This is a genomic window from Myroides sp. WP-1, assembly GCF_014145635.1.
In the GTDB taxonomy this organism is placed as follows: Bacteria; Bacteroidota; Bacteroidia; order Flavobacteriales; family Flavobacteriaceae; genus Flavobacterium.
In genome coordinates, this window is sequence record NZ_JACHTC010000012.1 from 57,672 (window position 1) to 113,504 (window position 55,833).

General features: G+C 36.0%; 48 protein-coding genes and 2 pseudogenes (1 of these 50 cut by a window edge). 25 read left to right on the forward strand and 25 right to left on the reverse strand.

From position 1 onward, the window contains the following. Positions 1 to 1,379: the 3' portion of a hypothetical protein gene (locus H4K33_RS11475; protein ID WP_182649067.1), read on the forward strand. 136 nt of this gene lie to the left of the window's left edge; the window shows 1,379 of its 1,515 coding nt (coding positions 137-1,515); the start codon falls outside the window, past its left edge; the stop codon is at positions 1,377 to 1,379. A 98-nt stretch (positions 1,380 to 1,477) separates the two neighbouring features. Here the strand turns inward: H4K33_RS11475 and H4K33_RS11480 are convergent, their stop codons facing one another. Continuing rightward, positions 1,478 to 2,446, reverse strand: a complete 969-nt coding sequence (locus H4K33_RS11480; RefSeq protein ID WP_182649161.1) for an aminodeoxychorismate synthase component I — start codon at positions 2,444 to 2,446, stop codon at positions 1,478 to 1,480. Positions 2,447 to 2,485: 39 nt separating this feature from the next. Here H4K33_RS11480 and H4K33_RS11485 point away from each other — a divergent pair, with 39 nt between their 5' ends. Both H4K33_RS11485 and mdtD read left to right on the forward strand, forming a co-directional pair. Then, positions 2,486 to 3,064 (forward strand): aminodeoxychorismate/anthranilate synthase component II, encoded by a 579-nt coding sequence (locus H4K33_RS11485; protein ID WP_182649069.1) that lies wholly within the window; start codon positions 2,486 to 2,488, stop codon positions 3,062 to 3,064. Positions 3,065 to 3,225: 161 nt separating this feature from the next. Continuing rightward, on the forward strand, positions 3,226 to 4,653 hold the full coding sequence (gene mdtD, locus H4K33_RS11490) for a multidrug transporter subunit MdtD (RefSeq protein WP_182649071.1): 1,428 nt from the start codon (positions 3,226 to 3,228) through the stop codon (positions 4,651 to 4,653). Between the two features lie 59 nt (positions 4,654 to 4,712). Here mdtD and H4K33_RS11495 read toward each other — a convergent pair whose 3' ends face one another. The 6 genes from H4K33_RS11495 to msrA all read right to left on the reverse strand — a co-directional run bounded on the left by H4K33_RS11495 (position 4,713) and on the right by msrA (position 10,026). Continuing rightward, complete coding sequence (locus tag H4K33_RS11495) at positions 4,713 to 6,980, reverse strand: cation:proton antiporter (protein ID WP_182649073.1); 2,268 nt, start codon at positions 6,978 to 6,980, stop codon at positions 4,713 to 4,715. 115 nt (positions 6,981 to 7,095) lie between these two features. Next, on the reverse strand, positions 7,096 to 7,806 hold the full coding sequence (locus tag H4K33_RS11500) for a LytTR family DNA-binding domain-containing protein (protein ID WP_182649075.1): 711 nt from the start codon (positions 7,804 to 7,806) through the stop codon (positions 7,096 to 7,098). Next, on the reverse strand, positions 7,772 to 8,512 hold the full coding sequence (locus H4K33_RS11505) for a sensor histidine kinase (RefSeq protein WP_182649077.1): 741 nt from the start codon (positions 8,510 to 8,512) through the stop codon (positions 7,772 to 7,774). The genes H4K33_RS11500 and H4K33_RS11505 overlap by 35 nt, the downstream gene beginning before the upstream one ends. A 152-nt stretch (positions 8,513 to 8,664) precedes the next feature. Further along, entirely contained in the window at positions 8,665 to 9,078 is a 414-nt protein-coding gene (locus H4K33_RS11510; RefSeq protein WP_182649079.1) for a hypothetical protein, read from the reverse strand. A gap of 112 nt (positions 9,079 to 9,190) precedes the next feature. Then, positions 9,191 to 9,487, reverse strand: coding sequence for a hypothetical protein (locus tag H4K33_RS11515; RefSeq protein ID WP_182649081.1), 297 nt, complete (start codon positions 9,485 to 9,487; stop codon positions 9,191 to 9,193). A gap of 5 nt (positions 9,488 to 9,492) precedes the next feature. Next, complete coding sequence (msrA, locus tag H4K33_RS11520) at positions 9,493 to 10,026, reverse strand: peptide-methionine (S)-S-oxide reductase MsrA (protein ID WP_182649083.1); 534 nt, start codon at positions 10,024 to 10,026, stop codon at positions 9,493 to 9,495. Between the two features lie 148 nt (positions 10,027 to 10,174). On the opposite strand from msrA, the gene H4K33_RS11525 reads away from it, so the two are divergent. From H4K33_RS11525 to H4K33_RS11530, 3 genes and pseudogenes are all read left to right on the forward strand, one after another. Further along, positions 10,175 to 10,837, forward strand: a complete 663-nt coding sequence (locus tag H4K33_RS11525; protein ID WP_182649085.1) for an ABC transporter ATP-binding protein — start codon at positions 10,175 to 10,177, stop codon at positions 10,835 to 10,837. 10 nt (positions 10,838 to 10,847) lie between these two features. Continuing rightward, positions 10,848 to 11,065: pseudogene (locus H4K33_RS16575) on the forward strand (GDCCVxC domain-containing (seleno)protein). A 17-nt stretch (positions 11,066 to 11,082) separates the two neighbouring features. Further along, positions 11,083 to 11,841 carry a TIGR02757 family protein gene (locus tag H4K33_RS11530; protein ID WP_182649087.1) on the forward strand — a complete coding sequence of 253 codons (759 nt, stop codon included), beginning with the start codon at positions 11,083 to 11,085 and terminating at the stop codon, positions 11,839 to 11,841. Positions 11,842 to 11,952: 111 nt separating this feature from the next. Here the strand turns inward: H4K33_RS11530 and H4K33_RS11535 are convergent, their stop codons facing one another. Genes H4K33_RS11535 through H4K33_RS11545 form a run of 3 tightly spaced genes read right to left on the reverse strand, consistent with a single transcriptional unit; the run spans position 11,953 to position 15,474 of the window. Then, positions 11,953 to 12,870, reverse strand: a complete 918-nt coding sequence (locus H4K33_RS11535) for a Ppx/GppA phosphatase family protein (RefSeq protein WP_182649089.1) — start codon at positions 12,868 to 12,870, stop codon at positions 11,953 to 11,955. 3 nt (positions 12,871 to 12,873) lie between these two features. Continuing rightward, entirely contained in the window at positions 12,874 to 14,982 is a 2,109-nt protein-coding gene (gene ppk1, locus H4K33_RS11540; RefSeq protein ID WP_182649091.1) for a polyphosphate kinase 1, read from the reverse strand. A gap of 3 nt (positions 14,983 to 14,985) precedes the next feature. Next, positions 14,986 to 15,474, reverse strand: a complete 489-nt coding sequence (locus H4K33_RS11545; protein ID WP_182649093.1) for a histidine phosphatase family protein — start codon at positions 15,472 to 15,474, stop codon at positions 14,986 to 14,988. A gap of 163 nt (positions 15,475 to 15,637) precedes the next feature. On the opposite strand from H4K33_RS11545, the gene H4K33_RS11550 reads away from it, so the two are divergent. Together H4K33_RS11550 and kdsA are read left to right on the forward strand one after the other, a co-directional pair. Next, positions 15,638 to 16,195: a DUF4199 domain-containing protein gene (locus tag H4K33_RS11550; RefSeq protein WP_182649095.1), complete on the forward strand. Its 558-nt coding sequence runs from the start codon at positions 15,638 to 15,640 to the stop codon at positions 16,193 to 16,195. Between the two features lie 19 nt (positions 16,196 to 16,214). After that, complete coding sequence (gene kdsA, locus H4K33_RS11555; protein WP_182649097.1) at positions 16,215 to 17,033, forward strand: 3-deoxy-8-phosphooctulonate synthase; 819 nt, start codon at positions 16,215 to 16,217, stop codon at positions 17,031 to 17,033. Positions 17,034 to 17,074: 41 nt separating this feature from the next. Here kdsA and H4K33_RS11560 read toward each other — a convergent pair whose 3' ends face one another. The 6 genes from H4K33_RS11560 to H4K33_RS11585 form a co-directional block, all read right to left on the reverse strand. After that, complete coding sequence (locus H4K33_RS11560; protein WP_182649163.1) at positions 17,075 to 19,528, reverse strand: tetratricopeptide repeat protein; 2,454 nt, start codon at positions 19,526 to 19,528, stop codon at positions 17,075 to 17,077. Positions 19,529 to 19,636: 108 nt separating this feature from the next. After that, the gene (locus H4K33_RS11565; protein ID WP_182649099.1) at positions 19,637 to 20,209 is read right to left on the reverse strand and encodes a hypothetical protein; all 573 of its coding nucleotides are present in this window, start codon (positions 20,207 to 20,209) and stop codon (positions 19,637 to 19,639) included. Between the two features lie 174 nt (positions 20,210 to 20,383). Beyond that, the gene (locus H4K33_RS11570) at positions 20,384 to 21,322 is read right to left on the reverse strand and encodes a siderophore ABC transporter substrate-binding protein (protein ID WP_182649100.1); all 939 of its coding nucleotides are present in this window, start codon (positions 21,320 to 21,322) and stop codon (positions 20,384 to 20,386) included. A gap of 17 nt (positions 21,323 to 21,339) precedes the next feature. Beyond that, on the reverse strand, positions 21,340 to 22,098 hold the full coding sequence (locus H4K33_RS11575) for an ABC transporter ATP-binding protein (RefSeq protein WP_182649102.1): 759 nt from the start codon (positions 22,096 to 22,098) through the stop codon (positions 21,340 to 21,342). Then, positions 22,095 to 23,042: an iron chelate uptake ABC transporter family permease subunit gene (locus tag H4K33_RS11580; protein ID WP_182649104.1), complete on the reverse strand. Its 948-nt coding sequence runs from the start codon at positions 23,040 to 23,042 to the stop codon at positions 22,095 to 22,097. The genes H4K33_RS11575 and H4K33_RS11580 overlap by 4 nt, the downstream gene beginning before the upstream one ends. Next, positions 23,035 to 23,985, reverse strand: coding sequence for an ABC transporter permease (locus H4K33_RS11585; protein ID WP_182649106.1), 951 nt, complete (start codon positions 23,983 to 23,985; stop codon positions 23,035 to 23,037). Before H4K33_RS11585 ends, H4K33_RS11580 begins: the two co-directional genes overlap by 8 nt. 337 nt (positions 23,986 to 24,322) lie before the next feature. Between H4K33_RS11585 and H4K33_RS11590 the strand changes: the two genes are divergently transcribed. Both H4K33_RS11590 and H4K33_RS11595 read left to right on the forward strand, forming a co-directional pair. Beyond that, positions 24,323 to 25,183: a hypothetical protein gene (locus H4K33_RS11590; protein WP_182649108.1), complete on the forward strand. Its 861-nt coding sequence runs from the start codon at positions 24,323 to 24,325 to the stop codon at positions 25,181 to 25,183. A 185-nt stretch (positions 25,184 to 25,368) separates the two neighbouring features. Continuing rightward, entirely contained in the window at positions 25,369 to 26,037 is a 669-nt protein-coding gene (locus H4K33_RS11595; RefSeq protein ID WP_182649110.1) for a spermidine synthase, read from the forward strand. 60 nt (positions 26,038 to 26,097) lie between these two features. Here the strand turns inward: H4K33_RS11595 and H4K33_RS11600 are convergent, their stop codons facing one another. Next, positions 26,098 to 31,233, reverse strand: a complete 5,136-nt coding sequence (locus H4K33_RS11600) for a choice-of-anchor J domain-containing protein (RefSeq protein ID WP_182649112.1) — start codon at positions 31,231 to 31,233, stop codon at positions 26,098 to 26,100. 327 nt (positions 31,234 to 31,560) lie between these two features. Here H4K33_RS11600 and H4K33_RS11605 point away from each other — a divergent pair, with 327 nt between their 5' ends. The 3 genes from H4K33_RS11605 to H4K33_RS11615 all read left to right on the forward strand — a co-directional run bounded on the left by H4K33_RS11605 (position 31,561) and on the right by H4K33_RS11615 (position 35,031). After that, positions 31,561 to 32,676, forward strand: coding sequence for a GNAT family N-acetyltransferase (locus H4K33_RS11605; protein ID WP_182649114.1), 1,116 nt, complete (start codon positions 31,561 to 31,563; stop codon positions 32,674 to 32,676). An 838-nt stretch (positions 32,677 to 33,514) separates the two neighbouring features. Continuing rightward, positions 33,515 to 33,958, forward strand: coding sequence for a GNAT family N-acetyltransferase (locus H4K33_RS11610; RefSeq protein ID WP_182649116.1), 444 nt, complete (start codon positions 33,515 to 33,517; stop codon positions 33,956 to 33,958). Beyond that, positions 33,958 to 35,031: an alanine racemase gene (locus tag H4K33_RS11615; RefSeq protein ID WP_182649118.1), complete on the forward strand. Its 1,074-nt coding sequence runs from the start codon at positions 33,958 to 33,960 to the stop codon at positions 35,029 to 35,031. Before H4K33_RS11610 ends, H4K33_RS11615 begins: the two co-directional genes overlap by 1 nt. A 35-nt stretch (positions 35,032 to 35,066) precedes the next feature. Here H4K33_RS11615 and H4K33_RS11620 read toward each other — a convergent pair whose 3' ends face one another. From H4K33_RS11620 to corA, 3 genes are all read right to left on the reverse strand, one after another. Beyond that, a complete protein-coding gene (locus tag H4K33_RS11620) occupies positions 35,067 to 35,756 on the reverse strand; it encodes a phosphoribosylaminoimidazolesuccinocarboxamide synthase (protein ID WP_182649121.1) in 690 nt (229 codons plus the stop codon). 120 nt (positions 35,757 to 35,876) lie between these two features. After that, a complete protein-coding gene (locus tag H4K33_RS11625; protein WP_182649123.1) occupies positions 35,877 to 36,608 on the reverse strand; it encodes an OmpA family protein in 732 nt (243 codons plus the stop codon). Positions 36,609 to 37,355: 747 nt separating this feature from the next. Continuing rightward, complete coding sequence (gene corA, locus H4K33_RS11630) at positions 37,356 to 38,444, reverse strand: magnesium/cobalt transporter CorA (protein ID WP_182649125.1); 1,089 nt, start codon at positions 38,442 to 38,444, stop codon at positions 37,356 to 37,358. Positions 38,445 to 38,519: 75 nt separating this feature from the next. On the opposite strand from corA, the gene hutI reads away from it, so the two are divergent. Genes hutI through H4K33_RS11645 form a run of 3 tightly spaced genes read left to right on the forward strand, consistent with a single transcriptional unit; the run spans position 38,520 to position 41,521 of the window. Next, a complete protein-coding gene (gene hutI / locus H4K33_RS11635; protein WP_182649127.1) occupies positions 38,520 to 39,773 on the forward strand; it encodes an imidazolonepropionase in 1,254 nt (417 codons plus the stop codon). 27 nt (positions 39,774 to 39,800) lie between these two features. Beyond that, the gene (locus H4K33_RS11640; RefSeq protein ID WP_182649129.1) at positions 39,801 to 40,847 is read left to right on the forward strand and encodes a formimidoylglutamase; all 1,047 of its coding nucleotides are present in this window, start codon (positions 39,801 to 39,803) and stop codon (positions 40,845 to 40,847) included. Continuing rightward, positions 40,847 to 41,521 carry a response regulator transcription factor gene (locus H4K33_RS11645; RefSeq protein WP_182649131.1) on the forward strand — a complete coding sequence of 225 codons (675 nt, stop codon included), beginning with the start codon at positions 40,847 to 40,849 and terminating at the stop codon, positions 41,519 to 41,521. Before H4K33_RS11640 ends, H4K33_RS11645 begins: the two co-directional genes overlap by 1 nt. 54 nt (positions 41,522 to 41,575) lie before the next feature. Here the strand turns inward: H4K33_RS11645 and aroC are convergent, their stop codons facing one another. Both aroC and H4K33_RS11655 read right to left on the reverse strand, forming a co-directional pair. After that, a complete protein-coding gene (gene aroC / locus H4K33_RS11650) occupies positions 41,576 to 42,640 on the reverse strand; it encodes a chorismate synthase (protein WP_182649133.1) in 1,065 nt (354 codons plus the stop codon). A 166-nt stretch (positions 42,641 to 42,806) separates the two neighbouring features. Beyond that, on the reverse strand, positions 42,807 to 43,856 hold the full coding sequence (locus H4K33_RS11655; protein ID WP_182649135.1) for an AI-2E family transporter: 1,050 nt from the start codon (positions 43,854 to 43,856) through the stop codon (positions 42,807 to 42,809). A gap of 165 nt (positions 43,857 to 44,021) precedes the next feature. On the opposite strand from H4K33_RS11655, the gene H4K33_RS11660 reads away from it, so the two are divergent. Then, complete coding sequence (locus H4K33_RS11660) at positions 44,022 to 45,083, forward strand: peptide-N-glycosidase F-related protein (RefSeq protein ID WP_182649137.1); 1,062 nt, start codon at positions 44,022 to 44,024, stop codon at positions 45,081 to 45,083. A gap of 191 nt (positions 45,084 to 45,274) precedes the next feature. Here H4K33_RS11660 and glmM read toward each other — a convergent pair whose 3' ends face one another. Beyond that, entirely contained in the window at positions 45,275 to 46,663 is a 1,389-nt protein-coding gene (gene glmM / locus H4K33_RS11665) for a phosphoglucosamine mutase (protein WP_182649139.1), read from the reverse strand. 109 nt (positions 46,664 to 46,772) lie between these two features. Here glmM and H4K33_RS11670 point away from each other — a divergent pair, with 109 nt between their 5' ends. The 7 genes from H4K33_RS11670 (at position 46,773) to H4K33_RS11700 (ending at position 53,526) form a co-directional block, all read left to right on the forward strand. Further along, positions 46,773 to 47,372, forward strand: coding sequence for an ACP phosphodiesterase (locus tag H4K33_RS11670; protein ID WP_182649141.1), 600 nt, complete (start codon positions 46,773 to 46,775; stop codon positions 47,370 to 47,372). A 70-nt stretch (positions 47,373 to 47,442) separates the two neighbouring features. Then, on the forward strand, positions 47,443 to 49,257 hold the full coding sequence (locus tag H4K33_RS11675) for a chloride channel protein (RefSeq protein ID WP_182649143.1): 1,815 nt from the start codon (positions 47,443 to 47,445) through the stop codon (positions 49,255 to 49,257). Between the two features lie 661 nt (positions 49,258 to 49,918). Further along, a complete protein-coding gene (locus H4K33_RS11680) occupies positions 49,919 to 50,296 on the forward strand; it encodes a helix-turn-helix domain-containing protein (RefSeq protein WP_182649145.1) in 378 nt (125 codons plus the stop codon). A 6-nt stretch (positions 50,297 to 50,302) separates the two neighbouring features. After that, positions 50,303 to 51,124 (forward strand): serine O-acetyltransferase, encoded by an 822-nt coding sequence (locus H4K33_RS11685; RefSeq protein WP_182649147.1) that lies wholly within the window; start codon positions 50,303 to 50,305, stop codon positions 51,122 to 51,124. 18 nt (positions 51,125 to 51,142) lie between these two features. Beyond that, a complete protein-coding gene (cysK, locus tag H4K33_RS11690; protein ID WP_182649149.1) occupies positions 51,143 to 52,081 on the forward strand; it encodes a cysteine synthase A in 939 nt (312 codons plus the stop codon). Between the two features lie 147 nt (positions 52,082 to 52,228). Next, the gene (locus H4K33_RS11695) at positions 52,229 to 53,041 is read left to right on the forward strand and encodes a 5'-nucleotidase, lipoprotein e(P4) family (protein ID WP_182649150.1); all 813 of its coding nucleotides are present in this window, start codon (positions 52,229 to 52,231) and stop codon (positions 53,039 to 53,041) included. A 41-nt stretch (positions 53,042 to 53,082) separates the two neighbouring features. Beyond that, the gene (locus H4K33_RS11700) at positions 53,083 to 53,526 is read left to right on the forward strand and encodes a hypothetical protein (RefSeq protein ID WP_182649152.1); all 444 of its coding nucleotides are present in this window, start codon (positions 53,083 to 53,085) and stop codon (positions 53,524 to 53,526) included. Between the two features lie 86 nt (positions 53,527 to 53,612). On the opposite strand, the gene H4K33_RS11705 is transcribed toward H4K33_RS11700, so the two are convergent. Then, positions 53,613 to 53,858: a transcriptional regulator gene (locus H4K33_RS11705; RefSeq protein ID WP_182649154.1), complete on the reverse strand. Its 246-nt coding sequence runs from the start codon at positions 53,856 to 53,858 to the stop codon at positions 53,613 to 53,615. A gap of 1,372 nt (positions 53,859 to 55,230) precedes the next feature. Here H4K33_RS11705 and H4K33_RS11710 point away from each other — a divergent pair. After that, a complete protein-coding gene (locus H4K33_RS11710; protein WP_182649156.1) occupies positions 55,231 to 55,707 on the forward strand; it encodes a hypothetical protein in 477 nt (158 codons plus the stop codon). Between the two features lie 6 nt (positions 55,708 to 55,713). Here H4K33_RS11710 and H4K33_RS11715 read toward each other — a convergent pair. After that, positions 55,714 to 55,833 (reverse strand): annotated as a pseudogene (locus tag H4K33_RS11715) (IS30 family transposase); the annotation flags it as partial.

Here is a 55,833-nt window from a genome sequence, read left to right on the forward strand (position 1 = left end):
TCCTATGGATGTATACCTCAGACAAACTTAGATTGGAACACGTCTTTTCATCTAGTTTCTCCAAATCGATCTTCCATCAACATCAGGTATTGCTTGTAGTTTTAAATGAAAAGGATATGACCCTACATGATCAAATGGGCAATTCACTTTTTAAAACAAGCTTAACGAAAGATCGCATCATTTATCAGCAAAGAGATTTTCCTTTACAACAACGACTGTATAAACCTATAACTGGGTTTAAGACACAATATGTAGATAAACACACATTACTTACTGGATATTGTCATGATTTTGTAGCTTCTAAAATTAGTGGTAGTCATTTGGCTTATATGAAGTCTTTAGCCTATAGTTTTGAGATTCTAGAGCTTCTTTTTTTGGGAGTTAAAAACACCAGTGATTCATTTACTGATCGGTTGCTTTTATTAGAGCACATTATCCCTCAAATGAAAACACTTTTTGTAAAAGGCAAAAATCAATCTTACTACATACTAGAATACTTGGATCAGGATGATATGTGGAACGATGCGCTAGAAAAGATACAACAAAACCTACGAGAAATTGTATTGGAAGTCTTTGACAATATTGATCGAGAAACCTCGTTAATAACCTTAAAACCAAAACAAAAAAAGAAAAATAAGCCGTGCTTCAAATACAAGGAGAAATTACTTCCTTTACTCGAGACCAACCTGATAGAAGAAATCTACCAATTTCACGAGACGTTGTATTTTAAAGAAGGGAAGCAAATCCGACAATGTTACCTTGTCGTTATAACTAAGAAAAAAACAAACAAAGAATTTCAAGAAATAAGCAATGCTATTGCTACAAAAGACACTGAGATTCACTTTACGATCCTCTCCCATACTCGCTTATATATTCAAGAACATGCCGATTTATTTGCTGCCTTTTTTAAGCCTATTTTAAAGCCTAAAAATTGCATCTACTCCAGTGATTACTACCCACAGATTCATTGGCAAAAAAAATACTGGACATCGGAACACGATTACCCTTCTTTATGGAGAAAAAACCTAGAGAAATCAGATAAGATTATTCAAAATGATCTACATCCGCAAACAAAAGAAATGTTTATCAGTACGCATCAATTACACAAATGCCTCGTAGTTAAATTACAGCTTTACATTTTACATCACCTTGACTACTTACCTAGCACCATTCACTTAGATACTTTACTACAATTAGCACTTTATGCACAAAATAAAGAGGCTACAACATTAAATACACTATACGGTCAACTAGGTCCTCTTTTGTTTGTGTATACTTCACAAAAAAGAGAAGAAAAAAAATTTAATTTGGTATTGGATTCACCAACGATTCAATGTTTACAACAATTTTTTTCTACTATCGAGGTATTAAAAACCTAAGCAAAACAAAGTCGATGAAGCGAGATAAAAACCTAAAAAGCCTAGATTATAGCCCTTATCAGCGTTATAATCTAGGCTTTTTACTTCATTTACATCTTTTATAAGGGAATGTAGATTTTCTGCAAAATTTCTTCATATTCTTTTTCACCAACACTGGCAAAGGTAATTCCACCGCCACTTTTGTAAAAAAACTGCTTGTCTACTTGTTCTATAAATCGGATCATAACTGCACTATCTAGTGTGGTACCATCAAATAATCCGCAAACTCCAGTATAATAATTACGCGGATACCCTTCGACTGCCTCAATTATTTGAACGGTTTTTTCCTTTGGTGATCCTGTTATAGAACCTGCAGGTAGCAACTGATTAAATAAATCTCCCAGCGAATCTTGCCACCCTTCACTTAACGCTCCACTAATCTGAGAACTCATTTGCAATAATTCTCCTTTGGACGTTTTCAGTTGGTCCAAATAACGAAAACGATCTACACGTACATTTTTTGCCACGCGGTTTAAGTCATTGCGAATTAAATCAACAATGGTATAGTGTTCGGCTGTTTCTTTTGGATCTTGTAATAGTAACTGGTCTGCTTGAGGTAAGGAGGCATCGATCGTTCCTTTCATCGGATAGGAATAGATTCGATTATCTTTAATTTGAACAAAGGTTTCAGGGGAAAAGCAAACCATTTGTTCTTTAATCCACAATTTATATTTGGCCTTACTCGCAAAGAAAACATCTTTCAAACTTCCTTCTAATGTAATGGGCGTCGACACTGTAAGGTTAATTAGATATGTATTGCCCTTTTGTATTTGATCCATGACTTGATCAAATTTTTGTTTGTACAATTCATAATCAAGTGGATATGCTTGTAATAGAGGAACAAATACTGCATTAGGTTTCTCTATATTGGTCTTTGTATTGAAATAATAGCATACTTCTTCTTCATCTAAAGTGTCTAAAGGAATTACCTCACCTTTTTCTCCTTTGTAATCAATAAAAAATAAAAAAGGTTTTCTTTCCTGTCCCAATTTATTCATCTTTGAGATAATTGTATCTTTGATGCCCATATTCATACTAAAATTGAAGGTCAAAAATACAAATTGTTTATGAGCCAAAAGAAGGAAATACTAATTATCGATAATCGCGATTCATTTACGTATAATTTGTATCAATTATTTGATGAACATCCTTGTTGCAACATTCATGTTCAGTACAGTGATGAGATAAATATTGATGATTTGGAACGCTATGATCAATTGGTAATTTCTCCTGGTCCGGATGTTCCTAGTGCATACCCTATTTTGTTTGAAATTCTCGCACGTTATGAGCATACAAAGCCTATTTTAGGTGTTTGTTTAGGGCATCAAGCCATTGGCGAATATTACGGTGCCCAGCTCTACAATGTACAACACGTTTTTCATGGACAAGCAAGAGCTTTGGAACTCGTTACTCCCGACCTGCTATTTAACAATATAGAAAATCATACAGTTGTGGGACTGTATCATTCTTGGGCATTAGCTCCTGATCGTTTTCCTTCAACCTTAACTGTCACTGCCATAAGCAGTGATCAAGTTATTATGGCCTTTAGGCATCAAACCAAAAACGTTAGAGGAATTCAATTTCATCCAGAATCTTACATCACTCAAAAGGGAAGGCAAATGATAGCCAACTGGATTGAGCAGTAAGTATCAACTCCTCGCTTACTGTATTTTTGACGTTTTACAACAGTCAGTTCGAGTTTTTTTCGCTTGACATTTTGCCTTGCTTTTATAATTCTACGCTAAATATATTGCCAAGCTAAATGTAAAATAGTACCTTCAAACGATAAAAAAGAAATGTTTTTTTAATGGAAGCAGGAATAATACAAGACCCAAAAGTCCAAAAATATCTCCCTTATCTCGGTGCTCTAGCCATTTTTATGCAAGCCTTAGATGGTACAATCCTCAATACAGGGCTTCCTTCTATTGCGGCTAGTTTAGGAGAATCCCCTTTAGAAATGCAGAGCATTATTGTATCGTATACACTTACTGTGGCACTGTTAATTCCCTTGAGTGGATGGCTAGCAGATCGATTCGGAACAAAGCGTATTTTTATTATTGCCGTTGCCTTATTTACTTTAGGTTCTTTGTTTTGTGCGTTATCTAATACCTTAAATGAACTGATCTTTGCGCGTATTTTTCAGGCTATTGGGGGTTCTATGATGGTTCCCGTCGCTCGTCTTACTCTGCTTTATGCGTATCCGAAAGATCAATTACTCAAAATCATCAACTTCATTACTATTCCGGCGTTAATTGGTCCTATGTTAGGTCCAACAGCGGGTGGTTTTTTGGTTGAAAAATTTTCTTGGCACTGGATTTTCTTAATCAATTTGCCCGTTGGTATTATTGCAATCCTACTTGCTCGATCTATTATTCCGAATTTCACAAACAAGGTAGATCGCTTTGATGTCATGGGTTGGATCTTATTCAGTGGAGGGTTGACAATGCTTACCTTAGTAATTGAGCGTTGGAATTCTCCAAACTTATCAACCTTTCAATTGGTGGGTTTATTTGTTTTAGCCGTGTTACTTATCATTGCCTATATTTGGTATGCTAAACGCAGCACACATCCGTTGATTAAATTAGAGCTATTCAAAATAAAAACACTGAATATTGGTTTAATAGGCAATTTAGTCACTCGTTTTGGCATTGGTGGAATGCCCTTAATGATTCCACTATTATTGCAAATAGGGTTTGGTTATTCTGCTTTTTATGCGGGATTGATGATGATTCCCCAAGCGCTATCCAATTTGATTTCAAGAAATTTTGTCGTTCCTATTGTCAAGCGTTTTGGCTATAAAAAAACATTAGTCTTCAATACAATTGCAACGGGTATTTTAATTAGTCTCTTTTTCTTTGTCAATCACGATACACCTTTTTTTGTTATGATTTTGTTGATGGTCTGCAATGGTGCCTTTAATGCGGTTCAATTCACTTCTATGAATACAATTTCCTTAGCAGATTTAGACAATAATACATCTAGCGACGCTAATAGCTTGCTTTCGGTTACACAACAATTAGCAATTAGCTTAGGTATTTCAATATCTGCTATGTTTCTGCAACTCTTTCGAAATAGCAGTATTGACACCGTAGATCATCCAACAGCAGTTTTTAACTATACTTTTCTAGTTATGGGTATCTTAACAATCTTATCTAGTACAGTATTTATGAAACTCAATAAAAATGATGGAGCTAGTTTATCAGGGACACAAGATTACGATTCTACTAAAAAATAAACCTCAAGTCATTGACTTGAGGTTTCTGCAAATTAATATAAAACAACATAACTAAATAGTTATAGCGATTGCATCAATAGCATAGAAGGTGCGTGATTCAACCAGATACTTCTTGTTTCAACCAACTTTTTCCAACTATCTAAGCTGATCAGCATCAAATCAAATTCTTCAATGAATTCTTTTGAGACAACCTTATTGCTAACGATGCGAATATGATTGGGCTTATACTGTTCAATAAGCCTTATATTTTCTTTAAATTCTGTGTGATTTTCTAATTCTCCCGTCGCATCCAAAATAGATACTTGTACTTCATTATTTCGGATCATTTTTTGTGCATATGGCAGTAACTTCAAATCTCCTTTACTGAAAATAGGTAAGAATACATGTTCTAGTTTTTGAAAATCTTTATTGATCAATATTCCTAGCGGTACCTTCGTTCGATTCATAATTTGCTGTGTACGCGCATTAAACCATGAATTTTCAAATAATTTTTCCCTACCTGTCACTTTGTTCAACAATACATCCGGATTGATGATTCGCGTAGTAAAGCCCAAGATATTTCCTAAAACGGAACCTCGATAAATGGAATACCCCATTTCAATCAGGAGTAAATCACACGTTTCTTGATGTACCATACCAACCACATCACTTTCAATATCATTTGAAACTTTGTAATACGTATGCACTTCTTGGTCCATTTCCGTTGCTTGCTCCTGTACTGCTTCGAAGATTTCCTCTTCATAATCTTGTGTATTGAACGAATTTAGTTCTTCACTATCAATCATATGCATGGCAGTGATACGAGTATCAACGGTTGATTTTCCCGTAAAGGCATGAGCTAATCGCATCAATGGAGCTAGGCTCAATTTATTTTCAAAGAAAAGGAAGACTTGATACTTTCCTATTACCACACCTTTGTGTTGTGGCTCATCTCCTAATGGTCCAAAAATTTTGGCGATTAAATCCAAGAGAGGTCCTGTCATAAACGTGGTAGCTAGAGCCATGATCACCATCATTGCGAATACCTCACCGGTCATAACGCCGAGGTCAAAACCAATATTTAAAACGATCAGCTCCATAAGTCCCCGAGTATTCATCAAGGCTCCAATCGTTAAACTATCCCGCCAATTAATACCCACAAATTTTGCAGTAATGGCACTACCCACGAATTTTCCGACGGTAGCTACTAAAATAATTAGCCCTGTAATTTTCCACAAATAAGGTTCATTTAGCAATCCAATTTCTGTGCGTAATCCTGTATATACAAAGAACAACGGCAAGAATAACACAACAGCAACATCTTCTACTTTTTCGATAAAAATAGTTCTAAACTTCATATTATCAGGCATAATAGCACCTGTCATAAACGCTCCAAATAACGCATGAATCCCGATTACTTCTGTACAATACGCTGAAATAATTAATGTCAATAAGAAGATTGCTACTGTTCCTTTGCTCAGTAATTTACTGCTTCCTTGATATTTAGCAATACGTGCCAAGAAAGGACGCACGAGTTTTAGCATCACGATTACATAAAGAAAAGCCAGTGCAATAATATAAAGAGAGCTAACAAAGCTACCTGCTTGTACAATGGCAATTACGGCAGCTAATAAACACCAAGCAGTAATATCATCTGCAGCGGCGCAAGTAATAACGATGGTTCCAATCCTGGTTTTTTGGAGTCCTCTTTCCTGTACAATCCGCGCCAAGACGGGAAAGGCGGTAATACTCATTGAAATTCCCAAGAACAGACCAAACGACAAGAAATCGACGCCTGCAGGTGCAAAGGATTCAAAAATATAATAGGCTAATGCCATTCCTAAAGCGAAGGGAATAACAATACTGGCATGACTAATTAAGACCGCATCATGGGCCTTGTTTTTTAGTATTTTAAGGTCTAATTCCATCCCAATTACGAACATGAAAAGGATTAAACCTATTTGACTCAAAAAGCTGAGATTACCCAAAGATTGCGTTGGAAACATCACTTCCGAAAATTCTGGAAAATACGTTCCTACTAAGGATGGTCCTAAAGCGATACCCGCAATAATTTCACCAATTACTGAAGGTTGTCCAATTTTCTTACAAATCCAACCAAATACTCGGGCTACCAAGACAATAGTTACAATTTGTGCTAGTAGTAAAGCTAAAGGGCTTTTTAAATTGTGTATTAAGGTCTCTAGAAAATTTTCCCAAGCCGAATTTTCAGATACAATGGCTTTGGTGTCTACTTCTAACTTTGAACCTTGAGTAACTACCCAATAAATTAAAGCTGTACATCCGCCAATGATTGAAACATAAAGTAGGGAATTCCTATATTTTGACATGACATTTACTATTTATTATTCGAATACAAAAATCCGAAATATAAACATCGCAAAGTATCTTACTGATTTCAAAACAAGCTTTCTTGTAATGAAACACCAATTTACTGTAATGAAACTAAATCTTATCTAAGAAATCAGTTTTAAATGTCACTCCTAACGTAAGTTCAAGTGGCTTTCCATTCGCTGTATTCAGCTGTGTTGTGATCAAATCATGCCCAAAAAAACGCACTATTTTTAGAGCGATAATTTCTCGTTTATTGATTCTACAAAATTTTGATGCAGGAAGGACTTCAACTAACTTATCCAAAGCAATATTCTTTGCGATCAATTGTTGCTCTCCTTCTAAATAAATCTCCTTATCTCTACCGTCGTTTTCACAGGTTTTAATATAGAGGATATCGTCAAATTGGATAATCGCTTTCCCTTTATTGGAATTGATAGTCAATGAGGTATTTTGCTCCAACGGTTTTAGCTGACGCATAGCTTTTTGAATGGCGCGTTGTAAACGTTCCTTCTTAATGGGTTTAGCAATATAATCGATTGCATCTACTTCAAATGCTTCCAATGCATATTCTTTATAGGCCGTTACAAAGATCACTCCTTTATTGGTTAGGAGTTGAGCCACACTAAGTCCGTCAATTCCCGGCATATTAATATCGAGGATAGCAACTTCAAAATCCAATGTCCCGGCAACCTCTAAAAAGGCAGTTGGATCATCAAATACTTGAACGATCTCAATTTCTGGAATTTGCTCACACAGCATTTTCAAATATTTCAACCCCAGTAATTCATCATCTAAGAGTATACATTTTAGCTTTGAAATCATATAAGTTTATTTTTAAATGCATGGAATGAACTTGCTCATCTTCGGATTTCTCCAATTTATAGTAAGGGCCATAGATCAAGTGCAGTCGCTCTCTCAAGGCAGATAGCCCATATCCTCCTTTTTCTTTTCTCAACGAGCCTTTCGATGATTTCTTGTTGGAAACAACCAAATCAAACTGTCCGTTTTTTAACTTAAACAAAATAGTAATAAAGGCATCATTTCCCGTCAAATCAGCGTGTTTAAAGGCGTTTTCTATCAACTCAACACAGATCAACGGTGCAACCAAATCTTCTGCATACAACGCCTCTATTTCTCCTATATTCGATCGAACATCTAAGCGAAATAGGGGATTGAGTTTGATCTTATTGATATCAATTAGGCGCATGGCAAACTCATGTTCTTCTTTTAAAGTGACTAGTTTGCGTTGACTATCGTAGAGAATATAGTCTAAAACCCCTGCCATCTTATCTAATGCATAGTAAGTTTGATAGGCGTGAGATTGAATGGAATTTAATATATTCTTAAATAGATGAGGGTCTAATCGAGATTCGAGATTCTCTAACTGCAAGTATTTCAACTTGGTGTCAAACAAGTCTTTTTCTTTTTCAAAAACAACGCGTTGCTTGTTATAGTTGAACAAAAAGTACAACAAAATGCCTATTATGATTAATAGGAGAACAATAATAAATAGGTATAAATATTCCATATTCTTATTTTACTGCTTCTTTATAGAACAAATGTACTGTTTTTTGTTGTTTGTTGTTTCGATAACTGATCACAGATAACCGATAACGAATAAAAAAAGAGAAGCTCTGATGAACTTCTCTCTTCTATATTATAAATGAAAGGATAACAATGTTAGAAATCGATTTTGGCAATTTTAAACTCATCTCCTCTTTTAATCAAATGAAATTTTTCAACAGCACCACTTTTTTCGTATTGAACATCATATTCAAACTCAAACTCTTTGATTTTTTCTTTTTTGTTTTCTTCTGTTAGGTCACCTTCTTTAAAAACAGCTTTCACGATATGTCCTAATTCGGCTTCTCTTTGTTTTAATTTAGCAAAAAAGTCAGCTTCTGTAGTTGTTTTAAAGAAATCTTCATCGAGATATTGTTTCAAATCATCATACTTTTCTTCCCCTAAATTATAATAGTACCATCCTATTAAAGTCTTCCCTGCATTCTCATCCCCCAACGCTCTACTGTTTTTTGTTTCTTTACAACTAACAAATAGAAAAACGCTACAAATAATCACAAATAAGTTTCTCATAAAAAATGTGGTTTATAGTTAATCAATCCTTTTTCACATCCTATCAGCTTGTAGGATGCACTTTAAAGTTAAGAAAACTTTATGATTTTAACAAAATAAAAAACAATTTTTATTAGAAACTTTTCTTCTGAAAATAATACGTGTAAACCCAAGTTAAGGTAAAAGTGGGTATAATATCTAATCCAGGTGAAATCTCTTCGATAAAATTAACAATTGCTCCGACTTTACCGACTTTACCAGGATACATTTTTGCGAGTATGAACGCGGAAACTGGTGCCCAAATCACATCGCTAAATTCTCCTAGAAAAGGCAATAAATAACTTGCCATTCCTATCAAATCAAGGAATAGACCTGTAATGAGTTGTCTTCTCTTTATTTGTTTTGCTTCTAGCTGTTCTTGTGGTGTCATCTTGCTTACTCTTTCAATTTTGAAGCGTAATTCTTTTTAAACTTTTCAACTTTGGGTTTTACAACCATTTGACAATACGGATTCTCCGTTCCTTTGCGTTCGAAGTAATTCTTGTGATAATCTTCTGCTACATAAAAAGTTGAAGCCTGACTTACTTGGGTAACAATAGGTTGATCAAATACTTTTTCATCGTTTAAGATTCCTATGTACTCTATTGCTGCTTGCTTTTGTCCTTCATCCAGATAAAAAATCTCACTTCTATATTGTGTACCTACATCTTCTCCTTGTCTATTTAAAGTCGTTGGGTTGTGCGTTGCAAAAAAGATCTCTAACAGTTCGGTATAGCTCACTTCATACTCGTTGTATGTAATCTCAACTGCTTCGGCATGTCCTGTTTCACCCGTACACACTTGTTCGTAAGTTGGATTGGCATTTTTACCACCAATATACCCTGGTAATACCTCTTCTACTCCTTTTAAACTCTTAAACACCGCTTCTGTACACCAGAAACACCCTCCTCCAAATATTGCTTTTTTCATGTATTGTCTACTTTTTTTATTCCCTGTTAATTCAGTCTAAGTTATTAATAATCGACGGAAGTCAATAATCATTTGAAATATTTTTCTATTTTTAATTTTTAATTGATTCAAAACATTGTTATTTTGTAATCGATCAAAAAACAAAGGTATGATACGAGCGACGAATATTAGAAAATCTTATGACCAATTGGAGGTTTTAAAAGGTGTTGATCTTCACATTAAGGAAAGAGAAATCATTTCTATTGTAGGAGCATCAGGTGCGGGCAAGACAACCCTTCTTCAAATCTTAGGTACATTAGACAAACCGACGATTCAACCCAACAGCTCGTTAATCATTAACGATACGGATGTATTGAAGCTCAATGACAAAGAAATCTCTAAATTTAGAAATCTAAATTTGGGATTCATCTTTCAATTTCACCAATTACTTCCTGAGTTTAACGCCTTAGAGAATGTTTGTATTCCGGCCTATATTGCAGGAAAAGACAAAAGAGAAACCGAACAAGAGGCGAAAAGACTACTAGACTATTTGGGGGTTTCTCATCGTATGGATCACTACCCTTCTGAGCTTTCAGGGGGTGAACAGCAACGCGTTGCTGTTGCTCGAGCCTTAATTAATAAACCCAAAGTCATCTTTGCGGATGAACCTTCAGGGAATTTAGATACCAAAACGGCAGAAAACTTGCACAACCTCTTCTTTCAATTGAGAGATGAGTTCAACCAAACTTTTGTGATTGTTACGCATAACGAAGAGTTAGCAGATATGGCTGATCGCAAGTTGGTTATGACTGATGGTTTGATTACTTCTTAGTAAGGTATCCATGACGTCTATCCTATTCTCTACCCTAACTTGTCCGAATTGTCAACATCAAGAACGAGAAGAAATGCCCACAACAGCTTGTCAATTCTTCTATGTGTGTGTAAATCTTGTCAGACACTCTTAAAACCCTTATAAGGTGATTGTTGCGTATTTTGCAGCAATGGAAATGTAAAATGTCCGCCGATTCTGCAGAACAATTCCTGTTGTTCCTCACAATAATTCGCTAGCTTTGTTAGATGAATCAAACAGAACTCAAAGAATTTTTAGACGAGAAAGTTTTACTGTACAACAATCCTTCTTTTATCGTGGATGATCCGGTACAGATTCCGCATTTATACACACAAAAAGAAGATATTGAAATTGCAGGTTTTCTAAGTGCAACCATTGCTTGGGGGAATCGGAAGATGATTATCAAGAATGCGCATAAAATGATGGATCTCATGGGAAATTCACCCTATGATTTTGTGATGAATCACAACGAAGACCACTTAGAGGCTTTGGACGGTTTTGTTCATCGTACCTTTAACAGCGTTGACTTCGCTACTTTTATTCAAGCGTTACAGCATATTTATCGCCATCACGGTGGACTAGAAAAGGTGTTTAGTACTTCCGATCTGCCACTACAAGAACGCATCTCTAAATTTAAAACGTTGTTTTTTGAGATTCAACATCAATCGCGTACACAAAAACACATTTCTGATCCGTTAAAAGGTTCGGCTGCAAAAAGGATTAACATGTACTTGAGGTGGATGGTCCGCAACGACAATGCTGGTGTAGATTTTGGTATCTGGAAAGGCGTATCTCCAAGTGAGCTTTCTTGCCCACTTGATGTACATTCAGGAAATATGGCACGTAAACTGGGTATGCTAAAACGAACACAAAACGATGCCAAAGCCCTAGTAGAGCTAGACACGGCTTTACGTGAATTAGATCCTGTTGATCCTGTGAAGTATGATTTTGCGCTATTTGGATTGGGCGCGATTGAGAAGTTTTGATGATATTTTACTCTTTGTTTTTAAAACTCATAAAAAACGCAAAGGCTATTGCACTTTGCGTTCTGTTTTTTATTTGTACTTATTTTTTGATACAGCAGCAAATACATTCAACTAATAAACAATAGTTTGGTATTCCAGCGGAATTTTACCGAAGTAAATCGCTTTGACAATGCCATCAGATACCCCTATTTTAGGAACGTAAATTTGTTTGGCTCCACTGGATTTCATCGCAAAACTGTAAATGCGCAACGCAGGAATAATTACATCGGCACGATCAGGATTTAACCCTAAAATGGCAATTCGCTCATCGTACGTCATTTCTGATAAACGAGTTAATTGCTGATTCAGATAACTATAAGTCAATGGTTTATCCTGACTTTTTCCAGACATCTTAAAAGCCTTATTGATATTTCCTCCTGATCCAATAACTATCAAATCATTAAGATTTTTAGTTTCTTCTTTGACCCAGCTTTGTATGTCATTCCACACGCTTTTAGAAACCATATCATTTAACAAACGCACGGTTCCGTTGCGGAAAGATTTAGAGGCTATAGGCTCTCCTTCTTTAAAAATGGTAAACTCCGAACTTCCCCCGCCAACGTCCACAAACATGACATTCTTCGTTTGGTTGATGAAGTTTTTTAAATCCGTCGATGCGATAATCATCGCTTCTTTCTCTCCATCAATGATGTTAATTTTTATTTTCGATGCTGCTAAAACGGCTTCTGCTACTTCTTGTCCATTATCTGCTTCCCGCATGGCACTTGTTGCACAGGCCATAAAGCGATCTACCTTATTGACGCGCATCAACAAATAAAATGCTTGCATCGCCTCAATCATGCGTTGTTTTGATTCGATGCTAATTTCGCCTTGTGTAAAAACATCTTGCCCCAAACGAATGGGAACGCGAATTAATGAACTCTTATTGAAAACAGGATCTTTACCTTTGGCTTCCACAATATTCATAATCAACAAGCGCATGGCATTGGATCCGATATCGATGGCTGCATATTTCTTTATTTTTAGCATGTATTATCCTTTAAGTTTGTTCTTGTAATAACGGTACATTTCCTTTTGCGATTGGAAATCCGCTTCCCCTTCTCTCTTTCTATATTTATTGGATAGATCTCCCGATTGAATACGCGTTTTAATATTGCCCTTCCACCCGATTTCAAAGGTTTCGATCAATTCTTGTTTGATGCGATCATCGTAAATCGGACAGGTAACTTCAACGCGTTCATCTAAGTTACGCGTCATAAAATCAGCAGAAGAAATATACACTTCTGGATTGTTGTTGTTTCCAAAAATATAAATGCGCGAATGCTCTAAGAATCGATCCACCACGCTAATGGCTTCGATATTTTCACTCATTCCAGGAATTCCAGGAACTAAGCAGCAAATACCGCGAATGATCAGCTGTATTTTCACTCCAACATTACTCGCTTCATACAGGCGATCTACCATTCTCAAATCGGATAAGCTGTTCATTTTCAGTCGAATTGACGCGGGCAATCCATTTTTGGCATTGCGTATCTCACGATCGATTAATTTATTAAATCCTGATCGAGTATAATGTGGGGATACGAGAAGGTCTTTGTACTTGTGTACGCGATAATTCACTTGCAAAAATTCAAAAACCTTAGATACCTCTTTCATAATCTGATTGTGAGAGGTTAATAGGGTTACATCGGTGTATATTTTTGCTGAACTTTCATTGAAGTTTCCAGTCGAAACGAATCCGTAGCGTTTAATCTTTTTATTTTCCAATCGCTCAATCACACAGATTTTACTGTGTACTTTCAATCCCTTTACGCCAAAGATCAACTGCACTCCTTCTGACTGCATTAATTCTGAATAGTAAATATTACTTGCTTCATCAAAACGCGCTTGTAACTCGATTTGTGCAATTACTTTTTTCCCGTTCTTTACCGCATTGATTAGCGAGCTAATAATTTGTGAGTTTTTAGCCAAGCGATAAAGCGTAATTTTGATCGACAGTACTTGTGGATCTAAAGCTGCTTCTCGCAACAAACGCACGAGATAAGAAAACGATTGATAAGGCGTATAGATCAAGTAATCGCGTTTTTGCAACTGCTGGATGATACTATCTTCCATATCCAGCCCTACAACAGCAGCGGGAATCTGTTTGGGATAGGTTAAATCCGAACGCCCTAATGTCGGAAAACTCATATAATCCCGACGATTGTGATAGCGTCCGCCTGGGATAATACTATCATTCATCTCAATTTCAACATTTTCAAGGAGATATTCCAACAAATCTTGGTCCATTTCCTGATCGTATACAAAACGCACAATTTCTCCTTCTTTACGATCTCTAACTCCACTCGATATCTTTTCTACAAACGACTTGTGAAGATCTGTGTCTACCCCTAATTCAGCATCTCGGGTAATTTTAATCATAAACGCGTTTTCCGCTTTATAATCAAAAATACTAAAGATTGACGCCAAATTATAGCGAATAATATCGTCGATCATAATGATGTATTTTTTATCATCATCTGATGGCAATTCGACAAATCGATTGACAATATTGGGAATTTCAATAATGGCATATCTCGTTCTCTTTTCTCTTTTATTGGCTTTGCTTCGCTTTGAACGCAATTCCTCATCGACTTCGAGCTTCACTGCCAAATAGCCATGGGTATCTCTCAACAAAGGAAAAGGTGCTAAATCACTGAGAATAACAGTAACTAAATCATGAGATAGCGTATGTAAAAAGTGATCTTTGACAAAAGCTTTTTGCTTGTCATTGATTGTTTTTTCATTTAATATAAAAATCTTTTCTGCTTCTAGCTGTTTTTCAATTTCAGCCAAAATGCGTAAACTTTCATTTTGTAGGACAATTACGCGATTGGTAATTTCCTTCAATAAATCTTTCACTACAACACCACTGCCCAATCGGCGGTTGCTTTCACCTGTTAACACCATACGTCGGATCGTAGCGTAACGCACCCGGAAGAACTCATCTAAATTATTGGAAAAAATTCCGATAAAACGCAATCGTTCGAGTAAAGGGACTGTTACATCACCTGCTTCTTGTAAAACTCTTTCGTTAAAAGCCAACCAGCTTTTCTCACGATCAACATAATAATATTTTGGTGTTACAGTAGTTGTATTCATTTTTTATTTTAAATCTCTAGGAAAAACTTTACTTATTACAGTTCCGTTTTTAATTTCTTTCCATTCATCTTGGGGGAAGTCCATCACGACTACTCCCGATGTGGGTACGTTATCAATCGAAACCATACCAAATTTATTAACAAAATCTGTGATAGCATCATTATGTCCGAAAATAATCAGTGCATTATGCGTATTTTCACATTTTTTTATCGTTCGTGCCAATTTCTTGACGTCGAAAGTATAAATATCTTCTTTTTCAATGACATAAGTCGGATTGATATCGAGATTTTGACAAAAGATAGCAGCGGTTTGTTGTGCGCGTTTTGCCGTACTGGTCCAAACAATGAATCGTTCAGGCAAAAGAGATCCTATGGCATGAGAAACCAACAGGGCATCTTGCACTCCTCTATCTTTGGAGATGGGTCTATTTTTATCTTCTGCAATAGTGTCCCAACACGATTTGGCATGTCTAATTAAAATAAGGGTTTTCATAACTAATTATTTTTTTTACTAAATTAAATGATAATTTAGTGGTTGTTTTATTTTATTTTCTCATTCTTCTTATTAAATCTAAGGAAAATAATTATAAAAAAATATATTTTAACCTATAAAATAAAAACTTTACTTTTGAAGTATTATATTTTAAGCTCATACAATGAAAAAATTCTCTATTGAATTCAAATGGGCGGCTTTGGCAACCTTAGCGGCTCTAGTTTGGATGTTTATAGGAAAATCAATGGGATTTCACACGGAAAAGGTGCGTTTTGAAGTACTGCATGAAATGCTATTTAGTTTTTTACTCTTTATTTTTTACTGGTTGGGAATTCGCCAAAAAAAGCGTGAATACTACAATAACGTCATTCAATGGCAACAGGCTTTTATGACAGGGTTAGTGTTATGCGTAATGATTACCCTTTTCTTCCCTATCATTCAATTCATCACATTCAATCAAGTGAGTCCGCATTTTATGGAGACGCTAGAACAAGCCTTGATTAATGAAGCGAAAATGACACCTGAAGAGGCCTTACAAAACGCTTCTTTTGACTTATTTTTAAGAAATGGAGTGATGAATAATCTCTCATTTGGTATTATCTTTACTACTATAATTTCGTACTTTTTAAAAACAAAGAATTACGATCAAGTAAAAGCTGCTGCACAAAAGCCTGAAATGGTTAAAGTGAAGAAGCAAAAAGGTAAAACAAAAAGAAAATAACACTAATACAAACTCAACTATGGATATCCGAAATATACCGCTAATAAAAAACACAGAAGCTGATAATTTCTTTTTATTAGCTGGGCCTTGTGCCATTGAAAGTGAAGAAATGGCCATGCGCATTGCAGAGCACATTATCAAAGTAACGGACAAGCTTCAAATTCCCTACGTATTTAAAGGGTCTTTCAAAAAGGCAAATCGCTCGAGAATCGACAGTTTTACGGGAATTGGAGATGAAAAAGCATTGAAAATTTTAGCCAAAGTAGGAAAAGAATTTGGTGTACCAACTGTTACTGATATTCACGAATCTTCTGATGCGGCTTTAGCTGCTGAATACGTTGATATTTTACAAATCCCTGCTTTTTTAGTGCGCCAGACAGATTTAGTTGTCGCAGCAGCCAATACAGGTAAAGTAGTCAACTTAAAGAAAGGACAATTCATGAGTCCTGAGAGTATGAAACACGCGGTTCAAAAAGTATTGGATTGCCACAACGAAAGTGTAATGGTTACGGATAGAGGAACCATGTTTGGCTACCAAGATATGATTGTTGACTATCGTGGCATTCCTGCTATGAAACAATTTGCAACGACTGTGCTAGATATTACACACTCCCTACAACAACCCAACCAATCAAGCGGGGTAACAGGTGGTCGACCGGATTTGATCGAAACTGTTGCCAAAGCGGGAATTGCTGTAGGTGTTGATGGAATCTTTTTAGAAACGCACTTCAATCCTGCTGAAGCGAAGAGTGATGGAGCAAATATGTTACACCTCGATCACTTCGAAAATTTAATGACGAAATTAGTTGCTATTAGACAAACGGTTCGCCAGTTCTAATACACTTCATACAAAAAAGAGGATGCAAATGCATCCTCTTTTTATTTTACTTCTATTTCATTAGCCTCTGCATAAGCTAGAATTCGCTGATAATCCTCGGCATTCTCAAACTTCGGATGCTCTTTGTAGTAGTATACCAAACGCTCTACTGCATAAAAATAACTAGAATGCGCCAAAGCTTGTTCGTAGTGGGCTACCGCTTTCTTTTCACTTGATTTAACTCCATACCCATGATCATATAAAATACCGTAATAAATGTGAATATACGGTTGGTATTTATTGCGTTTCAAATACTTCAATACCTGATCAAACTCACTTCTTTGGTAGTAAATTTCAATGAGATTTTGAGCATAACTACCATAATACTTTTCTGATAACAGATAATAAGACAAGGCTTTATCATAATCTTGAACAACGTGTTGTCCGTAGAAATACAAATCTCCTAAGTTTTGATTCGCCCATACACATCCCAATTCAACGGCTTTTTCGTATGCTTGGATCATTGCCTCAAAATCATAGGCATAACCTATTGCATTTTGGTATAAATAACCAATGGTATTCCATGCATCTGCATAATCTAATTTGGCTGCAGATTCAAGATATTCAATTCCTTTAGGGATATCCGTCCACTGATTTTCATCGGTAAGAATAAACCCCAATTCATACTGCATACGCGGATCTTTTCGCGTGGCACCAATAGTAAAATACCTCACGACCTCCTCCCATTCTTCTCGATCTCTTGCGGCAATACCTCGGTGGTACAGGGTATCTGAATCAAAGCACTCTTCGTATCCAGCACCCATGCGCGTCACCCACGCTTCATAAAAAGAAGTAAAGAAACTCAAATCTGTTCCTCTTATGTTATAGCGTTGTTCGTACAACATCCCCATTTGTGCTTTATCAATTTCAAGACAATGTCCTTCGTAATCCAAATAATACATCACTGTATCTTTAAACAAGCACGCTCGTTGGGTATAATGATCTAAAGGTTGACTAATGTAGGTATATACTTCGCTCAAATAATGTGTTTCACTATTGTAGTATCTCATGCCTTGTTTTTGAAAAACGAGGAGATATTCGCAATTTAAATGCTCTATTTTACTATGCTCTTCATGTGGTTCAATCAACCAACAATCAGTTGCTGCTTGGTATAAACCACAACCTTTATTGGTTTGAATTACATACACATCTGGCATATAATTGCACAAATACTTGGCGTGAATCTTGTTAATCGATTGATTCGTCAGGCGAAGAGTTTGCGTTTTACAATCAAACAGCTTCCACTGTTTATTCGTTTTGAAAGCAAAAGAAGTATAGTTTGAGAACACAAGCATTTGATCAATATCTTCAAGTATTGTCTGTCCTTTGGGGTTAATTACACTACTCTTTTTTTGGTATTTATTGGGTTTAATCCAATAGCAATCCAACGGTAATTCTTCCAAAACATCTTCGGGAAATTCTCCGAGAAATTGTCCTGTTAACGTATAGTATTTGCATTTAGCAGTTCCCTCTTGTTTGGTGAAAAACTTTATGGGATAGTCTAAGTCAAAAGGAAAAACACTTGCTTCTGTTACGATGTTCTTTCCTTTGTAATCTACTACTTGATATTGTCCATTTTGCAACACATTGTAATACTGATCATAGAGTTGCTCTACTTCGTCATACTCAGGTGCAATTGCCCATTGTTGGGTATCTAAATTCAGTAAACCCGTTTTCTCTCCTACACAAACGATCCCTACTTTAGTGTCATGGACACTATAGGCGTCAAAAGCATTCTCGTATTGTGGAGGTACAATAAGTCTTCCCTGATCGGTGATATATCCATATTTACCTCCCTGTTCTACAACAGCAATATAAACCTCACTAAAGGCATAAATTACATTGTACAGTGCCGGTGCTAGTATTTTTCCATTTTTGTCTTTTAGTCCTTGGAGGTTACCTTCATTAAAAACAACACTGCGCGATTGCTTAACAACAGTCTCTTCCCAATAACCTAAGCCAAAATTAACCCAATCGTGTTGTAGTGCATCTAGGAAAGATTCATAACCTGAAGCGGTAATAATCGAATCTAATTGAGATAAATCTTGGTTCTCAATAGCCCCTTCATACAACGCCCATTTCTCAATTATTTCTTCTACCCATTGTTTGGCTTGTTCTTTGGGTTTTTCTTCATTCATTGTATATACGTCACTTGCATCAACGTAGAACGTATCATAAGGAAGATCAAAGAGAAACTCAAACATCAGAGACACCGCATCCGAAAAGGATTTATTGTCTTGTAACTGATAGGTTTCGGTCAATAAATCATAGAAGAGACTCAAGCGATTAACACCCTCAACCTTGTCAAAATAGAGGGCTTTTCCTTTGGTTTTGGGATTGGCAGACAACAAAGGAAACAACAAATCAGGAATGACATAATTCCACTCTCCTAGATAGCCGGAGTGTGTTTGATGGGTTTCAGAGTCTATATTGTAAATGTAGATGCGATGTGCCATAGCTTTATTTTCAGTCAAAAATAAAGCGAACGTCATGTTAAAAAAACAACTGGAGCATAAAAAGTAAAAAAATCACTAGAAATGGGTAGTATTCTTGCCGTGTCTCTCCTATTTCAATTTAATTTCTTTGATCAAGGCATTCATCGGAACTACTTTTACTTCTTCTCCTTGGAGTAAGAAGATATAGTCGGCAGTTTTGCCGATTAAAATTCCCTCGGTACGACTATTATCTGCATAGGTAACTCCGATCAAATCTTGATTGACCATTGCGCGTTTATAGCGTTTGGCATAAACATCGGCTCCTAAGAACAGATATAAAACAAAAAGCAGTATTCCCATACTCAGTTTTTGTTTGGTGTACCACTTCCCTGGATCCAAGTTAAACATCCATTTGGCATACGAGCTAGGGTGTTTTTTCTGCCAAAACACATCCACTCGATAGATGAGAACCGTTAAAAGGATGGTTCCCAAAGTAAATAGTAAAATCATAAAGTCACCGAATGGTGCAATCAGGAAATCAAATAGACCTGCGTAATCAAAAACATTGATATCGAACAGAATAAATTTCTTGTAGTTAAACAACATACCGATACCTACAGCCACTAAGTAAGCGATAGTCAAAAGTGTCTGAACATCTTTAAACAAACGCTTTAATATAGTATTAGTGAATTGATCGTCCATAAGCAAAAAGATAATGCTAGAAAAAGTTAATATGCATTGATTTCCTCTGCTAATGTAAAGAAAAAACAGCTAGTTTTAACCTTGTATTTAGACAAAAAATAGCACAAAAAAAACGAGCAAGTACACCCTGTGCACTCACTCGTTTCACTGATTTAAAATTAACAACAACTTTACTTATTTTGTCACAGCTTGTTCTACTTCGTCAATCATCATCTTGATTGATTTTAGACCACCTCCTGATAAATACCATGTTTCAGGATTTAAGAAGATGATTTTATCGTTTTTATACGCGTTTGTTTGTTGTACTAATGCATTTGAAAACTCTTCTTTACTCAATGTAGCGCGTTTGATCGCTGCTCCTCTATCGATAACAAAAATGTAATCGGGATTCAACTCTTTAATAAGTTCGTTAGAAATAACTTGACCATGTGTAGCTACTTCGATGTTTTCATCTGCTGGTTTTACTCCAAATACATCGTGAATAATTCCAAAACGAGATCCTTTACCATACGAGCTCATGCGACCTTCGTTTGCTAATACGATTAAACCTTTTTTATCTGAATTTTCAGTAATAGCTTTAATTTTAGCAATACGAGCATCAATGTCTTTCAATTCCTTTTCAACCTGCTCTTCTTTGCCAAATAATTGCCCGATAATACGTTGATTTTTCTTGAATGAATTCATGTAATCTTTAGCATCGACATCTAAATTAATTGTTGGAGCGATCTTTTTGAACTCATCATACATTGAAGCCGTACGACCAGAAATAATGATTAATTCGGTATCAGCAGCATTTACTTTCTCTGCGTTAGGTTCTTTAATTCCACCTACATTATCATATTCACTTGCGTTAAATTTTTCTAAGTACTTCGGTAAATTTGATCCAGGCACTCCTTTTACTGGAATTCCCAACTCGTCAAATGTATCCAATATACCATAGGTTAACACCACTGGATTTTTTGGGTTAACATGTACTTCAGAAGTTCCGGATAAATGATCTACAGTAACTACTGTAGCTTCCGTTGTTGAACTCTTTTCTTCATTTTTTGTTTCCTTACATGAAACAAACAAAAAAGTTGCTGCAGCAAGGCAGCTAATCATAAATTTACTCATAACGATGGTTTTATAAATTATTTAAAATAGACACAAATTTTGTGGTCTCCGTTATCGATAATTTTCATATCAATATCAAAAACATCTTTCATTTTTTCTTCGGTAATCACTTCGTTGGTTGGTCCGAAATAGAGAATTTGATGGTTCTTTACAGCGGCAATATAATCCGCATAAGCAGCTGCATAGTTGATATCGTGAACCACGATGACAATGGTTTTTTGGTACTTATCTGCTAATTCGCGCAATGTTTTCATAATTTCGACAGAGTGTTTCATATCTAGATTATTCAGGGGTTCATCTAACAAGATATACTCCGTATCTTGTGCTAAAACCATAGCGAGAAACGCGCGTTGTCGCTGTCCTCCACTGAGTTCATCAATAAACTGATCTTCAATTTCTTTTAACCCCATAAAAGCAATACTCTCTTCTATTTTTTCACGGTCTTCTTTTTTCAATCGTCCCTTAGAATGTGGGAAACGACCAAAAGACACCAACTCTTTAATAGTCAGACGAATATTGGGGCTATTGCTTTGTTTAAGAATAGCCAAGCGTTGAGCAAAATCCTCATGTGTATAGCTTAATACTTCTTTGTTTAGCAAATTAATTTCTCCTTTGTCACGGGATACTAAACGACTAATAATCGATAATAAGGTGCTTTTTCCTGTTCCATTGCCTCCGATAAAACACGATATTTTTCCTTTGGGAAAGCTTACACATACCTGATTTAAGATCAGTTTCTCTCCATATGATTTGGATACTTGATTGACTTGAATCATACTTTATTACTTTTTAACAGCAAGTAGATGAAATAAATTCCTCCTACGAAATTGATAATAATACTTACTGTAGTTGTCAGATTAAATAAATGTTCGACCAAATACTGCGCACCGATAACGGTTACCGACGTCAATAGACAACAGGTAAACACGAGTAAGGCATGGTTATTTTTCTTCACCAATTCATAAGTTAGATTGGCTACTAAAAGGCCTAAAAAGGTAATGGGACCAACTAATGCTGTTGATACCGCGACCATGATCGAAATAAAAATTAGATTGGCGCGAACCACTTTGTGGTAATTGACCCCCAAACTAATTGCGTGTTCTCGTCCTAAACTAAGGACATCGAGCTGTTTAAAATAGCGAATACCATACAGCATGGTTGCAACCAATATCACGGCTGCAATACCCAAAATTTTCAAATTAATGCGTTCAAAAGAGGCAAACATTGCGTTTTGAATGATGCTAAATTCATTAGGATCAATGAGCAGCATAATAAACGACGCTCCACTTTTGAACAAGGTTCCAATTAGAAGCCCCACGAGTAGCAGGGTATATAAGCCTTTACTTTCGCGTTTAAATACCGCAAAATACATCACAACAGCGAAGACCATCATCAAGCTTACAGACAAAACGAAATTCCATTCTGAGCCCAATACTTGAAACGTGCGATCTCCATACCAAAAAACAATTAACGATTGCAACAGCAAGAAAAAAGAATCAAATCCCATGATAGAAGGCGTTAAAATTCGATTTGCTGTGATGGTTTGAAAGACTATAGAGGAATAAGCAATTCCGAAAGACACGAGTAGCATTGCCAAAACCTTAAAACCACGTCGAGGTAAAACATAGTCTAATTTAGCTCCAGTAAACGTGAACATATATATTGCAATACTAAGGAGTAAGGCGGCAATCAACAGGATTACTAATTTAGTTTTAGGCATGTTTTGTCTTTTTTAAAATTAGATATAAGAACACTATACCTCCAACAATGCTCACGGTAAGTCCGATGGGTATTTCATAAGGCGCAATCAACGAACGACTAATCAAATCACAAACCAACAAGAAAATAGCACCTACTAAGGCGGTATAACTGATCGTTTTGCGTAGGTTATCGCCGAAGATCAGACTTACTACATTGGGTACGATCAACCCTAAAAAAGGAATCACCCCTGCCGTGAGTACCACCACTGTAGAAGTGATTGAAACAAACACCAACCCCACATACATGATGCGCTTGGGATTCAACCCTAAACTTGTAGCTGTATCTTCTCCTAAGCCTACAATAGTAAATTTGTTCGCATATAAATAGCATAAAACAACCACTAAAACACCGAGATATAGTATTTCATAATTTCCCTTTAGTATAGAAGAGAAGTCTCCCATCATCCACCCATCCATATTTTGAACGAGATTGTAGCGAAAGGCAAAAAAGGTGGCAATAGCACTTAAAATATTCCCAAACACAATACCGATCAAGGGAATAAAAATGACATTTTGCACCTTGATCTTACTTGCTAAACGCAGAAAAACAATACTGGCAATTAATGCTATGGTGAAAGACAAGATCGTTTTGAAGATAATTCCTCCGTTGGGAAATAGAATCATGCTAAACAAGATTCCCATTTTACATGCATCAAGCGTACCCATTGTCGTTGGAGAGACAAATTTATTCAATGAAATTTGCTGTACGATTAATCCTGCAATACTCATCCCCACCCCTGCAATTAACACAGCAACTGTTCGAGGTACACGACTAACGAAAATCACGAGTAGTTCATCCTGATCCAAGCGATGTAAATCAAAAATGGAAATATCTTTTACACCCACAAAAATGGATAAAAAAGAGAGTATCATCAATAAAATAACTAAGCCAATTCTTAGCATAAAACACCTTATTTTTATTTAGAATAAAATTAAATAAGAGCAAATATATAAAACTAGAGGGAGTAGAAAAAAATAAATTTGCTTTCTTTTTAGGAAAGAGAACCTTTAAAATTCCCATATTTTCAACAGCTTAGCCCATAAATCCGAAAGCCTTAAACTTTCCGATCGATCTTGCAGAAAACTCAAACATCCTTATGCAAATACCAAGAATACCGCAATTCGATTATTTTTAGCATTCGTGTCTAAAAAGCGATAAGAGCACTACAAATACCCAATCTGAATTAACTTTATTTTATCTTAATAAATTAGTTAGCTTTGACATTCATAAAAACAAACGATGTATAAAATAACTCAATTAATGGGCTTAGCTAGTCTTTTACTTTTAGGTAGCTGTAGCTCAGACGATTCAAGACCAGGTTCCGACCCTACGTCCAAACATTATGTATTAAAGCAAGTAAATACTATCTATTACGCTGTTGAAAGTGATGCCACCGGCAATCATACCAGTAGTACAGAAACAAGACAAGTATCTTATAATTTCTACTATACTGATTCTAATCAATTAGATTCTATTCGCAGAGATAGCCATGTTTTCAAGACGGGAGTACCAACTATGCCTATTCCTCATGGCGTAAAATATCAACTAAATGAAAGTCTTGATTTGATTTCTTATGAAGTAAAAGACAAGGATTATCCTATTACGAATCATACGTTTACCTATGATAATGGATTAGTTAAGAATTACAAGGTATCAGATATTGACCTCGGTTTTTACGAGCATCAACTCGAGTATAATTCAAACAAACAATTTGTAAAATCGCATAGCACGAATATGACAAGTGGAGCTGAATTTGAGGTTAACTATTCGTACAATACAAAAGGAGAGCTAGTTCAGCTAACAAACACGTCCAATTATACAGTTAACTTTACCTATGACAAGGGTAAAAATCCGTTCTATTCTTTACCTTTTGACTTAACGACGCTTATATTTCACGATCTTTACTACATACCAATTACGTATGCCTTTCCGCATAATATCAATAGTTATAAAATTGGGAAAGAACCAGCATTCACCTTTGATTATACCTATAATGAAGATCATTTTCCGATAAAAACAACAATATACAAGGGAGCAAAAACCAAAAGCAATTTGCATATGGCCATCCATTACGACTATCATATTGTTCCTTCTATTTAAATAGGTTACAACGGTTTGCGTAGCAAACAACAAAAATAGACATCCCTATATCGGGATGTTTTTTTGTGGAATACCGCAAGAGAAATACCTCAATTTAAACAGCAATTGCAATCTTGAGATTAAACTCGCAATTGTTCACCATAATTTTCCTGTATATTTGTATATATTGAGAAGAAAAAGAAAATATGCTAAAAAAGTGGTTGAGTTATCTCACGCCTGTACCTGTTAAGAAGGTCCGTTCCAATATCAATTCAAAACTAGAAGTAACTTGGCAAAAAGGGCAGTTGGTTTTAGACACAAAAAACACCAATTATTCGTATGGTCAATTGGAACAAGTTTTTAAACGGGGATTAAAGTTTATAGGGTATTCTAAGATTAAGGCGATGAACCAAGTATTGAACTTGGGTTTAGGAGCAGGAAGTACGGTTCACTTGCTTCGCGATGAAATCAATTTTACGGGAGCCATCACGAGCATTGAACTAGACGATACTATTTTATTTGTTGCTCGCAAATACTTCAATCTCGATCGATATAATGACAAGCACGAGATCATTCAAATGGATGCTTTTGAATATATGCTAACTTGTCAAGAACAATATGATTTAATTATCATTGATATTTTTCAAGATAGCTATATGCCTTCTTTTCTCTTCGAACAGTATTTTGTCAATCACCTTCAACAATGTTTAGCTGTAAATGGTTTTATCATTTTTAATACGATTGTTTTGACAGAAGATGATAAAGAACGCAATGAGAAATTCAAGGCACTATTCGATCCGCTAGAGTTTTCAGTCCGATCGATGCCTTCCTCCTTAACACACAATGATTTACTCACTATCAAGCGACTGGTCTAAAATAAAAAAAATCCAACGTGTAACACGTTGGATTTTTTTGTATTTCTTACATTTTTTTGTCTAATAGTTTAGTTGCAACCATCCTGTACGTTGCTTACCGTGAGCAATAAGAATGTAATAATAGGTTCCCGAGGGCAGTTTATTACCTGATTTATCTTGTCCTGCAAATTGATTGGTATACCCTTGTCCATGCGTATAAACCTCAAGTCCATGACGATTAAAAATTTGTATTTTAGATACGCCATATCCCGATAAATCAAAGGTATCGTTAAGTCCATCACCATTGGGAGAAATTCCTTTCGGCAAAGGACAGTCTTCATAAGCAATGCTAAAAGAACTTTCATCCGCACAATAAACAGATGCAGATCCTCTCTTAGCATAAATATATACCGTCATCGGCATCATTATTTCCATTCCCTCGTGCAGCTCAACTCCTCCTCCATTTGGTGCAGTAAAATAGCGATTCCCTTCAGACAACTGAGGTAAAATGAAGTTTTCACACGAAACCACAACATCCTCTATTTGATCTGCTTGGATGGGTTCATGAACAACAAGAGTAAAAGAAGTTTCATTTTCACAATTGTTATCTCCTTTTCTATACACATATAACTTTGATGAGCCATAAACTTCATAAACAGCACCGGGATCATATGCGGTTCCTTGTCCTTTTGTTTGAGTAAAATATCGTTCCCCTTCTTGCAAAGCAGGTAAAATATAACTCCCACATACCTCAACATTTTTCAAACGCGTTACTTCGATAAGTGGCAAACGAATCAGTTGGAAGCTACTTACATGAAAACAACCCGTTTCGACACTTGTTACCTTGACGTAAATTTTAGTTGAGGACAAGATCTCAACTTCATCCGATAAAGGTGTTATAAAATCCGCATCTGCATAAAAATCAACTGTATAACGATTATTTATTCCTCCATCTAAACTCGTTAAAATGGTTTGTCTTTTATCTGCAATATTCACGCGAATTGGGCGATTTACATTTTCTATGGTGCTACAAATTAATTGATCTTCTAATTCAGGTACTTCAAAATCATCTTTTACGAAATTAAAAATACGCTCCACCACGAGTTCTTTTCCTTGACAACTTTGATATACTGCTCTGGCCGTATAGTTGACAGATTCAGTTACAGTTACCTCAATTTCTTGGTCTTTAGAAAAGAATGCCCCATCTCTGTACCAGTTAAAATTCACAGTAGATTCGCCATTGGGAACAAAACGCCAAGCTTCATTTGATGCATTCCAGCTTCCCGTATTTCTATTAACCCCTCCCTCTTCACCAGGAAAGTGCGCACGTGTACCATCTTCATTCTGAATCCCGATTAACCCGCTACTTCTGTTGTGAGTCGATCCGAAATCTTGAGCAACAGGTCTATTTTTTACGTGTACTTCAATAACATTGGTTCCTTCAAACAAGACAATTTGAGAAGTTTGAGTTGATCCCTCCACATCGTCCGGATTGTGGTGTCTTCCAAACAAACCTAAGTGATAGATATTAAAGACCAAAGCTCTACACGGAAATGTTCCTAAAATCTGATAGTTAATCGAGTAATCCTCTGGTGAATAATTCGGATCAAGATCTTGCATTACCCCAAAGATAGCGTTGACAAAAGGCGCTTCCGTATTAGTAGGTTGAAAGGGAATGGGTTGCCAAAAACTCCACGGACTATGTGCCTCTGGAGCATAGCGTCCTCCTTCTACCTCTCCCGCAATACTAAAAGTAATTGCGCCATTGGTTGTAATTAGTATTTTATCATAGGTCTTGCCAAAAAAACAAAAATCAAATCCTAAATTAATGGTATTAGACCAGTAATCATCTCTTGTTAAATCAATCATATCTCCGCCATAAAATGGGAAAGGAGGATTGTAATCAATAGCTTCTACGCGATAGGAATCTGTTGTTTTAACATCGAAGTAATTCGCTTCCAATTTGCGCTTTACAGGACCATCTTCACAAATGATATATTGGTTTGATTCGGAAGGGGGAATACCCTCAATTCCTCCTTGTAAATCCGCACAACTATCCGGTACAAAATACGAGTATTTAGTTGGTCCTACCCAAACAGATTGACGTTCTCCATTTTCATCCAAACAGATTGTTCGCACGTAATAAACATAATAGCGTCCGGCTTCTACATTTTCTAGCAAAAGGGTCGGTTCATTTACCACAATACCCGTTGTAGTGGCTGTTGGTTCAGGAGTTCCTTGTTCAGCTATGTACACTTCCCACTGTGTTTCTTCCTGTTGAGCTTCCCAAGACAATCGAATATTAGACGTATAACGAACAAGTTCTGCTTTCGGATTGCGTGCACTCAAACAAGTAGGTACACTTACCTTAAAATTGTCTATAGCCGCCGGTGATTGTTCTCCATTACTAGCATTATTCACCCATTCGAAAACCAAGCGAATGACTTCTCCTCGATTTTCACTTACATCTAAAATAGCTATCGCCTTTTTCCATCCCTCTGATTTGGCATAATAAGGTCTGCCTATCACCACATTCTCCTCCGATAACTGAATGGGTGTTCCTTCACTTAGGTTTGCTGTTAAAGGCACTTTCACCAATCTAAAATAGTCTTTGGGATTGTTTCTCGACAATTCTCCCTGAACTTGATAATCGTATTCAATCCTGAGCTCAAGAGCATCTTCGGGAACTAAAATATCTCTATAAGCGTGTGAAACAGAAGCTTGGGTAATTTCATAATGGTTGCGTAATCCCAAATCAGAAGAAACATAGAGCGACTGTCTACTGGCATTACCTGTTGCTCCACCGACCTCCCATTTATTTTTGGCAGTGAGTGTTGTTGTCCATTGTTTATTATTTTCAAAATCATCTGTTAACGGTAAAACCCCCGGATTTTGTAAGCTTGCAAAATCAATAGCATCTTGCCAAAAACTTTTTTGCGTTGAACTACAAGCTGAGCGCACCCAAACATAATAGCGAGTATTCGGTGTTAAGTTGGTCAAAACAAAAGGGGAAGTTACTCCGCTATACGTTGGCGTTACAGTATCTGAAGGTCTTGCATTTTCCGTAGAAACATAGAGATCATAGGTGGTTACATCAGGGGCATTGGTCCAACTCATCTGTGCTGTTGTTTGGGTAATTGCACTTACTTCAATAGCTGTTGGTCGTGCGCAATGCATGACATTCACGTACAAATTATCTATGGCTGCAGGGGGTTGTACACCTCTGCTACTATCATTTTGCCATTCAAAAAGCAAGCGCATAGGTTGATTGGCAAAAGCAGCCACAGGCGCATAAAGTCGGATCTGCTTAAAATCTGGAGATAGATAAAATGAATTCGCATCCAATTGAATGCCTGAAGTAGCTAGTGCATTTACTTTTACACCACTTGTAGGCACATAATTTGTGGGAACCAACCACACTTTAAAGAAATCTTTTTTCTCTTCTCCAACATTTTTCCAATCCATCTGTACTAGAAGTTCTTGTCCTCCAGCAGGAATAAAAATATCTTTATAAACATGAGACGTTTGTTTTTCATTCAATGTGTACTGGTAATTATCATTTCCATTGGTAATATGAAGGGCTTGATTACGCCCATTATGAGGGGCTGATCCGATCATCCAATGATTCCTTGTATCATTACTAAATTCAAAAACAGGCTGATTTTCGAAATTCTCTTCATACGGCAAAGAAGCCACTACCATAGGCGATCTAAATTGCACAGGACCTGCCCAAGGTGAATACACTGCCTCATCTACACCATTAACCTGGCATTTGGCGCGTACATAAACTTCATAATCCGTTGAAACGGCAAGATTTTCCATCGTGTATTGAGGTTGACTGACGAGAACCCCTCCTCCTGTTGGTCTTCCACTACGGGGTGCTTGTACCACTACTTCCCACTGTGTTTCAGTTCCTTCTGTTGACCAATGTACTTCATTTGAAACTACATTTACCCCAAGCGGGATAGGACATAATGGAATATCCTCTACAGTAACTTGACTGACTGCTAATGCCCATCCATTAAGTTGACCTGGAGGTACATGCCAAGCAATTGTTACCTCTCCAGATATTCCCTCTCCATTTGCGTCTACTAAATCTACTACACTTTCTCTATACTGTGTATGACTATACGCTGTTGTAGGGACAAGCACGGTTGTAAAATTGTTTATCGCGGTACCATTTCGAGATAAAACAACTCGAAATTCATTGGGTAAATCCTCTGATTGTACGCGATATGTATAACGTAAGCGCTGATTTCCAGTTAATCGTATCGGTGGAGTCATCAACCAATCATCGTTGTTACCTCTCGCGCCATTCGTGTGAATGACAGCCGCTTCAATTTGCGTGTTGGTCTCCGTAATTTCGTTATAGACAAAGTCCGTTGCAAACTTCCAAAGTCGAAAATCATTGTTGTTATTGACAATAGTCCAACAACTTCTTGTTCTAGACAAACTCGAAAAATCTTCTGTAAAAGGCAGTGTTGTTATAGTTGGGCAAGCCACTGCTTCAATTTTCAAATTGCGGACAGCAGCGGGCTTGGTTGGCCATCCAATTGCCCCATTGGTCCATTCAAAAATCAATTTTACTTCTTGTCCCATCAGGGCTCCTAATTGTACCGTTTTAGTTTCATGGCGCAAACGTCCATTTTCTACATATTGGCCATTATTAATCGTAAATCCACCACTACTTTCTACTGAAATAGGCTGATCAGCAACAGGTATAAACGAACTAGGAACCAACCACACTCGCATATAATCCATAGGAACCGATTCTAAAGTAACCCAATTGGTATCCGCGTAACCCTCACTAATCCAATCAAAACTTAAGGTAATTTCTTCGATACCAGCAGGTAATTGAAACGTTTTATGAGCATGAGACACCGCTGCAGCGCCAAAAGAATACGTAAACCCACCTGGCGTATCACTCAAATATAGTCCTTGTGCTGCCTCTCCTTCACTTAAAAATTCTTGTGGAAAACCTGCATACCACTTATTAACTGACGAGTTGACTAAAGTCCACCCTTCCGCGTTGTTTTCAAAGTTGTCTTGCAATACAACACTAGCCATTGGATCATTAGTTTCATTCCTTGTATGGATAAGAGAACTATTTCTTTTCGCATCACTTAACGCTCCATACAGAGTAGCCGACAAAGTCACGGTTGGAACAGCTAAAAGCATAGCCAAAGTCCACTTGTTTAACCGCCTTAGATTAATCATAGATTATCAAAATTAATTTTAACGAGTCTAAATTAATCTAAATTCTAAAATTGCTTTTTTACTTTCATTGCTTATATCGGAAAGAGAATCGCGCAAAAAAACAAATACCATTATTTTTAATCAGTTTAAATAAATATTAAATACAACTTTTTAAGATCCTTACAAATAAAATGAAGTTGTGTTAAATCTCAATATTTAACATTTATAGGTAAAGTCTCCCCTTGCCTTTACTGCCTGTCCATACTAATTTATAGCGGATAAAAACGCGATAACAGCATAAAATTTAGTATTTTTAGCGAGATTTTTTTAGATTTTAATTCAACCGCAATGATCGAAGTTAAACAAGCGATTACCAAAAAGGAGATAAAGGAGTTCGTTCAATTTCCTTTCACCTTATACAAAGACAATCCCTACTGGGTTCCTTCTATTATCAAAGAAGAAGTAAAGAGTTTTGATTCCTCTAACGATATTTTTAAAACAGTTGCTGTACGCTTTTTTCTTGCGTATAAAAACAACAAAGTAGTAGGTCGAATTGCATGTTGTATTAATTGGACAGAAGTAAAAGATTTGCACAAACCCAAAGTTCGATTTGGGTGGTTTGATTTTATAGATGATCTCGAAGTAAGCCGTGCATTATTAGCAGAAGTAGAAAAATTTGGTCAAGCCCATGAAATGAAATACATGGAAGGTCCAATGGGCTTTTCTAATATGGACAAAGCAGGTATGCTAACTAAGGGTTTTGATCGTTTGGCAACAATGATTGGCTTATACAACTACGAGTATTATCCACAACATTTAGCTTCACTTGGTTTTAAACCCGAAGCAGAATGGTTAGAATACAGCTTAGACATCACAGCATTTGACGAAGAAAAGATCACCAAGATGTCTCAAATGGTTCAACAGCGCTATCACGTTAAACCACTAGAATTCAAAACAACTAAAGAGCTAATGCCCTATGTTGATGAAATGTTTGCTTTGTTAAACAAAACGTATGCAGATTTGCAGAGTTTTGTGCCTATTGAGCCTTTTCAAATTGAACATTACAAAAAGAAATACCTACAGTTTATTCATCCGGATTTCATTTCTTGTGTGATGGATGAAAACCATAAAATGATTGCTTTTGCCATCACAATGCCTTCTTTTTCAAAGGCCTTCCAGAAAACAAAGGGCAAATTATTTCCCTTTGGCTTCATTCATCTATTGCAAGCCATGAAGAATAATAATCGCGCTGAATATTATCTCATAGGGATTGATCCCGAATTTAGAAACAAAGGAGTTACAGCAATTATCTTTGAAGAGATCTACGCGTGTTTTACGAAGCATAAAATTCAACATATTGAAACCAATCCTCTACTTGTAGAAAACTTAAAAATTCAACAGTTGTGGAAGCATTTGAATCCAGAGATTCACAAAGAACGAAAAACGTATAGAAAAGATATTTAATAGCACAAATAACGTTGATTCTGTGTTTTACATCCCGAATAAGGTTGACTATTTTGTAAACCTAAACTTCAGTAGTGAAAACACCGCAATTACGCATAGCTTGATTGACCTTAAAAAAGATGCAACTAAGCGTAGAATTATTATTCATTCTTGTACCGTCAAAGCAGTACTCAACCTAGTTCGTTCGGGATGTGTCCATAGTGTGTCCATAGTGAGTCCATTAAAACGATATTTTTAATAGACTCACTATGGACTCACCATAAAGGCAAGTTAGACTCATATCGAACAAAACTTATCTCTTATTGGTTCTGATACGAGCAATCGATTATGCGTTGTATTGTGAACGTCCCTAAATACAGTTAACCGTTTTTTAAACCTTAGCTTCACTATTACTGGTTTATATAAAGTGCGCGGTTCAAAATCCATTATTTACAAATTTAAGAGGAACCATTTTTCTTATTGAGTTATAAAATCTTTTATCGTTGGATTGATTGACAGTTTGTTGTAAAAAACAAAGGCTGAACCCAAGGTATACAAGGCATTCCATTAATTTCACTTTTCACAGTTTCATTGAATAATTCTCAATTAAACACAAATAAAAACTCGATTAATTCTAAAAAACTTGCGAGAAACCCTTGTTTTTTGTACTTTTATGCTTTAACCCTTTTATTTTACAATTTTCAACTATTGTATTGGGGTATCCTAAGGTTAATCTACCGTTTCGAATTATAGTTGTATTTTATGCAATCGTTATCTTTCAGTTTTTGATACTGATCTCTTATAATTTACTTGGTTTTTACTTCGGTACTCCCCTGCATGGTTGTAAAAAACAAATCACATGATTCAAATAGAAAAAAAGAATTCAGACAGTCCCGTCACCCCAGAACAAGTCACACAGTATGTAAATTTCTTATTTGAGCACCTTGAACAATATGGAGATGCGAAAGAAGATATTGCCAAAGCCCTTGATTATGCGTTAGGACGAAACAACAAACCTGGAGGTTTACTTGCCATTGCGAAAGAAGGTGAGCAAATAGTTGGGATCACTGTTGTTTTACATACCCTAATGGAAGGATTTATACCTGAACATATTTTGGTTTACATTGCTACAGATCAAACACAAAGGGGAAAGGGAATTGGAGGAAAACTCATCGATAGCGTTAAAACAGCTCTATCGGGTTCTATTGCCTTACACGTAGACTTTAACAATCCGGCGCAAAATCTATATGAGCGTAAGGGATTCGAGAAAAAGTATATAGAAATGAGACTAAACAACAAGTAATGGCTTATATCACTCTAAATAAGACAAAATTAAAACACAATTTCAATTTACTTCAAACGCTATTCGACAATGAAGGAATTACTTGGGCTGTAGTAGGAAAACTGCTCTGTGGTAATTCGTTATTTTTAGAACAAGTATTAGCGCTAAAACCCAAACAAATATGCGATTCTAGGGTTTCAAATCTAAAGAGTATCAAGCTAATTGATCCGACAATTGAAACCATCTACATCAAACCTGCTCCTAACGGCAGCATTGATGAAATCGTTGAATATGCAGATATTAGTTTTAATACAGAACTGGAGACGATTAAACTTTTATCTCAAGAAGCAGTCAGGCAAAATAAGCGACATAAAATCATCATCATGGTTGAGTTAGGAGAGCTTAGAGAAGGTGTTTTGCGCGAAGATCTCATTTCTTTTTACGAGAAAGTATTTAGCTTACCTCACATTGAAATTATAGGCTTAGGAACCAATTTAACGTGTATGTATGGTATATTGCCCAACAACGATAAGTTGATTCAACTCAGTTTATATAAAGAAGTACTCGAGTTGAAATTTGACAAGAAATTGCCCCTTATCTCAGGTGGAGCATCTGTTACGATTCCCTTAATCACGAATAATCAATTGCCGAAAGCGATCAATCACTTTCGCATTGGCGAAACGCTTTTTATGGGAACAAATGCCTATGATGGTAGCCAATATGACGAATACGAGCAAAATATTTTTAAACTGCATGCAGAAATTATTGAACTTCATGAAAAACCGATGATGCCTAGTGGTGAAACGGGGATCAACATGACAGGAGAAAAGATTGCCTTTGACCCTGCATGGGAACATGTAACAAAGTTTAGGGCCATTATCGATTTAGGTTTACTCGACATTGATATGGAACACTTCTTCCCTGTTAATCCCAAGCACCAACTCGTTGGATCTAGTTCAGATATGATGGTCATTGATTTAGATGCTAACCCAGAACAACTCAAAGTAGGAGATACCATTTCTTTTCACATGGATTACATGGGAATCCTCCGCTTAATGAACTCTGATTATGTTGAAAAAAAAGTAATCGAATAAAAAAAGGAGAAGCATGTGCTTCTCCTTTTTATTTGCTATAAATTATGCAAGAAAATTTTTTCTAAATCCAATGGAGCAACGTATTTTCCATCTTGGTAAACGCGCATATTTCCACCTGAAATTTCGTCAATTAGAATAATTTCATTGGTTGCTTTATCTCTACCAAATTCTAATTTAATATCGTACAATTCTAAATTCTTCTTTGCTAATTCTTCTTTAACCATCCAACAAATCGTCTTTGTCAAATCTTTCAATATACTGTATTCTTGGTGTGATAAGATACCCAACATAGCCAAAGCGTCTTCTGAAATTACAGGATCTCCCTTTTCATCGTCTTTGATGGTAATTTCTACAAAGCTATCCAACGCTTGTCCTTCTGTACAGTAATCGTTATATCTTCTGAAAAAACTTCCTACCGCTCGGTATCTACAAATTACTTCTAATCCTTTTCCAAATGGAACAGCCTCTTTTACTATCATAGAGACATCTTCTAGATCAGCCGAAACGTAATGTGTAGGAATTTGTTTTGCATTCGCTAGCTCAAAGAAGTATTTAGTCATTTTTAAACCACTTTTCCCTGCTCCTTCGATCGTTAATCCTACTGTATTAGCTCCTGGGTCAAAAACACCATCTGTTCCTGTTACATCGTCTTTAAATTTTAAAAGCACTTGATGATTAGCTAAGCTGTAAACATCTTTTGTTTTTCCTTGATACTTTAATTCCATAGTTGTGTTGTTATTTAGGCCCCAAAAATAAGAAAAACTCCGACATAATGGTCATTTTTCACAGGCTAAATTAAAGATGGAAATAAAAAAACCGATGCAATCATCGGTTTTTGTTATCTCTTATAAAACGAGGAAATCACAACGTCTAAAATCTTTTGCTGTTCCTGTTGAACCATCTCTTGCAGTGACATTTTGAGCTAAGGGCACTACGTCTTTAACTAATCGAGACGGGCTAATTCCGTTTTCAACTAAAAAGTCAATGACACGTTGTGCTCTGCGTTTCCCCATCCAAGCGTTGTACTGTCCGTTATTTCGCGTTTCTACATAAGAACGCACAACGATAGACTTCGATGTATTGATATTCATGTATTGTAATAGTTGAAAAGCTACCGCTCTATTCTCATCTGTAAAATAAGAACTATTAAAATCGTACTGAATGTAGAAAGGCAATAGGTCTTTTGCATTAGAAGCAGAAGCCATGGTTGATTTGCTACTACGTCCCGATCCATCTTTTGATGTCTTCGTAGATCCTAATTCTTTTGTCAAAGTAAAATTGACTTCCAAATCGTCTAAAATAGTACTAACTACAACTTCGGCTGAATTAAACCCATCAGCTGTACCTACAATTTTCTGAACGTTGTCTACATTCTTACTGTTTATTTCAAAGCTTCCGGTTTTGTCAACCATCATCTCGATTATTTTTTGTCCTTTTTCATTGTAAAAGGTTACCCATGCATCATCTATAATTTGATTGGTTCCTTTATTATAGAATGTTCCATGAATACTTTGGGCATAAAAATACTGCGTGCTCATCAAAGACAACCCCAAAACTACTAAATACATTTTTTTCATACTACTCTTTATTTTTACCAATATTGAAACTCTTATAAGTTTATACTAGTTTTTAACATAAACAAATCAAATATAATTAAAAAAACAATACATTTATTTTTTATTTTTCACACTTTAAACAAAAATAAACTTTTTGTAATTTTCACCATTCCACTTGTAAACAGCTGTTTACTCCGTTTCAACTCGTAGAGATTTCTTTTTTCTTCAGGGTGATACTTGTTATTTGTAGCAAAAATACACTTCTATAGAAAACTATTTCTATATAATGTAAAAAAGAATTAAAAGACTCTTTCACTTAGGCTAAAAACCCTCTGTGTACCCGCGCTATCCCTTTAATTTAGCATAAATAAGTCTTCTCTATTTATTTATCACTTTTTTCATCTATCCAAAAACCATTATTGTTAATAATTAAAATGTTTTCAAATAAAAAACATTTTTAGTAAAAAACAAGTAACAATAACGAATAAAAAGCATGTTTTTTTTAACTATTCACCCCTACATTTACCATATCTTTAATTACTTTTTAAGAGAATAAATTAGTTCAACTAAAGAAGGTTATCTAAATTTGTTGATGAAAGCTCCTACACAAAGCGAGTGAACGGTTTTAGATTAGAATTTCTCATCTCAAGTCTTCCTTTCTGTGTACTGAAAATTTGAACTATATAAAGTTTTATACTTTATCTAAGTTATATGTTGTTTCCTATGCAAAAGCCCAACGAAAGTCGTTGGGCTTTTGTTTTTCTATCTTTAAAACCAGCGTTTCCATTTAAAATATCCGATCATCAATAAAACTAACACAAACATGCCTATTAGCGTAAAGAAATAACCATCTTCTGCTTTCAATTCAGGCATATTTTCAAAATTCATTCCGTAAACTCCTACTATAAAAGTAAGGGGAATAAAAATCACCGATACAATCGTCAGTACTTTCATGATTTCATTCATCCGGTTACTTTGGGATGAAAAATAATAATTGGTTGCACTGTCGAGTTTATTCAAACTATATTCGATCTGATCCAATATCTCGATGCTTTTATACTGCAATCGATCAAAAAAGACCAAGCTCTCTTTACTGATAATAGTTAGATGTGTAGTTTTCTTATCGTGTAGTGTTTTGACATTGTTCAAGATCTCTCGCATCGGCATTACAGCACGTTTAATATCATTGAGTTCTTGGGTATACTCTTCAATGTTAATCAAGATATCTTTATGGTATTTAGTACGTGCTTCTACTAGGATTTGTTCGACATTATCTTCTACAACATCTAAGGTGATAAAAAAAGAATCCATCAAAGAATCCATCAGTAAATACAACAAATAACTAGTGTCTCTTTTTCGAACTTGTCCAATTTTCTTGCGAATTCGCTCGCGAATAATATGAAAGAAATCCCCTTTTTTCTCTTGAAAGGAAAGGAGTAAATTTTGACGCATAATGAAACTTATCTGCTCAATATCGACACTTTGTTGCAGTTCTTGATAGGGCAATAACGCTTTTACACTAAAAAACAAGGTATCGTCTAAATCTTCTACTCGAGTTCTTCGACCAAAGTTGAGAATTTCGGCCATAATATAGGATTGAATTTGAAAAAAATCACCGATTTCTTGTAAAAGTTCAATATCGTGTAAGCCGTGTAAGTTAAACCACTTGATTGCATCTGCACTAGAATTTCGCAAAACTTCCTCTATTTCCCTCAAGCTTAAGTCATTATACTCCTCAAAGTGATCTTCCGTATAGATAAACAGCTGCATAGATATCGGAACATCGGGAAAAGAGCCAGAATATTCTAAAGAATTTGGCTGAAGTTTTCTTATTTTACTATATTTAACTCGTTTCACATTAGTAAATTTGTTTAAATATATAACATTTTTAAAACGTACTTTTATCGGTATCAAAAAAATTAAATAAAAACGATGAGAATCTTAATAAAAAACATAAAAGAATTACTACAAACGAGAGCTGAACACGTGGATATGGTTGCAGGAGCAGCTATGAAGGTGTTGCCTAAAATTGAGGATGCTTTTTTATTAATTGAGGATGAAGACATCTTAGATTATGGGACTATGGATCATTGTCCTGTAGATGATGAAAGCATTTCAAAAGTGATTGACGCTCAGGGTTGTGTTGTACTTCCAACTTGGGTTGACAGTCATACACACTTAGTTTATGCAGGAAACAGAACGTTGGAGTTTGTAGATCGCATTAATGGATTAAGTTATGAAGAAATCTTCAATCGCGGAGGCGGTATTCTCAACTCAGCCAAAAAGCTACAAGAGACAAGTGAGGCAGAATTATACGAACAATCCAAACTTCGCTTAGAAGAAGTTATTGCTCAGGGAACGGGTGCTGTGGAGATAAAGTCAGGATATGGCTTAACGGTAGAAGCCGAATTAAAAATGTTGCGTGTAATTAAACGATTAAAGGATAACTATCCCATTGCGATTAAAGCTACCTTTTTAGGAGCACATGCCTTTCCTAGCGAGTACAAAGACAACCATACGGGATACATTGATCTAATTGTCAACGAAATGATTCCCGCTATTGCCAAAGAGAATTTAGCAGAATACATCGATGCTTTTTTAGAAACAGGATACTTTTCTGTAGAAGAGACCGAACGCATCATGGAAGCAGGCAAACAATATGGTATGCGTGCAAAGATTCACGTGAATCAGTTTACTGCTATTGATGGTATTGCGGCTTGTGTTAAGCATGATGCTCTTTCTGTTGACCACTTAGAAATTGTTACAGATGCCGATATTGAAATTTTAAAAAATAGCAAAACAATGCCGGTTGCTTTACCTACTTGTTCTTATTTTATTTCGATTCCCTATACACCTGCAAAAAAAATGTTAGCAGCAGGACTTCCCCTTGCTTTGGCTTCTGATTCCAATCCGGGAACAACTCCTTCTGGAAATATGAATTTTGTAGTTGCCACTGCTTGCATCAAAATGAAATTAACTCCGGAAGAGGCTATTAATGCTGCAACCATCAACGGCGCTTATGCTATGGGGGTTGGTACAACACATGGCAGTATAACTAAAGGAAAAAAAGCAAGTTTAATCATTACTAAACCTCTACATTCGTTCTACGAAATTCCGTATGCCTTTGCAAGTAACCCCATTGGAACTGTCATTTTAAATGGCGAAATTCAACCTTATAAAAACTAACTTAGAGCAGACCAAAAACAACGCGACATGACACAGGCAAAACTTACATTTTTCACAAGAGATAACCTACTTGAATTAACGAGTTTAAGAAGTGGAGAAATCAAATTGGGTGAACGCGTCAACTTGATTCAAGATCCTTTAAATTGGGAAAAAGAACTCGCACAACATGAGAGCAAATACGTAGTACTTGGTATTCCAGAAGACATTGGGGTAAAAGCGAATTTTGGTCGAATGGGCACGGCTTCTGCTTGGGATAAATTTATTGCTACCTTTTTAAACATCCAACACAACCGATTCAATAAAGGGTATTGGGTAACAATCTTAGGCCATCTCAATTTCAAGGCTGAGGTAGAAGAAGCGAAACAATTAGATCCGTCCAACAAAACCGATCGAAAACGCCTTTTTGAATTAGTACAGTCGATCGATAAAGAAGTATCTCATCTGGTTGCCAAAATTGTAAAAGCAAATAAAATCCCGATCGTTATCGGTGGTGGTCATAACAATGCTTATGGCAACATCAAAGGAACGGCTTTAGCTAAAGGCAAAGCAGTAAATGCAATCAACTTTGATGCTCATACTGATTTTAGACCTTTAGAAGGAAGACATAGTGGCAATGGTTTTTCGTATGCCTTTGAAGAGGGATTCCTCAAGAATTACTTTATTTTTGGTCTGCATGAAAACTATACCTCCAAAGGTATTTTTAGCGCCATAAAGGTTCATGCTGATCGCGTAAAATACAATACGTACGAACAAATGAATATTCGAAAGGAGAAATCATTTAGCAACGAGCTATTAAACGCAAAAAAACACATTGACACGGGATATTACGGGATAGAAATTGACTTGGACGCCATTCCTAATGTTGCAAGTAGCGCCATTACTCCTACTGGTTTTTCGGCAGAACGCGCACGTCAATTCTTGCATTTCTTTGCCGAATCATCCAACGCTGCTTATCTGCATATCTGTGAAGGTGCCCCTGATTTAGATTATCCAACCAACAATCACGTCGTTGGAAAATTAATCGCGTATCTTGTGTCTGATTTTATGAAATCAAATTCAAATATCAATAAATAGTGAATATCTTATTAGTTGAAGACGACAAACGAATTAGCGAATTCATAGTCAAAGGATTAGAAGAAAAAGGCATGCATGTTCAACTTGCTTCATCTGGAGATGAGGCAAGAAAACTCGTTCTTAATGGGGATTGGGACTTGATTCTCATGGATATTATGCTACCTGATATCGACGGAATTCAACTAACTAAAATGATTCGCTTCAAGAAGGATTATACGCCTATTTTAATGCTAAGTGCATTGAGCGATACCACAGATAAAATTGACGCTTTAGATGGAGGTGCAGACGATTACCTAACTAAACCCTTTCACTTTAGTGAGCTATTGTCACGCATTAATGCCTTGACAAGACGCACTAAGTTCAATTATGAAAACAAAACCAATTTCTATATCTGTGGTAATCTACAATTAGATCCTGAAAAACACATTGTCAGTCAAAATGGCAAAATCATCGACTTATCTCCTAAAGAATACAAATTGCTATTGTATCTCTTAGAAAACAAAGGGCGAGTTATATCGAGAACTCAAATTTTAGAACAAGTTTGGGGTATTCAATATGACACCAATACGAATGTGGTAGATGTATACATATCATACATCCGAAACAAAATCGATGAAACGCAACGAAAGCTAATCCACACCATTAAAGGAACGGGGTATATGCTTCAAGAGTAGTTGGTCGTTGTTGGTCGTTGTTCGTTGGTGAGACGATGTGTCCAACAAATAAAATCACAAAGATTTACCAAATTGTTCTACAAACAGATCCTGCAATACCAAAGCCGTCATGGCTTCTACTATGGGAACTGCTCGTGGTAAAACGCAAGCATCATGGCGACCTTTTCCCTGAACCGTTACGACTTGATTTTGCGTGTTAATTGAGGGTTGATCTTTCATAATGGTAGCTGTTGGTTTAAAGGCTACCTGAAAGTAAATATCCATGCCATTGCTGATTCCACCAACAATTCCTCCAGCGTGATTGGTTTGTGTTTGACCATTCGGCAACAGAATATCATTGTGTTGACTACCTCTTAATTGAGTTCCTGCAAAACCGCTTCCAAACTCTACCCCTTTCACTGCATTAATACTCAGCATAGCCTGAGCTAATACTGCGTCAAGTTTATCAAAAACGGGAGCGCCTAGCCCTACAGGAACCTGTTGTACCACACAAGTGATGACTCCACCAACAGAATCCCCTTCTTTTTTTACTTGTCGGATCAGTTGTTCCATCGCTTCTGCTGTACTTGGATCTGGACAACGAACGGCATTAGATTCTATTAAACTCAAATCTAGAGCAGTATATGATTTGTCTACACGGATCTCTCCTACTGCTGAAACATATGCTTTAATTTGAATAGGAGCCAATAACTGTTTGGCAATTGCACCTCCTACTACTCGACAAGCTGTTTCTCGTGCAGAGCTTCTTCCTCCACCTCTGTAATCGCGTATGCCATATTTTTTGTCATACACATAATCAGCGTGACTTGGTCGATAGGTATCTTTTAAATGGTCATAATCTTGAGATTTTGAATTGGTATTTTCAATGATAAACCCAATAGGAGTTCCTGTTGTTTTCCCTTCAAATATACCAGATAAGAATCGAACATTATCCGATTCTTTGCGTTGAGTAACCAAGGTTGACTGCCCGGGTTTACGTCTATCCATTTCTGCTTGAATGGCCTGCATATCTAAGGTAAATCCTGCTGGACATCCATCTATAATTCCGCCTAATGCTTCACCATGTGATTCGCCAAAGGTTGTTAAACTAAAGTATTTTCCAAAGGTATTTCCACTCATAATCTCATCGTTTCATTTTATTGAGAAAAACAAAGATAATCCAATCCTCGCGTTTCTACTTGCAATTTAGCTAAAATCAAAGGCGATTAAGGATAATCTCTTTGAAATAAGACAACGCAGAACAAACCTTTAAAGACAAAAGATCTACTGTTGGGATCTATCCCGTTTATTCTTCCACAATTTTTGTTTTTGTTGGAGCGACAAATTCACGGTAGTAAATTTTAATCAACCACATAAACAATGAAAATAAAATAGGCCCAAAAATAATACCGATAAAACCAAAAATATTGACACCGACGATCACGCCAAAAATTGTAATCAACGGATGAATATCTGCCATTTTCTTTTGCAGTAAAAAGCGAATTAAATTATCAGAAGTTCCCACTACTAAAAGGCAATACAACCCTAAACCCAGTGCATTTCCTTGTTGGCCATTAGCTAATAGCATCAAAACTAAAGGAATGTAAATAATAGCCGAACCTACCACGGGTAACAAAGATGCAAAGGCCGTTAAAATAAAAAACACGAAGGCATCCTCTACGCCAAAAATCAAATAACCAATAAAAGCAACAACCCCCTGAATAAAAGCAGTTAAAGGTACTCCTACACTATTAGACATAACGAGGCGTTTCATATCTACTTTCATTTCATCGATATTGTTTTCTTGCATTGGTAGATATTGCATAATCCAACCTTGTACCTGCTTGTATTCTTTAAACAAAAAATACAACATCAAATAAGCAACTCCAATTTCTACAACACTGTTAACCGAAGTATTAACAATGGCCTGAAAGGCTTCTGTACCCAATTCGGTTGCTTTGCTAATGGTATTTTCATTAAAGATATCAATGCCGTAATTGTCTCTCAAACTTCGAACGGTAGATTCAATTCCCTCTTGAATTTTATCTTTATCCTGAAGGACAACTAATACTTTTTTGGTTAGTGTTTGTATGAGTAAATACAAAGGAGCCAACACCAATAAACTACTTCCCAACATCAGGGCAATAATGGATACATTCTTATTCCATCCTCTGTTCTCAGTCATCCAGCGATAGGGAGTCAACAGCAAAACGAAAAGACATAAAGCTCCTAAAAAACCAGGGAGAAAAAAAATCAAATTACTAGCCAAGAGATAAAACACAAAGGCTATAAGTACTAAAAATCCCAACTGAACAAGAATTGAATTGGGAATCAAGCGTTTTGAATTAGCTGTCATAAAAAAGTCATTTAACTTATTCGTTAAATTTATAAAAAAATAACGATGTCCCACGCATCGCATTTCCAGACTTTTTCATCTACTCTTTCAATAATAGCATTTTAATACTTTAATTTAATTATTTTTTAACTATATTCACATTTCAATAACATTTAAAAAAGAACCATGAACAAACGTTTAGTATTACTTAGTTTATCCCTTTTCAGTTTAATTTTTGGAGTTTCTTGTTCCTCTGATAATACAGAACCTGAAATCATCGTAGACGATGGTGTAATTTTTCCACCTCCAATCAAAGAGGGAACTTTTAATTACAAAACGTTTAAGGATGTAAAAGTAGGTTTCGGCGATGGTTTATCTCAAAGTTCAGAAGGTACTTTTACTTTTCCCCAAGACATTGAACACGTAAAAACGATAAAAATGTATGTTCAAAACCCTTGTGAAAATAAAGAGTGTGATGAATGGGATCGCTTTGCAAACGTTTATGTAAAAAATAAAAGCACAAATGAATGGTATGAAATCGGGCGTTTTATTACTCCGTATTGGGTAGGTTCAGAGAAACTCGAACGCGGGTGGGAATTTGACGTAACGGATTTCAAATCGCTTTTAACTGGTGAGGTAGAGTTAAAAATATACACGGAAACTTGGTTAGCTAAAGGGCGTGTGTATAGTGTTGACTTTGATTTTACCTATGGAGAAACGGCATATAAATATTCTGCTGTAACGCCTTTATTTCAATACAATCAATCTTCTATTGATGGAGTGCCATATGGAACGAATCAAACGACTGATTTAGCTCGTAGTATAAAACTACCTGAAAACACGAAGCTAGCATATTTCAGAACAACAATTTCAGGATGGGGACATGCAACACCAAACGACGCAGGTGGTAGAGGATGTGCAGAATGGTGTTTTAGAACCCATCACATTCAGCTGGATGGAACCAATGCTTTTGAACACTATATGGGGCCTATTGGTTGCGCATCCAATCCGATCAACAATCAAAATCCAGGAAACTGGAAACCCGATCGTGCTGGTTGGTGCCCAGGAATGGTTGTTCCTCCTTATATCAATAATGTGTCTGGTGATTTGAAAAACAAAGTACTGAATTTCAACTATGAATTAGAACCTTGGACAGCAAATAATCCTGAAAACAAAGCATTTTACGCCATTTCTACCTTTATTGTTGTACACAGTAATACGCCTATTCAACCTGCTGTTATTCAGTAGATGGTGAGATAGTGAGGTGATGAGGTGATGAGGTGGTGAGATGGTGAGATGATGAGTTAAGACGATAGAAATTAAATCTATAAAAAAAGCGAAAGAATATCTTTCGCTTTTTTTTATAGATTTATATCTGGTCTATTATGCATACTTTATGCGCTTCATCTCCCCTCCTTCACTTTCCGTTTTTACACCGATTAAATTCCAGCAATCACGCGCAATTCTTCGATCATACGACCGGCTAAACCATCTGCTTCTTCTTGCGTTGGGGCCTCTGTATAGATGCGAATAATAGGTTCTGTATTTGATTTTCTCAGGTGTACCCAACTAGTTGGGAAGTCAATTTTAACTCCATCAATTGTCGTAACCTCTTGATTTTTATAATTCTCTGCAATGAGATCCAAAATCATATCAACATTTAACTTAGGAGTCAATTCGATTTTATTTTTACTCATATAGTACTGAGGATAAGATGCTCTCAACTCAGCTACAGTCAACGTTTGATTGGCTAAATGTGTCAAAAACAAAGCTACCCCCACTAAAGCATCACGTCCATAATGAGTTTCAGGATAAATAATTCCTCCATTTCCTTCACCACCAATCACCGCATTGGTTTCTTTCATCAAGGCAACTACATTTACTTCTCCAACAGCAGCTGCTTGGTACGATCCGCCGCGATTCACCGTAACATCTCTCAATGCACGAGAAGACGATAAGTTAGAAACGGTATTTCCTGGTGTTTTACTCAATACATAATCTGCCACAGCAACAAGTGTATACTCTTCTCCGAACATTTCACCATCGTTGGAAATAAAAGCCAAACGATCTACATCCGGATCCACAACAATACCAAGATCTGCTTGCTCTGCTTTCACCAAAGCACAAATATCTTGTAAATGTTCTTTTAAGGGTTCTGGGTTATGCGGGAAATGTCCGGTCGGCTCACAGTACAATTCAACTACTTCTACACCTAATTTTCTCAGTAAAGCAGGAATAATAACCCCTCCTGATGAATTCACTCCATCGACAACAACCTTGAATTTGCGTTTTTGAATGGCTGCAACATCAACTAGTTTCAATTTTAAAATTTCGTCAATGTGAATATCCATATAATCATTTTTCTGAACAATCGTTCCCAAACGATCTACTTCGGCAAAAACAAATGCGTCTTTTTCGGCAATATCCAAAATCTCTTCTCCTTCTGCGCCACTTAAAAACTCACCTTTTTCATTGAGTAATTTTAAAGCATTCCACTGTTTTGGGTTGTGTGATGCAGTTAGGATAATTCCTCCATCTGCTTGTTCCATTGGCACAGCAATTTCTACTGTAGGTGTAGTGGACAAGCCCAAATCAACCACATCAATTCCCAATCCCACTAAAGTGTGTACTACTAAATTGTGAATCATAGGGCCAGACAAACGTGCATCGCGTCCAATAACAACTTTTACCTGCTCTTTACCCGCTTTATTTTTAATGAAAGTTCCATAGGCTGATGCAAATTTTACGGCATCAACAGGTGTTAGGTTAAACCCAACTTTACCACCTATAGTTCCTCTTATTCCTGAAATTGATTTTATCAATGTCATAGTCTAATTTTTTTTTTATTCTTCTACAAGAACAAATATAAAACAATTCGATCGCTTATACTTTCAAATACTAAACTAAAAAACGTAAATTTGATTTTAAAGCAGAGCGATGAATTTTTTAGCACATGTATACTTATCGGGTGATCATGAAAAGAGAGCCATTGGCAATTTTATAGCAGATAGCATTCGAGGAAAACAATACTTAGAATTTCCCAAAGAGGTGCAGTATGGAATTCTCCTACACCGAGAAATAGACACCTATACAGATACACATCCTATTTGGCGCAAAGACAAAAAGCTCCTTGTACCTCGATACAATCATTACGCAGCGGTTATCATTGATATGTATTACGATCATTTTCTAGCCAAAAATTGGTCTTTATACCATTCACAACCTTTAGCAGATTACGCAGCGGCGTTTTACACCTCTCTAGAAAACAATTTTGCTCTTTTACCTACAAAAATTCAAAACTTTTTACCCATCATGATACGTGAGAATTGGTTTACTTGTTACGAAACAATAGATGGATTGGGGTACATTCTCTCACAAATGGATCGCAGAACTAAAGGTATTTCTAAAATGTCTGCTGCAACAGAGGAACTAAAAGAACACTATACAATTCTTGAAGCTGATTTTATTCAATTTTTCAAAGAATTAGAAAATCACGTTGTTTTAGTGCAAGAAACCTCGCGTTTCACCGCTATTTAATCTAGTTTTTAGGCTAAAAAAATATACAGTCTACGCTACTTTTGTCGACTATTTAGGCTATTTTTGCACCATGAAGATTTGGAATAAAAAACGTATTGCATTCTATTTTAAGCAAACCTTTCGGTATGCAGAAGGTATTTTATTTTTTTTAAAATCGATCCTTTCGGATCGCCAATTTCTCTATTTGTCCTGTGTGTTGGTTGGAGCATCGAGCGCCATTGCGGTAACGATTTTAAAGTCTTTTGCCCATGCTGTGTTCAAATTCGCTACTTATATTGACAACATTTCTCATTTGCCATACACCAATAGTATACTACCTATTATAGGTATTTTACTTACTGTTTTTGTTATCCGAAAATTTTTGAATGGCAGTATTGAAAAGGGAACATATCAGATCATGATTGCAGTAGCCAAGCGATCTGGAGTTATGCCCAAAAAGCAAATGTACTCTCAAATTGTCACGAGTTCACTTACTGTAGGTATGGGAGGATCACTTGGACTAGAATCTCCTATTGCCATTACAGGTGCAGCTTTTGGATCTAATTTTGCTCAAAACTACAAACTGAGTTATAAAGACCGCATCTTACTTTTGGGGTGTGGGGTGGCAGCGGGTATCTCCGCTGCGTTTAATGCGCCAATAGCCGGAGTACTTTTTGCAATCGAGATTGTACTAGCTGATATTACGGTATCTGCATTTATTCCCATTATGATTGCCTCTGCAACGGGAACAATTGTTACAGATTTAATTATTAAAGAAGATATTCTGTTGTCGTTCAAAAAACAGCTTGTTTTTGATACATTCAACACGGGATACTATGTTATTTTGGGAATTCTCGCTGGTTTATTCTGTGTATATCACGCGCGAATGTTTCGAAAGACAGAAGCTTATCTCTCAAAATTTACTAATCACGTATACAAAAAAGCGATTATCGGGGCTACCATGTTAGCCGTACTCATCTTCCTCTTCCCTACTTTATTTGGTGAGGGATATGAGAGCATTAAGATTCTTGCAGGCGATCATCCTGAAACCATTCTCAACAACACCTTATTGCGCAATTTTGCAACCAATGACTGGGTATTATTACTCTTTGTTGCTGGAGCAGCTTTGGTCAAAACCTTTGCTGCAGGCTTAACGATGGGCAGTGGCGGAAACGGAGGTAACTTTGCTCCTTCTCTTTTTGTTGGATCTTATTTAGGCTTTTCATTAGCTAAATTCTTTTCGCTTTTGGGAGCGAAAGACATACCAATTCACAACTTTACTGTTGTGGGTATGGCAGGAGTAATCAGCGGTTTATTTCACGCTCCGCTAACAGGGATTTTCTTAATCGCTGAAATAACTGGTGGTTATGGATTAATGGTTCCCCTACTTATCGTGTCATCGATTAGTTTTGCCATAGCGAAACACATGGAAAAGTATTCGATGGATATTAAATCCATTGCCGAAACAGGTATGGTTTTCACCTCAGACAAAGACGCTAATATCCTTTCGACCATTAATGTTCACGATTTTATTCGCAATGATATTCACTTGTTAAAATCAACGCAGACAACCCAAGATGCCGTGGCTATTTTTACGCAAACACAGCAAGAATTTATTCCTATTATTGACGAAGAACACAACTTGCTTGGCGTAATTAATCTCAACCACGTTCGCCCAATTGTATTCAGTACTTTTCAGACGAAATTTACTCCTATAAGCGACCTTATTGAACAACCTATTACGGTTGCACACAATGATAGTACCAAACACATTGTCAATAAATTTGACTTAAAAAAGGCTGATTTCGTATTGGTTCAAAAAGACAATAAATACTTCGGATACATCTTAAAAGCAGATATTCTAGAAGCCTATCGCAATAATCTAAAATCGCTATCCATAAACTAACTCAATGGATCTTTTCTAAAAGAAGGGATTGATATTGGTCACTAAAAAAAGAGATTCACTACGAATCAAACGCAAAAGCAAAGGTTGGGGACTAAATAATGCGCTTCTGCGTGATACGTAATTTGTATAAGATAGGATGCACGATGTGCATACAATGTTTCGGAATAGTGTTGTAATTTTCCTCGTTATGTCAATAGTTTTAAAATAATAGAGAGTGCCTTTTTCAAGGCACTCTCTGGTAATATAGTATCTTTGCAAGTGTTACTTCCCATTTTGAAATAGAACAACAAAACAACAAAACCAAATTCCTTACAAGTAGCCGCTCAAAAGAAATCTTAAAAATAAATCTATTTCAACACAAACACACAAAGAACTATTAATTCTTTAGAAGAAACGAAATGCGTTTCTCCCGTACTTTACTAGACCAAATGTACTGATTAATTTAGAGATCCTCACTAGCAAGCCGTTTCCTTTTAACATTTATTATCCCAAAAAGATACCTTTTATTCGCATTGAGTATATTTACAATACTATAAAACCTATATTTTGTCATATTTAGTAGAAATATATACTAAAAAAAAGTTAAGCAGTTTGTTGCTACTTGTCTTTTTAGTACATTAGCTTTCCAATAAGAAAGTAACTTTCTTAAAAGAAACCTACTATGTCAACCCAAATAGCAATTGATGCGATTCAACATACGCTACAGAACATTAGTGGCAAATGGAGAATACCTATCTTAACTACACTTTTTCAAATCGAAAAAGCGCGGTATTCCGTACTACAACAATATCTACCCAAAATTGGCAGTAAAATGCTAACCACGGAACTCAAAGCCCTGGAACAGCTAAACCTTATTGAACGTCTTGTTAGTGAACCTAACCTCACTATTTGCTATCAATTGAGTAACAAGGGACGATCTTTATTGCCCGTTTTGGAAGCACTTTCTCATTGGGGTGAAGCTGATCTACCCAAAAAAGCAACTGAACTTACCAGTCAAAATAAGCACGAAATCAATCATTTCTTAACTATAAACATCTAAAGTCACATGGATTTTATTCAAGAATTACTCTATAAAAACGAGAGTACCACGGCCTTTTTAGATAAAAAAAGAATGGAACAATTCACAGATACGCTTTTTCACTTCTTATTTCAATTAGAAGATAAACGCTATCATTCTGAACAAGCAATCAACATTAAATTAACGACTTTGAAAAATGAAATGGTTTCCATTTTGTTTAGCATCAACAATGATGAAAGCCGTTCGCATAAGATTGCTGATGATTTTTTTGAAGCCCTACCCTCTATTTATACGTTATTAAATACGGATGCTACTGCAATATTAGAAAATGACCCTGCAGCCACTTGTTTACAAGAAGTGCACATTGCATATCCTGGTTTTTATGCCATTGCTATTTACCGTTTTGCACATCAACTCCAAAGACAAAACGTTCGCCTCCTTCCGCGTATTTGGACGGAATATGCCCACAGCAAAACGGGAATTGATATTCACCCAGCAGCGAGTATAGGTTCTCATTTTTGTATTGACCACGGAACGGGAATCGTTATTGGAGAAACATGCGTCATCGGAACCAATGTCAAAATCTATCAAGGGGTTACTTTAGGTGCAATTTCCGTATCTAAAGACAAAGCAAATACGCGTCGTCACCCTTACATTGAAGACAATGTTGTGATCTATTCAGGAGCAACAATATTAGGAGGTGATACCGTAATTGGACACGATTCTGTTATTGGGGGAAATGTATGGTTAACGAAAAGTGTGGATGCTAATTCAATCATATACAGCAAAAGTAAAGTATACTCCAAATACACAGATAAATATCCTGAACCTATTAATTTTATTATATAAACGACAAAAAAAATAAATATGAAAGCAAATACAATTCTAGACACCATTGGGCGTACACCACATGTCAAAATCAACAAACTATTTCCTTCTACGCATAACGTTTGGATTAAATTAGAGAAACAAAATCCTGGCGGTAGCTTAAAAGATCGCATTGCCTTGGCGATGATAGAAGATGCAGAAGCGAAGGGAATTATCAATAAAAACACAACCATCATTGAGCCTACATCAGGAAATACAGGTGTCGGATTAGCAATGGTTTGTGCTGTGAAGGGGTATCAATTAATTTTGGTAATGCCTGAATCTATGAGTATTGAGAGAAGAAAATTAATGGCTGCTTTTGGAGCTAAATTTGTTTTAACTCCGAGAGAATTAGGTACGGCAGGTTCAGTTGCAAAAGCGACGGAACTAGCAGAGCAAATGGAAAACGCGTGGGTACCTCAGCAATTCAACAATTTCTCTAATCCAGAAATTCACCGTAAAACAACAGCGTTAGAAATCATCAACGACTTTCCGGAAGGGATTGATTACTTAATCACAGGAGTTGGAACAGGTGGACATATTACAGGAGTAGCAGAGGTTCTGAAGGAGAAATTTCCTCAATTAAAAGTTTATGCCGTAGAGCCTAAAAATTCCCCTGTATTAAGTGGTGGGCAACCTGGTCCACACCCTCTACAAGGAATTGGTGCTGGTTTTATTCCCAAGGTAGTCAATACGGATATTTTCGATGGCATTATTACCATAGATAAAGAAGAAGCTTTTACTTATACTAATCGAATCGCCAAAGAAGAGGGCATCTTAGCTGGTATTTCTACGGGAACTTCTCTAGCGGCTATTGCTCAAAAATTACCTGAGATTGAAGAAGGAGCAACAATTCTAACGTTTAACTACGATACGGGAGAGCGCTACTGGTCTGTTGACGATCTATTTGATGAAAAGGCTGCAGAATACAAAGAGTAAGAAACATTTTTTATAGATAAAAACCGCTCAGAACACTCGTTTCTGAGCGGTTTTTAGATTATTATAACGCTACCTTCTCATTTTGAACATCTACTATTCTAATTTTATGTTGTATTTTTGTAAGATAATAAACAGTAAAACTAAAATATGTTAAAAAGAACTTTTCTTCTTGCAGGACTACTTGTTTTAGGTGCATGTAAAACAATCCCTTCAAGTCAAGTTACTTCAACAACTAACCCTTTACACCAAATTGAGGTAAACGGTAAATTATACGCTGCAGTTTTTCAACAAAACGCAGCTGAATATCAAGCTTTAGCTGCTCAAGCTTTTAATATTGCTACGCTAAGAGTAGATGAAATCTTAACGCAATCGCACAACAAACCGTTGGCTATTGTTACGGATATAGATGAAACTTTCTTAGACAACTCTCCTTATGCTGTGGAAATGGCTCGTCAAGGAAAAATATTTAGTGAAGAAACATGGAATGAATGGACTTCAAAAGGAGAGGCTTTACCTCTACTGGGGAGTTTAGAGTTCTTTAACTATGCTGCTTCAAAGGGAATTGAAGTATATTACATTACCAATCGTACCCAAAATGATAAAGCAGGTACATTGAAAAATTTACAAAAGTACAACTACCCTTTTGCAGATGAACAGCACGTCATTGTTCGAACTACAGAATCGAGTAAGGAAACAAGACGTCAGAAGTTAAGTGAAACGCATGAAATTGTAATGCTTCTTGGAGATAACCTGTCAGATTTCTCTACGGCTTTTGACAAGAAAACACAAGAAGAACGCTTGCAAAATGTAAAAAATAACCAAGCGTTATTTGGCAAGCGATTTATTGTTTTACCCAACACAGGTTACGGCGATTGGGAAGCAGCTTTGTTACAATACAAACGCAATTTAACAACAGAAGAAAAAGACGACTTATACAATAAGAGCGTAAAAGGCTTTTAACCTAAATACCTTTAATCAAAAATAACTTATAACGCGACAAAATGAAAAAATTAGTAGCTATTTGTGCTTTAGTGGCATTGCCAATTGCAATTAGCAGTTGTTCAAGCGATGACAACAGCGTAATCCGCAAACCAGACACCTATGTTGGAACTTGGGAAACGGATAGTTTATTCTACACCTATAACGGTAGAGAAATGAAACACAGATTCAAAGAAATGCCAGGAGGTGATGATGCTATTACAAAAGATATCATGACGTTAACTGATGATAAAGCTATTGTAGTAGAAACCAATAAAAAAGGAGTTGATCAACCGGCAATACAAGGAGCAATTGCAGATAAAGTTATTACTTTAAATAGCGAAGATCCAAGACACACACCGCGTACTATTAAAGCCGCTACAGACAAAAAATTAACAGTAGAATACAATATCGATATGCGAGGAGCTGAACTTCCAGTTACCGTTACTTACATCCGATTAAAATAATACAAAAAAGCCTTCTAGAAATAGAAGGCTTTTTTTATTCTGCACGTAACAAAAGTTTTTTTATTTTAGATAACAGCCGCATCTTCTTATTTATAGTCTTCAATCATCTGAAAAAAACCAACGAATGTCATGTCTTTAGCTGTACAAATATTCTGAATGGTCGATAAAGGAATATCATAGGACATCTCCCCTTGTGCTAAAGCTACCTTTTTTATTTTTCTTACAACACTTTCATCTAGTAATAGTTTTTTAGCAAAAGATCGTTGAGATTTTTCTCTAATCATCCATTCTTTATAAATAAACGTACATATTTTAACACTAATATCTTCCATAATATAAATCGATTAGTTTGAGTAAAAAAAACGCGTTCGATAACACGCATTTAGCTATTTTTTTTTATCTTTGATATATCAAACACAACATCTTATTCCTTTTACAGTGAAAATGATGTTATGTACTCTACTTTTGTCATTGCATTTTTCCTATTGCACATAGGTTATCGCAATATCAGATAGGGTTTTAAGTTTGTAAACTTTACCGTATACTTTATTTATTAAGGTTTAACACATCACTTTTACTCCTGTTGCATAAACAAGTTAGAGTAAAGTTTATAAACAGACACAGGGGCTGATGTGCTCACTGCTGTTTATCTGTAAGGCGTTCAACGACCTTACCTCCTACCTCAATAAAACAAATGTCGAGGGGGTATAAAACTTGATGTTTTTATTTTATATGATTCGCACTCTAAAAATAGAACCTTTCTCGTTTGTTTCCAAAAGAAAACCTCCAGTAGAAGACATATTTTTTTAAGGGGTACGCATTGCGATAGTCCAGAATAACAGCTGAACTATCCAATCGATTTCAAAACGCAATTAATTCTATTGCGTACACGATATACCTTGGTTGTATTCTCCCAAACAAGCAAGCACAATAAAACTAACCGATTAAGGTTAGCTTTCACCTTACACTTTTACCATAACGTACAACTTCTTAATGACTTGGTAGTTTTATCAAAGTAAAGACATCGCATATCATCATTATAGTCTTTTGCGTTGTTTCTATTCTCATGAAGCTCAATGATCTTTTTAGAGGAAGTATATCTAGTTTTTGTTTGGGCCTGCTCTCAACTCTTTTGTTTTGAGCAGGTTAAACAAAATATAAAAGGAGTGATCTAGTTCTAACTTCTTTGCTCTATTTGTTTAATTTTTAACCCCTTATCAGCAATACACTACTCAAGTTTAAAAAACACGTATACACTTTCTCAGTATCCTATTGTTTGCTGCCCTAGGCAATAGGAAAAACTAAGACTCTTCTTGAGTTAGTAGAAACATTCACTTTTTTATATACGCCCTTGCTCCTAGTATCGAGCAAGCGTACAGCTTTTTGATGCCTATCACACTACTCCATATTGTTTTGTTTTGGGAGATACAAATCATCTATGTGAGCAACGTGATAGGCTATTTTCGCTTGTAATTATTTTTTAATGGCAATAGTAATCTTGATTTATTTACTTTTAAAAACTATTCTTCGTTTTTCTAGTTATTCTTTTCGAGTTATTTTTTCATATTTTTCACAATAAATCACTACATAACAAAGAAAAAACTTTACTTCCTTTTAAATCTCAATTATTTTCTACCATAGGATAAAAAGGACAAGCACGGCTGCAGTAAAACAGTGTAATTTTACTTTGCTAATAAAAAAACAATGAAAAAGAAAATCATATACTGTGTTTTGAATGCGGTACTCATTTTGAATTCTTGTCAAAAGAAAACTAATCCTCAAGATCATTCTTATTTATTCTCCTCTTCTACTATAGAAAATCACAGCGATACCGAGGTAAGTCAAATTAGAGAAGGATGGAAAAACGTCAACACCCACTATACCTATCACTTTACTGGGGAAATTGACAATAAATACACCTTTGACTTATACCTTAAAATAAATGACAATAAGGTTTCTGGATCTTATAATTACATAAAATACGAAATACCTATACCCATTGAAGGAACCATTAACGATACTTATCTTGAATTTACAGAATCTTCTGGTCATGTTTTTAAGGGGGTATTTGATTATAATAACGGTAAGGTTACAGGGTATTGGACTGACGTAATAACAGGAGTTTCACTGCCATTTAGCATGCAAAATCCCAAAGGTAAAGGTTATGCTAAAAAGGAATAGCTGAATTCAACTTGCAAATGCAACAGAATTCTGATTAATAATTTGTTTAAATTTTTCGTTTGGCGTGAGGTATCCAAGTCTTTTACGAGGTCGATTATTGAGTTTATTTTCAATCCACTTAATCTG

Bases quoted from the DNA above. Each gene is read 5' to 3' on its own strand.
- H4K33_RS11480 (WP_182649161.1), bottom strand. From the start codon at position 2,446: ATGGGCATCAAAGATACAATTATCTCAAAGATGAATAAATTGGGACAG.
- H4K33_RS11485 (WP_182649069.1), top strand. From the start codon at position 2,486: ATGAGCCAAAAGAAGGAAATACTAATTATCGATAATCGCGATTCATTT.
- mdtD (WP_182649071.1), top strand. From the start codon at position 3,226: ATGGAAGCAGGAATAATACAAGACCCAAAAGTCCAAAAATATCTCCCT.
- H4K33_RS11495 (WP_182649073.1), bottom strand. From the start codon at position 6,980: ATGTCAAAATATAGGAATTCCCTACTTTATGTTTCAATCATTGGCGGA.
- H4K33_RS11500 (WP_182649075.1), bottom strand. From the start codon at position 7,806: ATGATTTCAAAGCTAAAATGTATACTCTTAGATGATGAATTACTGGGG.
- H4K33_RS11505 (WP_182649077.1), bottom strand. From the start codon at position 8,512: ATGGAATATTTATACCTATTTATTATTGTTCTCCTATTAATCATAATA.
- H4K33_RS11510 (WP_182649079.1), bottom strand. From the start codon at position 9,078: ATGAGAAACTTATTTGTGATTATTTGTAGCGTTTTTCTATTTGTTAGT.
- H4K33_RS11515 (WP_182649081.1), bottom strand. From the start codon at position 9,487: ATGACACCACAAGAACAGCTAGAAGCAAAACAAATAAAGAGAAGACAA.
- msrA (WP_182649083.1), bottom strand. From the start codon at position 10,026: ATGAAAAAAGCAATATTTGGAGGAGGGTGTTTCTGGTGTACAGAAGCG.
- H4K33_RS11525 (WP_182649085.1), top strand. From the start codon at position 10,175: ATGATACGAGCGACGAATATTAGAAAATCTTATGACCAATTGGAGGTT.
- H4K33_RS11530 (WP_182649087.1), top strand. From the start codon at position 11,083: ATGAATCAAACAGAACTCAAAGAATTTTTAGACGAGAAAGTTTTACTG.
- H4K33_RS11535 (WP_182649089.1), bottom strand. From the start codon at position 12,870: ATGCTAAAAATAAAGAAATATGCAGCCATCGATATCGGATCCAATGCC.
- ppk1 (WP_182649091.1), bottom strand. From the start codon at position 14,982: ATGAATACAACTACTGTAACACCAAAATATTATTATGTTGATCGTGAG.
- H4K33_RS11545 (WP_182649093.1), bottom strand. From the start codon at position 15,474: ATGAAAACCCTTATTTTAATTAGACATGCCAAATCGTGTTGGGACACT.
- H4K33_RS11550 (WP_182649095.1), top strand. From the start codon at position 15,638: ATGAAAAAATTCTCTATTGAATTCAAATGGGCGGCTTTGGCAACCTTA.
- kdsA (WP_182649097.1), top strand. From the start codon at position 16,215: ATGGATATCCGAAATATACCGCTAATAAAAAACACAGAAGCTGATAAT.
- H4K33_RS11560 (WP_182649163.1), bottom strand. From the start codon at position 19,528: ATGGCACATCGCATCTACATTTACAATATAGACTCTGAAACCCATCAA.
- H4K33_RS11565 (WP_182649099.1), bottom strand. From the start codon at position 20,209: ATGGACGATCAATTCACTAATACTATATTAAAGCGTTTGTTTAAAGAT.
- H4K33_RS11570 (WP_182649100.1), bottom strand. From the start codon at position 21,322: ATGAGTAAATTTATGATTAGCTGCCTTGCTGCAGCAACTTTTTTGTTT.
- H4K33_RS11575 (WP_182649102.1), bottom strand. From the start codon at position 22,098: ATGATTCAAGTCAATCAAGTATCCAAATCATATGGAGAGAAACTGATC.
- H4K33_RS11580 (WP_182649104.1), bottom strand. From the start codon at position 23,042: ATGCCTAAAACTAAATTAGTAATCCTGTTGATTGCCGCCTTACTCCTT.
- H4K33_RS11585 (WP_182649106.1), bottom strand. From the start codon at position 23,985: ATGCTAAGAATTGGCTTAGTTATTTTATTGATGATACTCTCTTTTTTA.
- H4K33_RS11590 (WP_182649108.1), top strand. From the start codon at position 24,323: ATGTATAAAATAACTCAATTAATGGGCTTAGCTAGTCTTTTACTTTTA.
- H4K33_RS11595 (WP_182649110.1), top strand. From the start codon at position 25,369: ATGCTAAAAAAGTGGTTGAGTTATCTCACGCCTGTACCTGTTAAGAAG.
- H4K33_RS11600 (WP_182649112.1), bottom strand. From the start codon at position 31,233: ATGATTAATCTAAGGCGGTTAAACAAGTGGACTTTGGCTATGCTTTTA.
- H4K33_RS11605 (WP_182649114.1), top strand. From the start codon at position 31,561: ATGATCGAAGTTAAACAAGCGATTACCAAAAAGGAGATAAAGGAGTTC.
- H4K33_RS11610 (WP_182649116.1), top strand. From the start codon at position 33,515: ATGATTCAAATAGAAAAAAAGAATTCAGACAGTCCCGTCACCCCAGAA.
- H4K33_RS11615 (WP_182649118.1), top strand. From the start codon at position 33,958: ATGGCTTATATCACTCTAAATAAGACAAAATTAAAACACAATTTCAAT.
- H4K33_RS11620 (WP_182649121.1), bottom strand. From the start codon at position 35,756: ATGGAATTAAAGTATCAAGGAAAAACAAAAGATGTTTACAGCTTAGCT.
- H4K33_RS11625 (WP_182649123.1), bottom strand. From the start codon at position 36,608: ATGAAAAAAATGTATTTAGTAGTTTTGGGGTTGTCTTTGATGAGCACG.
- hutI (WP_182649127.1), top strand. From the start codon at position 38,520: ATGAGAATCTTAATAAAAAACATAAAAGAATTACTACAAACGAGAGCT.
- H4K33_RS11640 (WP_182649129.1), top strand. From the start codon at position 39,801: ATGACACAGGCAAAACTTACATTTTTCACAAGAGATAACCTACTTGAA.
- aroC (WP_182649133.1), bottom strand. From the start codon at position 42,640: ATGAGTGGAAATACCTTTGGAAAATACTTTAGTTTAACAACCTTTGGC.
- H4K33_RS11655 (WP_182649135.1), bottom strand. From the start codon at position 43,856: ATGACAGCTAATTCAAAACGCTTGATTCCCAATTCAATTCTTGTTCAG.
- H4K33_RS11660 (WP_182649137.1), top strand. From the start codon at position 44,022: ATGAACAAACGTTTAGTATTACTTAGTTTATCCCTTTTCAGTTTAATT.
- glmM (WP_182649139.1), bottom strand. From the start codon at position 46,663: ATGACATTGATAAAATCAATTTCAGGAATAAGAGGAACTATAGGTGGT.
- H4K33_RS11670 (WP_182649141.1), top strand. From the start codon at position 46,773: ATGAATTTTTTAGCACATGTATACTTATCGGGTGATCATGAAAAGAGA.
- H4K33_RS11675 (WP_182649143.1), top strand. From the start codon at position 47,443: ATGAAGATTTGGAATAAAAAACGTATTGCATTCTATTTTAAGCAAACC.
- H4K33_RS11680 (WP_182649145.1), top strand. From the start codon at position 49,919: ATGTCAACCCAAATAGCAATTGATGCGATTCAACATACGCTACAGAAC.
- H4K33_RS11685 (WP_182649147.1), top strand. From the start codon at position 50,303: ATGGATTTTATTCAAGAATTACTCTATAAAAACGAGAGTACCACGGCC.
- cysK (WP_182649149.1), top strand. From the start codon at position 51,143: ATGAAAGCAAATACAATTCTAGACACCATTGGGCGTACACCACATGTC.
- H4K33_RS11695 (WP_182649150.1), top strand. From the start codon at position 52,229: ATGTTAAAAAGAACTTTTCTTCTTGCAGGACTACTTGTTTTAGGTGCA.
- H4K33_RS11700 (WP_182649152.1), top strand. From the start codon at position 53,083: ATGAAAAAATTAGTAGCTATTTGTGCTTTAGTGGCATTGCCAATTGCA.
- H4K33_RS11705 (WP_182649154.1), bottom strand. From the start codon at position 53,858: ATGGAAGATATTAGTGTTAAAATATGTACGTTTATTTATAAAGAATGG.
- H4K33_RS11710 (WP_182649156.1), top strand. From the start codon at position 55,231: ATGAAAAAGAAAATCATATACTGTGTTTTGAATGCGGTACTCATTTTG.